Below are 57,671 nucleotides of genomic sequence, written 5' to 3' on the forward strand. Positions count from 1 at the left end.
ATATACTGTATTTATATACAGGTATTTTATTATGCATGAATTGATTAGTGATTTACAAAGCAAGCAACTGATTTGGAAAGGAAATCGAGTTGACTCTCCCGGTGAGTATCAAGCAACCGGCTTTCCCGAACTCGACCAACGCCTTGGTGGGGGCTTTCCTACTTCTGGCGTTATTGATATCCAATCACAGCAAGGTATTGGCGAGCTTAGATTATTGATGCCTTACGTACAAAAACACGCGGCACAACGACTGTTCGTACTGATTAATCCACCGGGCTATTTGTGTGCCGAGTATCTTTATGCTCAGGGCATCGCTCCGTCGCAAGTACTTTTGATCTATCCAGACTCTCCTCAACACGCGCTTTGGGCTGCAGAGCAATGCTTAAAAAGTGGCGCATGTTGCGGCGTTTGTCTATGGCATAGCGGGATTGAAATCCATCAAGCGAAGCGTCTTCAAGTGGCAAGTGATATTGGCCACAGTCTGCAGTTTCTGTTTAAGCCGGAACTCAATCAAGGTGACTCACAGGTATTTTCTTTACCCGTATCGCTCAGTCTGACTCTCGCACCTCACGATATGGGACTGTCGGTCTCCATTACGAAGCGTAAGGGCGGATTTGTACGCGACCAATTCGTGATTAATATGCACGACCGCTGGCCAGAACTTACTCGTACTCATCAATCTAGCTCCTCAACTGTGGTCGCGTTCCCAATGCGTCAGCAAGGATAATCGATGTTGTTGTGGTTATACCTACATTTTCCGACCTTGCAGCTCGATACCTTGTTCGCGTCATTTAAACAGGCGCAGCCTGATGCGACGGATAAACAACAAGAAGCGCTCGCCGTCGCTATTGTCGATGGTCGTCGGCATAGTGTTGTACAAGCCAATACGCACGCATTGGAACAAGGCGTTACATTAGGGATGGGGCTTGGTAGCGCCGCTGCGCTTTGCCAAGATCTACAAGTGCACCCTTATGACAGCGATGTTGAAGCTCGCCGCCTGCAAGACATTGCGCAGTGGCTCTATATGATCACCTCAGATATCTGTCAGTGTCCTCCCAATGGGCTTCTGCTTAAAGTCACCAATATGCTGTCACTTTACGACGGTATTGAGAACTATTGGAACGCTCTACAGACGCACCTCGCGCATTTAGAGGTACAAACGCACTACTCAACTGGCGTTTCGCCCTATGCGGCGATGCTCATGGCAAAACAAGGCCGAAACTGGATAGAATCCAACCGAGATAAGCTCAATGAGTCGCTCGCACGCTATCCACTGACCTGCTCTGAGCTGCCAACCAAGCAAGTCGAAAAATTGCAGCGCGTAGGAATCCAAACCATCCAAGATCTACTCGGGCTGCCACTCCCTGACATTGCCAAGCGCTTTGATATCGACTTAGTCAATTATACCGGCAGACTTACTGGGCAATTTAAACATCCCGTTGATTTCTATCATCCGCCAGAACATTTTCGTCAGTACTTGGAGCTGTTGTTTGATATCGAGAACATCGACTGGTTGCAGAAACCCTTAACACGCTTGTTCCGGCAATTGGAAGTGTTTCTTAAGCTAAGAGACAAGGTCGCATTTGAACTGTCACTGACGCTGCATCAACGTGATCACGGTGATAAATCGGTGAGCTTTCACTCGGCGCAAGGGGACTATCTTGCCGAAAAATGGCAGGCCTTATCAGCTCTTACTTTAGAAAGTATTCAATTAGACGGTGCGGTGAGTGGGTTAACTCTGAGCATAGTACGTGCCGATGAAGTGCAAGTGCATGAACACGATCTGTTTAGCGGAGTAAAAGGTCGTCAAACGGCGCTAGAGCTTATCTCCACACTACAAGCAAAGCTTGGGCAACACAGTGTCACCTCATTGAAGCTCACCGACGATCCAAGACCTGAATACGCAACCCAACCGAGCGCCCCAACCGCGACGGACTCGCCTAAGGTAAATGCTCACTTACCTATTAAGCTGCGTCCAAGTCTGCTGTTTAGCTCGCCAATGCCACTGGAGCAAAAAGTCAGTATCGTCGTTGGCCCTGAGCGTATTGTCAGCGGCTGGTGGGATGGCAACCCAGTAAAGCGTGATTACTATGTGGCACGCAGCGAGCAAGACCAATGGCTGTGGGTGTTTCGCACCGAAGACAAACAGTGGTTCATCCACGGGCAATTTAGTTAATCCTTAATTCGTTGATCAGTAGACCGTTAACCATGAAGTACGCTGAGCTTTTTTGTCAGAGCAATTTTTCCTTTCTTACCGGCGCCTCCCATGCTGAGGAGCTGGTGCTTCAGGCCGATTTTTTACAATACAGCGCCATCGCAATAACCGATGAATGCTCAGTTGCCGGAGTGGTGCGCGCTCACACAGCCATTAAGCAGCACGACTTATCGATTAAGCAGATTGTCGGCAGCATGTTTAGGCTCAATAGTGAGTGCCAATTTCTATTGCTATGCCCAAGTCGCGAGGCGTACGCTGAGCTGTGCCGTATCATTACTAACGCAAGGCGTCGCTGTGAGAAAGGCGACTACCAACTCTCGGAATGGGACGTAATGTCGCTGCGTCACTGTCTGGTCATTTGGCTGCCTTGTGGTGATGAGTGCGACCTCAGATGGGGACGCTGGCTTGAGCAATACCACGCCCATAGGCTTTGGATTGGTGTACAGCGTCACCTTAATTCTCATGAGCATAAATACCTTACCCATTGTGAATCACTGGCCGTAGAACTGCAGCGCCCTATCACTGCCTGTGGTGGTGTATTGATGCACACCGCAACACGCTTGCCACTACAGCACACCTTAACCGCTATTAAGCTCAACACGTCTATCGATAAAGTATGTGGTCACTTACTGGTAAATACTGAGCGCAGCTTACGTCCTAAGGCCAAGCTGATTAAGCTGTATCGTGAAGAATGGCTAGAAGAGAGCATCTATATTGCCAGCCTATGTAAGTTCAACTTAAAAGAGCTCCAATATGAATACCCTAGCGAGCTGATCCCCAATGGCAAAACACCAATGGGCTATTTAAGAGAGCTGGTCGAGCACGGTAAACGACTGCGCTTCCCTGAAGGGGTGTCTGCGGAGGTTGAGCAAACGATCGAGAAAGAGTTATTTCTTATTGAGGATCTTAAGTACCCTTTCTATTTTTTGACCATTCATGACATCGTCATGTTCGCTAAGCGACAAGGGATCCTTTATCAAGGTCGTGGCTCTGCGGCTAACTCGGTGGTCTGTTATTGTCTCGAAATTACCTCTGTCGATCCAAGACAGATCTCGGTACTTTTTGAGCGCTTTATTAGTAAAGAGCGTAATGAACCGCCTGATATTGATGTCGACTTTGAACACGAACGTCGCGAAGAAGTGATTCAATATATCTATCAAAAATATGGTCGTGAACGCGCAGCGCTAGCGGCTACGGTGATCTCTTACCGCTTTAAAAGTGCGGTACGCGATGTGGGTAAAGCGTTAGGCGTTAGTGAGACTCAGCTTGATTACTTTATCAAAAACATCAACCGCCGCGACCGCACACAAGGGTGGCAAGCGCAATTGGTCGAACTCGGACTAAAGCCGGACTCCCTAAAAGGGCAGCAATTTATTGAGCTCGTCAACGACATCACAGGCTTCCCTAGACATTTATCTCAACATGTCGGTGGCTTTGTGATTGCCTCAGGCCCTTTGTACGAGCTTGTGCCGGTAGAGAACGCTGCAATGGCTGAGCGCACCGTCATTCAGTGGGATAAAGATGACTTGGAAAGCTTAGGGCTACTTAAAGTCGATGTGCTCGCTTTAGGGATGCTCACAGCGATTCGTAAATGTTTTCAATTGGTTGAAAAGCATTATGGGCGAAAGCTGAGCATCGCCGACATTACGCGACTTCAAGACGACCCTAACGTCTACAGCATGCTTCAACGTGCTGATACTGTGGGCGTGTTTCAGATTGAATCTCGCGCGCAAATGAGCATGTTGCCACGTCTAAAACCGGCAACCTATTACGATCTTGTCATTCAAATTGCCATCGTTAGGCCGGGTCCCATTCAGGGTGATATGGTGCATCCGTTTCTTAAACGTCGTAATGGTGAAGAGCCCGTCTCTTATCCCTCAGAAGAAGTAAAAGCCGTACTCTCACGCACATTAGGCGTGCCGATTTTCCAAGAGCAAGTCATCAAACTGGCGATGGTCGCAGCAGGGTTTACCGGTGGTGAGGCTGATAAGCTGCGCCGCGCGATGGCAGCCTGGAAGAAGAATGGCAACTTGGCCAAATTTCGCCATAAATTAATCGACGGCATGCAGAAAAACGGCTATCAAATCGACTTTGCCGAGCGGTTGTTTGATCAGATCTGTGGCTTTGGTGAGTATGGCTTTCCAGAAAGTCATTCTGCGTCATTTGCAGTGCTGGCCTACTGCAGTGCTTGGCTGAAGTATTACTATCCTGAGGCCTTTTACACCTCACTGCTGAATAGCCTTCCTATGGGCTTCTATAGCGCTTCACAATTGATTCAAGACGCTAAACGACATCAGGTCGATATCGCGCCTGTCTGTGTCAATCGCTCGACGTATCATCACTATCTAAGAAAAAATGCCAAAGGGCTAACACTTCAGTTGGGGTTTAGGCAGGTCAATGGATTAAGTGAGCAGAGCATTCAAAAACTTCTGCAGCATAGGCCACCAGAGGGCTTTCGAACCCCAACGCAAATCAAGCAACTAGGGCTCAATCGACGTGAACTGGAAACTCTGGCCTCAGCCAATGCTCTCCAGTGTATTTCAGGAGATCGCTACGCCACACGCTGGGCAATGATGGACAACTTAGATGATTTGCCACTCTTTCAGCACAGTGCTCAAGCACCATCAGCAGCTGCGGATCCGTTACCTTACAAGCCTTCTGCCATTGAAGATATGCTTGAAGATTTTTCATCCATGAATGTATCACTTAACAAGCACCCTATTGCCCTGCTCGATGAAGCAGGCAAACTTGGTCGCTTCACCCGAATGACAGAGTTGATAACCAAAGAGCATCAATCCCTGGTCACGGTAGTGGGTATGGTCACAGGTAAGCAATCTCCGGGAACGGCAGCTGGAGTCACCTTCTTCACATTAGAAGACGACACTGGGAATATTAACGTCGTAGTATGGCAAGCCACCGCTAGGGCACAAAAGCAAGCTTATCTCACCTCAAAGATCCTCAAGGTGAAAGGCATATTAGAACGTGAAGGCGAGGTAACGCATGTCATTGCAGGTCGGCTTATTGACATGACAGAGCAGTTAAGTGAGCTGAAAGTACAGTCTCGTGAGTTTCACTAATCCTGCACTTTTTACTGAAAGCAAAAATACAAAAGCGGGAACCGACGTTCCCGCTTTTTTAAATCGCTTGGATTATACATCCATTTTTACTGCCGCTTCCGTACGTCTTTTCTTCCATTCCTTGTAGATGAGTAAACTCAAAGTCATTAAGACCTTCGACGTTAACCATATCATTCTGATGGAATAACCTTTAGCTGGTAGTAAATTATATTGCGCGTATCTAAGAGTAACTCTCATTAGATATCGTCTAATTATAGACCAAACCTTACCGTATGTCGTGCACTATTTTACAACGCAAAATTATAAATCGCGACGAATACGCTGCTGAACCACATCTACCAACAAGTCAGGCTGAAATTTAGAAATGAAACGATCGCACCCAACTTTCTCTACCATTGCATCGTTGAAGCTACCACTGAGAGAAGTATTTAAGGTGATAAACAGATCTTTCATACGCGGATCGCTTCTCACTTCATGTGTGAGTTTGTAGCCATCCATTTCTGGCATTTCGGCGTCGGTGATCATCATCAGAAGTTCGCTGCACACATCAATACCTTCATCACTCCACTGCTTGAGCAAGTTCAGTGCCATTAAACCATCAAAACACTCGATGATTTCCACACCAAGCTGAGCAAGCGTCGCTTTGACCTGATGACGAGCCGTTGATGAGTCATCAACAATCAATATTTTCTTACCAGCCAAGTGAGGCAATAGAGCGCGATCTAAGGTTTCTTCGGAAATGGCAATGTCGTAGTCGATGATCTCAGCCAAAACTTTTTCAACATCAATGATTTCAACCAGACTCACGCCATCCGCTTCTTCAACTTTAGTGATAGCGGTGAGGTAATTAGAACGTCCGACAGTGCGTGGCGGCGGTTGGATCTCAGTCCAAGCGGTATTAACGATATTCTTCACTTCACCGACTAGGAAGCCCTGAACGGTGCGATTGTATTCGGTGATAATAAGGTTTTGTACGGCTTCTTCCTGCAAGGTAGGAAAACCAATGGCACGACGCAGATCAATGACCGGCAGGGATTCACCACGAAGGGAGGCGACACCACGGATGCTGGGATGTGAACCAGGAAGCTGAGTTAAAGGAGGCAACTTAAGCACCTCTTTAACCTTAAAAACATTGATAGCAAAAGTCTGGCGACTGTTCAGCGTGAACATCAACAGCTCAAGTCTATTTTCACCCACCAATTGGGTACGCTGGTCAACAGAACTCAATACACTCGACATGAGGCTTCCTTGGCAAAAAACTATAACAATTTCTTATCTCATGTTATCGGCAGGGAGCACAAGAAGTTTACTGTCTGAACAAGCAAAAATATGACCGTCAGCAAAGAGTGTGAAAAGCGTTATCCTTCAATAACTTTCATTAACAACAGGCCATCATATAGGGCTTGTTTGACCAAGGCTGCACCTGGCATCGTCGCTTGCTTATAAAAGCGTGACTCGACCAATTTAAGATCTTCGGTATAAACCGGCAAACTTTGACTGGCAATACAGCGCTCGATCGCAGGATAAAGTATGTCTTTGGCTTGGTTGATGACGCCACCAATCAGTACCTTCTCTGGGTTGAACAGGTTAATCACAATCGCAATCGCACTGCCAAGGTGCTCGCCAAGCTTTTCAATCACATTGATAGCAAGAGCATCACCTTTTACTGCCGCTTCGCAAATCGCTTCTACCGATATCTCTTCGCATTCGGATAGTATCGATGCTTCACCTTTTGCCAGTCGCTGAGTGACTTCGTCGCGGATTGCCTGAGAGCTCGCGACCGTCTCAAGGCACCCAGTATTGCCACAATGACAATCCTTGCCTTGGCGATTGATCTGGATATGGCCTAGTTCGCCAATGTTACCGTGGCGCCCTTGCAATACTCGACCATCTAGGATGATACCCGCACCAAGACCATGGTGAATGGAAATCAGTACAGAGTTATCACAGTCCTGAGAATGCCCAAATAAGTTCTCAGCCAGGGCCCAAGCTCGGGTGTCGTTCGCCACAAAGACTGGCAATCCAGTTACTTTGAATATTTCTTCAGCAACATTAAGGTTCTTAACATTGTAATGAGGCATCTGCAGAACGATGCCCTTGTCAGAGTTCACTAACCCCGGAAGCGTAAGCGCGATGCTGGTGACACGATCGAGCTGCTCGCTGTAGCTTTCGAAAAAGTCTTCAATCTCATACAACAAACGAGCGAGCACGTCTTCTTGATCCATTTCATGAATTTCAATTTTGGTATCAATAAGAACATCGCCACCAAGCTCGTGCAGCGCAATAGATAGGTAACCACGACCTAGACGCATAGAGAGAAATTGCCAACCTTGATTATTGGTCTGTAAACCAACCGCAGGGCGGCCTCGGCTGGTTGCTTCTTGAACCGCCGTCTCATGAATTAGATGTGCTTGAATGAGTTCTCGCGTAATTTTTGTGATACTAGCAGGTGCTAAATCACTTAATTTAGATAGGTCGATACGCGAAATAGGCCCAAATTGGTCTATCAGTTTATACACACGACCAGCATTGATCTGCTTGATATGATCAATGTGCCCGGGTTGAGCCATGTACATTTTGAACTCCAAAAAACAACAACCTGTTAATTTTTTTACTTTGCGAAGTAATTGTGAAGCAGTTTATAAGATTGCCGTGACAAATATCACGCATATAGATGGATCTTTGGGGCACGTATCAAGTTACGCTCATAGGGTCTGTCACAGTTTGCGGTATAACTGTTCGATTATTAACCACCTGTTTTTAATGACTTGTTACGTTATATGGCACTTATTTAGCACCAATTAATAACTTGCGAATTTGTCAATACTCTAAGAGGTTAGCTGGCTTGGTGGGGTTGCCAGAGATCGGTATTGCTACTAAATAGTGCTTTGTGTCGTTTTGCAAAATTATAGCTTTCAACAAAACGGAAACCGGCGTCTAAACCAACTTGATAGTCGTGTAAAATGTCGTCGACATCACTAAGTAGCGACGATGTCTTAAGTGGCTGATCAGGCGCTATTTGCCAAATGAAACAATCATCCGGTGGAGTCTTTAAAAATTCACTGGTCAGCGAATACGTCTGATAGTGCACCATTAACATGTCGGCAAGTCCAGAATCAAAACGTTCTCCAAATAAGTGACTAAGGCGATAGATATCTCCAGCGCCAAACAGCCACCGTCCACCATTGATCAGCTTAAGGTGCTCAGCGTGCTTTAATGTGTCAGCCTTTGCCTGACGACTTTCAAAAAAAGAGCCCCAGTCATTTGACCACTGCTCGACTTTATCTTGCCATTGCAACTGCAAGTTGTTTAACGAATCTCTTAGCCAAGTGGGTGATTCTGTCGCGACGGGTTCATCCTCTACAAGCTTGGGTTCTTCGGTAACATACTGCTCGGTTCGAATAACGATAATACTCCGACACTCTTGTCGCCACGCTTGCTGAACAGGGATGGAAGCCGAGACTCCTCCATCAATAAACTCATTTCCTTGATGGGCAACGGTGCCTTCAAACAATGTAGGGATGGCGCTAGTGGCCATCAATACTTGATACCAATCCTCTTGCAGCATAGGCAGGTAATGATCTTTTAACGTATTCACGTCGGTGGTCGCCGCAAAAGCGCGCCGATGCCCCACTACTCGTCGCCCCATATCGATATCGAGTTTGTATGGATAATCACAAATCTTATCCAGCGCCCATTTAAGGTTGAGATATTGCTTGCGACGCATAAAGCGAAATAAATGAAAAAACTCAGGATCCGTAGTTAAATCTAGGATAAATGACTTACCAAGCTCAGCTTGACGGGAAAGGAATGCGCAAATGTTCAAGGCCCCTGCTGATGTGCCGTAAAACTCATCAAAGGGGTCGAAATTAGACAATAAAAAGGCGTCGAGCACACCTGATGTGAAGATGCCACGTTGACCTCCACCTTGTGCCACTAACGCCGTTTTCCCGTCTACATATTTACCAAATTGTTGATAGTCGATGACGGTGCGGGCATTGGTTACTAAGCCTGCGTTCGCCATATCGTTGTCTAAACTGACAAGATAGCGATAGCACCAAACGCAATAATCGTACTAAACGCAATAGTTGTGATTGTGAGTGCTAACTTTAGATCGTACTCCATAACCTCTCCTTTTGTAACATTTCAGTTACCATTGTGACACACATTTACAATCTTAAAATAACCACCTAAAAATTATGGCGTTAGAGTCACACTATGATTAAAACTAGTAGAAGAAATGTGATTTGAAAAACAGATATTCTGTTTAGGAGTAAGAAATGCGTTCATACCCTACTACTGGAGCCACCAAAACACTGACTCGTGTGATTGCCATCACCACAGCGGTTTTTATTAGCGTTCACTGCAATGCAACCATCATAGTGACCCCATTTATTGGTTACTCTTTGGGTGGCGGAGCTGAGACCGCAGACGGTACCAACTATGATATTTCTCCTTCCGCAAATTTGGCATTGGCTATCGAATTCCCGTTTCGAAATGGAAGAATGGGTGCTTTTTATTCAAGACAAGACTCCTCTCTCGATAACCTAAACCTTGATACTACAATCCAATACCTTCAGTTTCAGAGCAGTGCCGAGTATCAAATCGGAGAAAGTACTCAGACTTATATCGGTGCAGGATTAGGCGCCTCTCATACGTCAGGCCAGTGGACGAAATCTCACACCGGCTTTGCCGCCAGCATTTTTGGTGGGGTTGAATATTACCTCACCAAGAATCTAGCAATCAACGGACAGCTCCGCTGGCAAGGTACTGTTGTAAGTAACGATTCCGTTTCCATCTGTAATCTTCCTACTGAAGATCAGAGCTGCTTCATTGCCTTTAATACGAATTGGATGAATCAGGTGCAAACGAATCTAGGTTTGAGTGTCAAATTTTGAAGAGCTACAATCATCGCTAGTAAGCCGTTGTAAAAAAGCCTGCTTGATAGACCATACCAAGCAGGCTTTTTTGCAGCGATGAATCGTTACTTATGACGCTCTTTGAGCTTGTTCACTACATCATTCATCGATAAGCCTTGGTCTTGCAACAGCACCATCAAGTGATAGATAAGATCGGCAGATTCACAAACTAGTTCATCCTTGTCACCCGACGTTGCCGCAAGCGCGACTTCAACACCTTCTTCGCCCACTTTTTGCGATATACGTTTGGTGCCGCGGGCGTAGAGGCTCGCGGTATAAGAAGATTCCGGATCCGCATCTTTTCGAGCGGCAAGAAGTTGCTCAAGCTGATGAAGCCACACCATTTGCGACTCCTCTTGAGGATCGCCATCAAAGCACGTTGTTGTACCGGTGTGACACGTAGGACCGATTGGATCGACCTTAACAAGTAAGGTGTCATTGTCACAATCCAAAGAGATGTTCTTAAGCTGAAGGACATTTCCTGACGTTTCACCTTTAGTCCAAAGGCGAGATTTGGTACGTGAAAAGAAAGTGACTTGTTCGGTATCTAACGTTTTTTCAAGCGCGGCAGGGTTCATGTACCCCATCATCAATACTTGGCTAGATTGAAAGTCTTGGACGATCGCTGGAACCATACCGTCTACTTTTTCCCAGTCGATACGCTGTGTTAAATCGGCGGCTGTTTGGCTCATAATCTGATCTCCACACCTTGTTGTTTCAAATACTGCTTTAGCTCACCAATATTGATGATCTGCTTGTGGAATACCGATGCCGCGAGTGCGCCATCAACGTTAGTTTTCTGGTAGGCTTCGGCAAAGTGCTCCATAGCACCCGCACCACCTGATGCGATAAGCGGTACGTTACACACTTCGCGCACCATATTGAGCTGCTCAATATCGTAGCCATTGCGGACGCCATCTTGGTTCATCATATTCAGAACGATTTCACCTGCACCGCGCTTTTGCACTTCCTGCACCCAATCACGGGTTTCCCATTTGGTCGCTTTAGTGCGCGCTTCATCGCCCGTAAACTGGTAAACCTGATACTTACCCGTCTCTTTGTCAAAGTACGAGTCGATACCCACAACGATACACTGCACGCCAAACTTATCCGCCAGATCGGTGATAAGCTCAGGGTTGGCAAGCGCAGGTGAGTTGATAGACACTTTATCTGCACCAAACTCAAGAATGCGCGCCGCGTCTTCTGCTGATTTAATACCACCAGCAACGCAGAAAGGGATATCAATCACTTCTGCAACACGCGCGACCCAGCTTTTATCAACAACACGGCCATCACTGGATGCAGTGATGTCATAAAAGACCAGCTCATCAGCACCCTCTTCCGCATAGCGAGCGGCTAAAGGTACGATGTCACCAATGATCTCGTGGTTGCGAAATTGAACACCTTTAACCACTTGTCCATCACGGACATCCAAACAAGGAATTATTCGCTTTGCCAGCATTGGAATGCCTCCTCTGCGGTAAATTTACCATCCAATAATGCACGGCCAACAATCACGCCAGACACGCCAGTGCCTTTCAGCGCTTCAATATCCGCTAGACTGCCAATGCCACCCGATGATTGGAATTGAACCTGTGGGTATTGCTTACATAGGTCAACATACAGCTCAACATTGCTGCCTGCTAGCGTGCCATCTCGAGAAATATCCGTGCACAATACGTGCTTAAGACCCACTGTTAGGTAATCATCAATCAATGCTTCGATGGTGACGCCAGAGTCTTCTTGCCAACCAGAAATCGCTACTTTTCGAGTGCCGTTCTCATCGATATTAATATCCAGCGCAAGCACAATACGCTCAGCGCCGTATTTTTCCATCCAGCCTTTTACTAACTCAGGCTGCTTAACGGCCGTAGAGCCAACCACGACACGCTGTGCACCCGCTTCTAGCAGGTCTACTACATCTTGTTCACTGCGAACGCCGCCGCCAATTTGAATGTTAGCCGGCGTACCCGCGAGCAATTTAGCGATAAGATCGAGCTGGCGTGCCGTCGTATCTTTAGCCCCTGTCAGATCAACAAGGTGCAGCCAGTTTGCACCAGCTTGGTGGTACAAGTTGAACTGATCAACAGGATCCACTTTGTACTCGGTCACTTGACCATAGTCGCCTTGGTAAAGACGTACTACTTGTCCTTCAATAAGGTCTAATGCAGGAATAATCACGTTTCAATCCTTCTGCCCCACTACCTTGTGAGGCGATAATGTGTCTGTTCTATTTAGTGCCAAGCTCGAGCTTGGCAAAACGGCGGTTATACCAGTTCTAAGAAGTTCTGAATCAGCTTTGAACCCGCTTTCGAAGAGCGCTCCGGGTGGAACTGCACGCCATAGTAATTACCGCTTTGAATTGCTGCGCTAAACGGGTTCCCGTAGTCACACTCTGCAATTGTGTAGTCGCCCACTGGCATACCGAAGCTGTGTACAAAATAGAAGTACTCACCCTCTTCAATTCCGGCAAAAAGTGGATTGCCTGGAGCCGCTTTCACGGTATTCCAGCCCATATGAGGTAGTGGCAAATCACCCGTTTCTAAACGTCTTACTTCACCTTCACATAGACCTAGACACTCAACAAGCTCATCTGCCTTTTGGCCTTTCTCTTGAGAAAGCTTACCAAGTAGCTGCATCCCAAGACAGATCCCAAGCACGGGCTTTTCAACCTGTTTTACTAACTCGATGAGGTTCCGCTCTTCAAGGTTTTTCATTGCTTCACTAGCCGTGCCAACACCTGGTAGAAACAGTTTGTCTGCGGCTAAAACCACTTCTGGCTCTTTAGAGATAACCACTTGATAGCCAAGACGCTCAATCGCGAACTTCACCGAAGAAACGTTAGCGCAGCCTGTATCGATAATGACAACATTTTGGGTGGTCATTACAAGACTCCTTTACTGCTTGGTAGCTCATTGCCTTCCACTTTAATTGCTTGGCGAAGTGTGCGACCAAACGCTTTAAAGAGGCTTTCAATTATGTGGTGATCATTGTCACCAGAAGAAGATAGGTGCAGCGTACACGCTAGCGTATCTGTCAGTGAACGGAAGAAGTGCACCACCATTTCTGTCGACAGGTCACCCACTTGCTCACGAGAGAACTGGGCATCAAACTTAAGGTAAGGGCGGCCTGAAAGATCCAAACCACATTGCGCAAGACACTCATCCATTGGCAGGCTGAAACCAAAGCGGCCAATACCGCGTTTATCACCAAGCGCCTCTTTTAGCGCTTGACCTAGTGCCAGTGCCGTATCTTCAATGGTGTGGTGATCATCAATGTGCAAATCGCCTTTAACGAGACACTTCATCTGGAAGCCACCGTGCGTTGCGATTTGATCCAGCATGTGATCAAAGAAGCCCATACCGGTAGAAATTTCGTTGCCGCCTGCTTCATCGAGGTTTACGAAAACTTTAATGTCGGTTTCTTTCGTGGTTCTTACCACTTCAGCTGTGCGCGCTTTCACCGTGAGATCTTTTAAGATCTGCTTCCAACCCATAGTTTCCGGGTTGTACTGAATACCGCGAATCGCCATGTTTTCAGCAAGTTGTAGATCGGTGTGACGATCGCCAATCACTGCTGAGGTTTTAAAGTCCACTTTGCCGCTTTGTAGGTACTCTTTCACAAGACCCAGTTTAGGCTTGCGGCACGAGCAGTTGTCTTCGTCAAAGTGAGGGCAAATCAGCACATCATCAAACTTTACGCCCTGAGACTCAAAGATCTCCATCATCATGTTATGCGGGGCATCAAAGTCGGCTTGCGGGTAGCTGTCAGTGCCTAGGCCATCTTGGTTCGTCACCATCACTAGGCGGTAGCCTGCATCTTGCAGTGCTAGCAGGCTTGGGATGACGTATGGTTCAAGCTTCAGCTTATCCAGACGGTCAACTTGAAAGTCCACTGGCGGCTCGACAATTAACGTACCGTCGCGGTCAATAAATAAAATTTTCTGTTGGTTGCTCACTCTATAAATCCTTTTTCTATTGCACCAGTGCTTATGCGGCACTTTGTTCTAATTGGTTGCGGATGAATGCCAAAGTTTTTTCACACTCGTCGCGATTCCCCACACTGATGCGCACACAATTTTCGATGGGTGAATTACGCAAAATAATGCCGGTGTCCCATGCTGCTTTAAATAACGCATCACCATTTTCAAATTTGACCAGCAAGTAGTTGCCCCAGCCCTCAAATACCGTCACGCCCGGAATCGTTGATAGACCTGCCTGCAAATACGCGCGATTGGCATTGAGATCTAAAACTTGGAACTTAGCGCGGGCTAGGCCTTGTTCAGAGAGCGCTTGCTGGGCAATTTCCGCGACAGGAATTGGCACTGGGTAAGGTGCAATTACTTTAAGAAGCACGTTGATGAGCTCTTCATTTGCCAAAGTAAAACCGCAACGAAGACCCGCTAGCGCAAACGCTTTAGACAGTGTGCGCAGAATCGCAAGATTTGGATATTGAGCCAAAAGGTCCACCGTTGACGCTTCAGGACAAAAATCAATATACGCTTCGTCCATAACCACGATGGCTTTGTCTTTTGTCATCTCAAGAAGAGACACAATATCTTCTCGGTTAACTAAGTTGCCGGTCGGGTTATTTGGGCTACAAACGAACACCAACTTAACGCTATCTAACTTGGCTTCTATCTCTGGAAGATTAAGCTGCCAATCTGCGGTTAACGGTACGGTTTTACGCTCTACACCAATCGTTTCTGCACTGATGGCATACATGCCATAGGTTGGCGGACAATAGAGAATGCTGTCTTCACCTGGCTCACAGAAAGCGCGAATCAGCAATTCAATACCTTCATCGGCGCCACGTGATGTTAACGTTTGTTCTGGCTTAACACCTGCATAATTGGCATAGGCTTCAATAAGCTGCTTTGGCTGACATTCGCTGTAGCGATTAAGGCGAGCAAAGTCGGTTTTGTATTCATTATTGAATGGTGATTCATTGGCATTTAGCCAAATATCACCGCTACCACCGATTCGACGCGCAGACAAATAAGGCGTCAGTTGTTGAACTTGCTTACGAGCTAATTTTTCCATCATTCACTCTCCCATCTACGCTTTTTGTGCGTTGAGCTTCTCTACACGAATCGTCACAGCACGTTTGTGGGCGTCTAGGCCTTCAGCTTCCGCCATAGTCACAACGGTAGGTGCCAAACCTAATAAGCCATCTGCCGTTAACTCTTGAACCGTCATGCGCTTTGAAAAGTCCGCCAAACCTAGACTTGAATAAGTGCGAGTGTAACCATAGGTCGGCAAAACGTGGTTGGTACCTGATGCGTAATCCCCCGCTGACTCAGGTGACCAATCACCCAAGAAAATAGATCCTGCATTATCGAACAAAGGCAGAAGTTCACGTGGGCTCTTAGTCTGAACAATCAGGTGCTCTGGGCCATAGTAGTTGGAAATCGAAACGCATTGCTTCAACGACTCAGCAATAATAATTAAACTAGAGCCCAACGCTTTTTCAGCAATATCAGCACGAGATAGCTGTTTCAGTTGGCGCTTCACTGCTTCTGTTACCTGATCGGCAATGATTGGTGATGGTGTCACCAGTACCACTTGAGAATCTGGCCCGTGCTCAGCTTGACTCAGTAGATCCGATGCTACGAAATCTGCATCTGCCGTTTCATCGGCAATAACAAGAACTTCAGAAGGGCCAGCCGGCATGTCAATCGCCGCACCACGGAAATCTTTACTCACTTGGCGCTTCGCTTCAGTTACGTATGCGTTACCAGGGCCAAAGATCTTATCTACTTTAGATACAGTTTCTGTACCGTATGCCATAGCTGCGACCGCTTGGCCACCACCAACGTTATATACTTCATCGATTTTACACAGCTTCGCAACGTACAAAATCTCATCAGCAATGGGCGGAGGCGAACAAAGTACCACTTTGCGACATCCTGCAATCTGCGCTGGTACACCAAGCATCAAAACGGTAGATGGAAGCGGTGCACTGCCACCTGGAATATACAGACCGACTTTATTGATAGGTCGCGTTACCTGCTCACAAACCACACCAGGTTGTGTTTCCACTCGCAGAGCTTCAGGACGCTGCGCTTTGTGAAACTTAGCAATATTGGAATACGCTTGCTCAAGTGCTTGCTTCATTTTTTCAGACAAGCGACCAGAAGCAGCTTCAATCTCATCAGCAGAAACGCGAATCGATTCAGGGCGTACACGATCAAACTTCTCGGTTAAGTCAAGAAGACCCTTGTCACCTTCACTGCGAACTTGATTTATAACCTCAGTCACTGCTGCCGTAATGTTTGCGCCTTCAGTAATTGCCGGGCGCTCAAGTACGGATTCTTGCTGAGATTGACTTAAGTGTTGCCAAACTACCGTTCTCATCGATTACCCCATCATCTTCTCAATTGGAAGGACAAGAATCGAGCTTGCACCCAGTTCTTTAAGCTGTTCCATCGTTTCCCAGAATAGGTTCTCAGTGCTCACTAGGTGAACCGCTACACGCTCTTTGTCTGTCGATAGTGGCAATACGGTTGGGTCTTCTGCACCGGGAAGCAATGATTTAATTTGCTCTAGTTTCTCAACTGGTGCGTGCAGCATGATGTATTTAGATTCTTTCGCCTGTTGAACACCTTGCATGCGAGTAAGAAGCTTGTCGATAAGTGCAAGTTTGTCGGCATCAAACTCACCCATACGTTGAATAAGCGTCGCTTTCGAGCGGAAAATGACTTCAGCTTCTTTTAGACCATTCGCTTCAAGCGTCGCACCTGTTGAAACTAAGTCTGCGATTGCGTCAGCAAGACCTGCACGCGGTGCAACCTCAACAGAGCCAGTTAGCATACATGCGCTAAAGTCGACACCTTGCTCATCCATGTACGCTTTAAGAAGTTGTGGGTAGGTGGTCGCGATACGTTTACCGGCAAGATCTTGAGGGCCGTTGTATGTTTCGTCTTTATCAATGGCGATAGACAGACGGCAACCACCAAAATCTAGACGACGAAGCGTTTTGAACTCGTTTGCCTCACCCAGTGCTTTACGGTCAAGGCGCACTTCTTCCAGCTCGTTCTCACCAATGAAGCCAAGATCGACAACACCATCCATAATCAAGCCAGGGATGTCATCATCTCGAACAAGCAGAAGATCGATTGGCATATTTAGTGAGTGTACAACAAGACGCTCACCCATTACGTTGAACTTAACACCACACTTTTTCAGTAGGTCTTGGCTCTCTTTACTTAGGCGACCCTTTTTCTGAATCGCAATTCTTAGGCGTTGTGTTTGCATTGCTGTATCCCTGTGCAAATTATTGATTTTGAAATTATAAAACGAAAAAACCCTCGGGAGCTTTGGTCTCCCGAGGGTTTCATTCTTTAAATCTTAAATCGAACCTCCGAGAGTTTTACCTAGCTCTCGGGTATGCAGACATCTCCCGAAAGACTAAGCTGGGTGATGGTAATGATGATGAATGTTCATATCAAAATTTTGCATACTTATTACTGGGTTCCTTTGTATCTGTACCCTCACACTAACTAAGCTCATGCCGATTTTCAACCCCTATTTTACAGATCGGGCTAATTTTTTTTCGTACTAGCTAATTAGTATGGAAATAACTGCACTTACTAGTTGCTCCTTTAGCAACAAACAAAAAAAAGGAGCCCATTTCATGGGCTCCTCGATAAATCAAATGATTTATTTATACACTCGCTTCCTTGGCCATTCTAGCCTTAGAAAGTGCGGACAGTACGAAACACACTGCGATAAACGTCACTGTAGCCGCCGCAAAAGAAATCGCGACTGAAGTTGTCATACCAAGCGTAATAAAGCCAACACAAGACACCAACGCAACAGAAAGCGCATATGGCAACTGCGTAGAGACGTGGTCAATGTGATTACAACGTGCACCTGTAGAAGAGAGAATCGTCGTATCTGAAATTGGAGAGCAGTGGTCACCGAACACTGAACCCGCTAGAACTGCGCCTAGCATTGGCAGCATCATAGCAATATCCGTTGCACCCGCCATGTCACCTGCGATTGGTAGCATGATGCCAAACGTACCCCAAGATGTACCAGTAGAGAACGCCATTAGGCCTGACAGCAGGAACAAGATGACTGGTAGCCAATGTACATTAATGTTGCCTTGAACGGTTGAAGAAAGGTAAGCACCCGTCTTCATGTCTCCGATAACAGAGCCGATGGACCATGCAAAAAATAGAATAAGAATGGCGCCGAACATAGATTTCGCACCAATCCACATCGTCGTTGCGATATCAGCTGCAGACAGCTTTTGTTTAACAACTGTAAATACTGCCGTTAGAAGGCCTGCAGAGCCACCGTAAATAAGCGAAGTGCCTACATCAGTATTTTCAAACGCGCCAAGTAGGTTAAATGCAATATCATCCGCAGCCAGAGCTTGACCACCGGTGTAAATCATCGCAGCAATCATAGCGCCGATAAGGACTAAGATAGGAAGCACTAGGTCGGAAACAGAACCAAAATCGCTTTCTTTAATATCCAACTCTTCATTCAGCTCATGCGCTTCTTTTGCGTCGTTCTCTTTGTCTTTATCGAAGCCTAGACCTTGTTTCGCGTTCAGCTCATGCTTGCGCATTGGACCCACATCAAGTTGGAACCAGGCAACGGCAAACACCATCAAGAGTGCAAATACAGCGTAGAAGTTCATTGGAATAAGGCGAACGTAAGCACCAATTGCAGAGTATTCTGTAATGCCATGAGCAACCAAGATACCGCTAACGATAGTCATGATGTATGCACCCCAGCTTGATGCTGGCATTAGCACACACATTGGCGCAGCGGTAGAGTCAAGAATATAGGCTAGTTTCGCGCGTGATACGTAGAAACGGTCAGTAACAGGACGAGAGATCGCACCGACTGCTAGGCTGTTAAAGTAATCATCAACGAAAATAAATACGCCTAGAAATGCTGCCAGTAGCTTTGAACCACGCTTGCTTTTCACTCGAGCCTGCGCCCATTCAGCAAAAGCTTTGGTGCCGCCAGACAGCGTCAGCAACGCAGTCATCATGCCCAACAGCAACAAGAAGCCAACAATACTCATGTTCCAAGTATTTAGGCCGCCATCTTCAATAACCACACCCGAAACGGTGTCGAACACGTAACCTGCGGCGTTTACTGCAGAATAATCATTAAGTAAGAAGGCACCTAAAACGATACCAACACCCAGCGATAGTAAAACGCGACGGGTAATAATAGCCAGAGTCAATGCTACGATCGGCGGTAGCAGTGATAATGGTGATGTAGCAAAATCGATTAAATTCATGATCTTCAAAAACCAGTTTTTATTATGGTCAGAGATCTACTGCAGACATGCGTCAATAAACGAGAAGTCCAGACGCAAACGTTGAACTAAGCGAAAGGGAAGCGAACACTTCACCCAACCCTACAGTAGCGCTCCATAGTTTAACAATATAATAGACTATGGCAGTGTTGTTCCTTTCGAAGACAACCCCAGCGAGGAAGATTGATGGTCTTTTCTCACTTCGGCGACAATGCCTTTCATCATCGTTCATAGGTATCACCCCAACGATGGTTACTGATCATTATCGCGCCTCTACATCAAGAGAAATCATTCACTAGCCAGAGCGGCCAAAATAAAAGAATGTGCTTTCTCTTGCATTAGGTGCGAGCCATTGTACTTATGAAATCGTCAATTGCAACATGAATGATGTTGCAACTTGGTAAAGAATTGACTCACCTTGTAAACATCATAGTCTCAAAGCTATCTCGACGCTTTTTAGTAAAGAAAATCACATTTTTAGCGATTTATGCGACGTATTCCATATTGTTTTATAAACTCTTTCACGACATTGCGGTTATAAATACATCAATAGTAATTTGAATAATTACTTTATCTCTATTGATTTGCTCTACAAAACAGGCTCCTAGTACAATATGCAACAAAATCCAAAATTGTAGCGTCTTTTATGAAGAAAGATTCACAATTGAATCAATATTGCGTCAATCTTTCCTGAGCGTCAGGTTTTGAGCACGTTTATCATCTTCAATTATCAAGTTTTTGTAAGAATTCTTATTTTTATTGTTTTCACCCAATGAAAATATTGTCAATTTTAAATTTGATGTTTATYATTAATCGAAACCAAATAAATAACTCATGGGAATGTCATGTCTGAATTAACTAAAACTCTACTTAATATTCGTAGCCTGCGTGCATTTGCTCGTGAACTTACTCTTGAGCAACTGGAAGAAGCACTAGAAAAACTAACAACTGTTGTTGGTGAAAGACAAGAAGCAGAAGCAGAAGAGCGTGAAGCGAAACAAGCTCGTGAAGCTAAGCTAACTGAATATGCGCAGATGATCGCTCAAGACGGCATTGACGTTGAAGACCTTATTGCTGCGCTTTCTGGTGAATCTAAAGGTAAAGCAAAGGCTAAGCGCGCTCCACGTCCTGCAAAATACAAATATGTAGATGCAACTGGCGCAGAAAAAACTTGGACAGGTCAAGGTCGTACACCTTCTGTTATCCAAGCAGCACTAGACGCAGGCAAATCTCTAGAAGAGTTTGAAATTTAATTCAAACTCCTTTAGTCATTTATAAAGAAAGCGCCAATAACTGGCGCTTTCTTTTTATCTTTCCCAATAAGCCTCTTCAAGGCTATCTTCTCTTTCAGGTAAACCTCTAGAAAGACGAGGTGAATGCTGAACCAATACCTCATAACTTGCTCGGTTCGAGTACTTACACACTTGTGAGAATGATGAATACGTCAAGAAAGTATGCTGGTGTTTGCTTGAGTTAGGTACATTTTCTTTATGGTATTTATTTGCCGCCATATCATGTAACAACGCAGACAACGCCGCATCACCCGCGCCATTGGTATTCTTAATCTTTTCTGGGCCGCCCATATAAGGCGCAATATGTGAATAGACTTTAATAGGATTATCACAGGCGTCTTTTACCGCTGGTCGACTAAATTCAAAACGATTGAATTCAGCAATACAACCAGGTAATAGAGGTAAACTCGTTTCACGTTTAGACGCATCTTCTGTATAACCCGCCATGTACAAACCGACAGGGCCAGCAGTACAAAGCACCAAATCAACCCAATCAAGCGCTTTATCTGAAGCTGCTAATGGATCTTTTTCTCCAGTGAGTGCTTCCGCTTCATCTTCATTCATTGCAACAACAGAAACATGCTGTTTCAAGAAGTCGCGCCAATATTCAGGGTCGTCCTGAATAACGAAGCGCGTACCGAGTGTTAATACAACTGGAACATTATATTTCTTGGCGTATTCGATTGCTTGCATTGTTGCTTCTGGCATTGGGTCGCCATCTTTACAACGCACCAAATACGCGGTTAAAACCAAAGCCGACGCTTTTTTGAAGATTTTTTCAGGAATACTATCCGCACGAAGTTGGTTCATCTGCCCTTCACTGATTGCGAAAGTTCGCTCACCATCTTCGGTAATCAAGGTAAAGCAGCGGCCAATTGCACCTTCTACACCTTGAAGATAATTAAGATCCATTCGGCTAGACGTATTACACAGATAGCGGTAACCATAGCTACCAATCTTAATATCAGCACTCATAACACCAAGCAGAACCGATTTATCGTCCGCTAATACAGAGTAGTTGTGCAACGTATTACCAATCGTGCCACCAGCGTATTCATTGGTGATCAGCTCTTTATCCTTCAACTCGTTATATAAAGCTTCCGCCGCTTGGTCATCAATAACCAACGAGTGCCCTTTACTTAGGCCAAACTTATCGATCACACTGCTGTCAACTTTTGCTTCAATGTCCACCAAGGTTTGGTCAATACCAATGATGTGCGTACGTGACATCTTCTTGCTGATTTGCGATTGGCTAACGAGCAGGTCTCGCTCATGAACAGGGAAGTAGTGCTTTGACTTTCTTTGGCCTGGGAATTTCATACGGTTGTCTTCGTCATAAGTAAATAAGAAGGGTTAAGGGCGGCGATTCTACCTCTGTATAGATTACCTCGGCAACATACGCAATTTTAGCAAACGTTTACGTATCAATTTTTTTGTTATAAGCCTTGTTTTTCTCCCTATTAGGACGCATTTGAGGGGGTTAGAAAAGTGTGATTCATCTCGCGGAACTGTATTGCTGGTTTGGTTTCTGCTAGAATCGGCGTCCAATTTAATTAGGTGGTATTTATACATGTCTGATAACAGCCAAAAGAAAGTGATTGTCGGGATGTCCGGCGGTGTAGACTCCTCTGTTTCTGCCTATCTTCTGAAACAGCAAGGCTACCAAGTAGAAGGCCTGTTCATGAAGAACTGGGAAGAAGATGATAACGAGGAATACTGCACAGCAGCGGAAGATCTTGCCGACGCACAAGCGGTTTGTGACAAGCTAGGTATCCACCTGCATACGATCAACTTTGCGGCTGAGTACTGGGACAATGTTTTCGAATACTTCCTTGCAGAATACAAAGCAGGTCGTACGCCAAACCCAGACATTCTTTGTAACAAAGAAATCAAGTTTAAAGCGTTCTTAGAGTTTGCAGATGAAGTGCTAGATGCTGATTATATTGCCATGGGGCACTATGTAAGCCGCACTTTCCCTGAGAACGGTGAAGCGCCACAAATGTTACGTGGCCTAGACAGCAATAAAGACCAAAGCTACTTCCTTTATACGTTAAGCCACGACCAAGTTGCGCGCAGCTTGTTCCCAGTGGGTGAACTTGAGAAGCCAGAAGTACGACGCATTGCTGAAGAGCAAGGTCTGATTACGGCCAAGAAAAAAGACTCAACAGGTATTTGTTTTATCGGTGAGCGCAAATTTACAGACTTCTTGTCTCGCTATTTGCCAGCACAACCGGGTAAAATTGAGACGCCTGAAGGCAAAGAAATCGGTGAACACCAAGGTCTTATGTACCACACGCTCGGTCAACGTAAAGGTCTGCATATTGGCGGCCAAAAAGGCGGTGGTGGCAACGAAGACCCTTGGTACGTTGCAGAGAAAGATCTGAAACGCAATGTCCTTATCGCGGTACAAGGTGCTGACCACCCACTGCTAAAATCTAATGGACTTCGCGCTTCGCAACTGCACTGGGTTGATCGCCAAGCGATCACGCAGCCGTTACAATGCACAGTGAAAACCCGTTATCGTCAACAGGATATCCCTTGTACTATCATTCCTATCGACGATGAAAACATTAAAGTGATCTTTGATGAGCCACAAGTCGCAGTCACCCCAGGTCAATCTGCGGTATTCTACAGCGGCAATGTTTGTCTTGGTGGCGGCATCATCGAAGAGCGCATCTAAACACAATTCGCAGATTATTTTCTTAGGAGAACTACGTGGCTAATACACTTTATGACCGTACTATAGCGTTTGCAGGGATTTGCCAAGCCGTTGCCCTCGTTCAACGTGTTGCTAAAGACGGTTACTGTGATTCAGACGCGTTTGAAACCTCAATCAAAGCGATCACTAACATGAACCCGTCGAATACACTTGACGTGTTCGGTATCGAGTCTGATCTAAAAATCGGACTCGAGTGCCTAGTGAATGGGATCGACAGCACCCCTACGGGTAGCGAAATCACCCGCTATATCATTAGCTTGATGGCTCTAGAACGTAAACTAAACTCTCGCAATGACGCTATGGCGCAGCTTGGTGACCGCTTGCAAATGGTTGAGCGTCAACTTGATCACTATGAGCTACTCGATGAGCAAATGATCAGCAACCTCGCTAGCGTTTACTTAGACGTCATCAGCCCAATTGGACCTCGCATTCAAGTGACGGGGACTCCAGCAGTACTTCAGCAAACCTCTACGCAGCAGAAAGTACGCGCTCTGCTACTGTCTGGTATTCGTAGTGCTGTTTTATGGCGACAAGTAGGTGGTAAGCGTAGACACTTAGTTTTCGGACGCAAGAAAATGATTGAACAAGCACAGATTCTGCTTGCTCGAATGTAATTCAACAATGCGTTGCCATTAAGCTTCTAGGAGCTTTTACTACGTAGATTCGCATCAATTCAGAACAAGTATTCGCTTTAAGTAGACCCCTGCCTTCGCAGGGGTGACGACTGATTGGGGTTAGTAAAACTCTAGACTACGGTCATTCCTGCGCAGGCAGGAATCTGCTCAAGGCTTGGTGCACGCTTTAAGGATGCTCTGCTAGAGGCATCGAATACAAACTCGCACCCTGTGCGAGTTTACTTTTTCTACCAAAATACATCTAGCGCAAACGTTTGCGCAATGTTCGTGACAAATGCCGCAGTTATTGGTATAAAGCTCACGAAATTTAGAAACCCAATTCAGGAGAACATCATGGAACTGTCAGCATTGACTGCTGTTTCACCAGTAGACGGCCGTTACGGTAGTAAGACAACTGCACTTCGCAGCATCTTTAGTGAGTTTGGCCTACTAAAGTACCGCTCTATCGTTGAAATTCGTTGGTTGCAAAAACTATCAGCTACGGATGCAATCAAAGAAGTTCCAGCATTCAGTGCAGAAGCGAACCAGTTTCTTGATGAACTAGCGGCTAACTTCAGCGAAGAAGACGCGGCTCGCATTAAAGAAATCGAACGTACAACTAACCACGACGTTAAAGCGGTTGAGTACTTCCTAAAAGAAAAAGTAGCGGGTGTACCAGAGCTTCACGCTGTAAACGAGTTCATCCACTTCGCTTGTACTTCTGAAGACATCAACAACACGTCTCACGCGTTAATGCTTAAAGAAGCTCGTGACACGGTTGTTCTTCCTGAAATCCGTAACATCATCGACGCTATCAGCAAACTGGCTGAAGAGTACCGTGATATTCCACTACTTTCTCGTACGCACGGCCAGCCAGCTTCCCCTACTACAATGGGTAAAGAGATGGCGAACGTTGCTTACCGTATGGAACGTCAATACAAGCAAATCGAGTCTGTAGAAATCCTAGGTAAGATCAACGGCGCAGTAGGTAACTACAACGCTCACCTTTCTGCATACCCTGAGCTAGACTGGCACAAGTTCAGCGAAGAGTTCATCACTGAATCTCTTGGCGTAACTTGGAACCCATACACAACTCAGATCGAACCACACGACTACATTGCTGAGCTATTCGATGCGATTGCACGTTTCAACACCATTCTGATCGACTTCGATCGCGACGTTTGGGGTTACATTGCTCTTGGTCACTTCAAGCAGAAGACAATCGCTGGCGAAATCGGCTCTTCAACTATGCCTCACAAAGTTAACCCAATCGACTTTGAAAACTCAGAAGGTAACCTAGGTCTAGCAAACGCAGTTTTCGCTCACCTAGCACAAAAACTGCCTGTTTCTCGCTGGCAGCGTGACCTTACTGACTCAACAGTACTTCGTAACCTAGGTGTTGGCTGTGGCTACGCGATCATCGCTTACACGTCTACGCTTAAAGGTATCAGCAAGCTAGAAGTAAACCGTGAAGCGCTTCTTGCTGAACTAGACAAAAACTGGGAAGTATTGGCAGAGCCTGTACAAACAGTAATGCGTCGTTACGGCATCGAGAAGCCATACGAGAAGCTAAAAGAGCTGACTCGTGGTAAGCGTGTTGACGGTGAAGCGATGCGTAACTTCATCGACGGCCTAGAGCTTCCAGAAGACGAAAAAGAGCGTCTAAAACAAATGACACCAGCGAACTACATCGGTCAAGCTATCGAGCTAACTGATAAGCTGTAATGCTGGACGACTCTACTTAGCGATAGCGCTAGTTTGAGTGCAAAATAAAACGGCGGCGATAATGATATCGCCGCCGTTTTTACGTCTGTGTACCAAGTCCTTGTAGCGGCAGAGATGCTGCTTTGGGAACCCTACTGCTTTTGAAAAAACAGGGTAATTGTTCCAACTTCCATACCGAACTTGCGGATGCTAGTTAGGTTGAACAGATGTTTGTCATCCTGCCGGTACATCCAATCATCAAACGCTACCGTGTACGTTGAACCGTCGACTTCCAATTCAAAGTCATACTGCCAACGAAGCGCGTTACCAACCACCTCGCCTTTGGCTTCACCGATGATATCGTCAGCTCGGCCTTGGTATGTTCCATCAGCCAGTCGCTCTATTGTCCAAATACGCTGATCCAATTCGCCATCGTCGAACACGAAGTCTTCAACCAGTGTGATCTGATCTCCCTGTACAGTGCCAACAATAATGACTTCAAAGCGACGGGTTTGTTTGTCGGTGTAATCTTGCACCATGCCCCAAGCCTTTGTTTCGCCTTCAAAGTACTCAAATAAATTAAACTCGGGATTAGAACCTTGATAGTCCTTCAAATCAGCACTGCAAGCACTGAGCAGTAGGACGAGAGGAAGCACCAAGAATGAAGCCAACCACCGCATACGTTTCATTATTATTCCTTATTGTCGATTCATGCCTATCAGCTGAGCGCGTAGCTTAGGGTACTGAGTATTATTGCCCAACCAAATCGACAGAAAACCGTCATTGAGAGACTCATCTTCAATACGGCCCACGTTCTGCATCGGTTTGTCGCGGTTTAAATAGTAGAAATTACCCGAAGCACCGTCGGTCACGTATATCAGCTGATGGCCATCGGCGACACTTGGAAAAATGTCATACAGCTTCGCAATCCAACGACTTCGTGTCTCTTTATCGATGCCCATTTTCTCCCATTGATCGAGCGTCGCTTCCAGTAACTGGTCTCGGCTAATATCACGCTGGTACTCAATGCGCAGCGCGATAGGATGAGGAGACACATCGCTTCCCAACGCATAAGTGCCTTGGGGCGCAAGCAGCTGTGAGCGGTATATATCAAAGAACAGCCATGAGAGCTGAGCCTCTCCGACGACTTTCCACTGTCCCCAACCTTCATAACTCACGGGTCTGTCGCTGGTTGCAGAGGCGCTGCCCACTGCCAACGCTAAACCTAATCCAAGTAACCCTTTAGCTTTCATGACTCACCTTCCGCTCCGAGTATGTGCTCAATCGAAGAACAACGAACACGATGGCAACCCATTGCAAAAAAAGTAGCGCCATCATCGTAAAAATAGAAAGGTGTGTATCCACAGCGCCGAGTTTGAATCCTGCGAAGTAACTTAGCGCTCCTCCCACACCACCCACTATTACTACGATGGAAATCGGATAAGATGTCAGATAACTAGCAAGAAAGTTCGCATACCAAGAAAAAATAAGCCATAGAGCCACTAGCCATATAGGAATCAACGTCGAATCAAAGACCAACACACCAGCCAGTGCGTTCGCACTATCCACGACTAAACCCAGCCCAACAATAGCTCCCCAGATAGGCAGTGACAGGTTGAGCTGTTTGAAGGTAGTCACAACGGTGATCGCTGCGATGGCAAGTGCGAGCCATTGAAAACGCTCCTGACCCAATACGGATAGCGCCCACATCAGTTGGAACCAAGTACTCACTATCAACAACTTCCATCCACGACTCATGATCGCTCTACTCCATTTAGCTGATACTATTGGCCGCGCTGAAACGTGACATGGACAGTACTGATGCTCTTCGCTCTAAAGCCACCTTCGCAGTAGCAGAAGTAATAACGCCACATACGGATAAAACGTTCGTCGTATCCGAGCTCACGCACGCGTGTTAACGCCGCTTCAAAACGAAGGCGCCAGTCCACTAAGGTTTTCGCGTAATCCTGGCCAATGTCGAATAAGTCGCGGACGATCAAATCGGTGTGCTTAGTGGTGTTTGATGTTAGCGCGGTAATGGAAGGCAAGAAGCCACCAGGGAAAATGTATTTCTGGATAAAGTCGACGTTGTCAGAGTAATAATCATAGCGCTGGTCGGCGATAGTAATCGCTTGTATCGCCATCAAACCTTTGGGTTTCAGTAGCGATTGGCACTTCTTAAGGTAGGAAACTAAAAACTGCTTACCCACTGCCTCAATCATTTCAATTGAAACTAACTTGTCGAATTGCCCCTCAAGCAGACGATAATCTTGTTTAAGCAGGATAATTTTATCTGTCAGCCCCTCTTCGGCAACCCTTTGCTGCGCATATGCATACTGCTCTTCAGAGATGGTGGTGGTTGTGACACGGCAGCCATAATGTTTCGCCATGTAAATCGCCATGCCGCCCCAACCTGTGCCAATTTCCATCACATGGTCGCTCGGTTGCAGTTTCAGTTGCTGGCACAAACGATCCATTTTATTGATCTGCGCTTGCTCTAAGGTGTCTGTGTCTTGTTGATAGACGCCTGATGAGTACAGCATTCGGTCATCGAGGAAAGTTTCATAAAGGCTGTTCCCTAGGTCATAGTGCGCCTCAATGTTCTCTTTCGATTTAGTAACCGTGTTACGATTCACCCAGTGACCCAGCTTGTACATGATTCGGGTCAGCAGGCTCGATTTATCTTCAATCGAATCCAAGGCGGCAAGGTTAAGTGCCATCAGCTCCATTAACGCAGAAAGATCTGGGCTATCCCACCAATCATCCATATACGCCTCACCAGCGGCAATACTCCCACCTTGAAGCAAGCGTCGGTAAAATTCAGGATGCTTCACTTCGATGACGGCCGCTGGTTCATTTGATCGTGGTGAGCCAAAGCGCTCTTCCACTTGGCGTGTACACGCACCGTCGCTATAAAAGCTCTCGATGATAGTTAACGTACCAATTTCCAATTTCTGCAAACACCCAAAGGCAACACCTTTCGCGGTTTTCTGTAAGCCTGTGAGCGTCTTTGGCACGTCTAGGGACGTAGTTTGTAACATTGGAATTCTCCCTAATTCTTAGAATTCGATTGCTGCGAAAATTCTTTTTTGTTTTTTCCTGGATGGTCGTATATTGGTACCCCCTTTCGCCATAGCTTAAAGGCGTGCCAATATATTCCAGCCACAACTTTTACGGCCATTATGGGTGTTTTGACCAATTGTTTTAGTAAAGAAGATGACGTGAACGGCTGCGCTTTCATCTGAAGTGTCGCGTCGAAGACTTTGTTGGGTTTATGACACTCCAAGTGGACAAATAGCCGTTCATTCAAAGGTTTAAGCTTCCAGTGGTAACGTTGGTCAACCGGATTAAACGGTGACACATGAAACGCTTTGTCATGCTGCCAATTGACGTTTTCGTCACCAGATTCAGCGGTTAAGGCATAATAATGTCTTTCATTCCAAGGTGTATTACTCACCTCTGCCAGTAAATATCGCCATTGGTTCTTCTCATCATATAAATAGTAGAAGTTGACCGGACTAAAATACAAACCCATGTAACGAAGGTGACATACTGCTATGACTTTGCCGCTAACCTTTTCGCCGGTCAGTTCAAGGACTTTGTCTTGAACCGCTAACTTTAAGTCACCATCACCAATGTAATCCTCACGCTTAAACCGAGCCCAATGCCACCAGCGACGTCCAAAACCCCACACTCGACGTTGGAGGGTATCGACCTCATCAAGATCGATAGCGGGCATAAACAGCGGATAAGAGAGGTGGTGCTTAGTCGGTGTAAACCGCCGATGTCCGACCTCACCAATCATCAAGCGGCTTGAAACAGACATTACGCCGCTCCTCGCGCCAGCGTTTCCGCAACTGGCGCTGTTTGCGAAGCCTCTTGTTCGATTCCTTTCACCACATCTAGTGCGCTACGAACGCCATCCTCATGGAAACCGTTGTACCAGTAGGCACCACAGAACCAAGTGTTACTCTTGCCCCATAACTCCTCTCGTCGCTGCTGAGCGGCAATGCTCTCGGTAGTAAAGACTGGGTGGCTGTAATTGAAGGTACGCAGTATTTTATCTTGCTGGATCTTGTCTGCTGAGTTCAGAGACACGCAGAAGGTGGTTTCTGATTCGATGTGCTGCAAGATGTTCATGTTGTACGTTAATGTCGGTAAGCGTTGCTGCTCGCCCTCACCACCATCTAATGCGTAATTCCATGAAGCCCAAGCCGCTTGGCGCTTTGGCAATACGCTAGTGTCTCGATGCAGAACGACTTCATTATCTTGGTATGCCATTGCGCCTAGAATTTCGCGCTCTTCATCTGAAACATCCTCTATCATCGCCAAAGCCTGATCGCTATGACAGGCAAAGATGACTCTGTCAAAACGTTCGGTCTCGCCGTTTGATGTGACACTGACGCCATTATCATGACGTTCAACACGACTTACTGGTGAGTTCAGTCGTATGCATTCCGAAAAACCTCGAGTCAAAGGTTCAATGTATGCGCGCGAACCACCCTCAATCACATACCATTGCGGGCGATCCACCACGTCAAGTAAGCCGTGATTCAAGAAAAAGCGCAGGAAGAAGCGTAACGGGAACGCACGCATGTCTGCCAACGTCGACGACCAAATCGCTGCGCCCATTGGCAAGATATAGTTTTGAGTGAAGTAATCCGAAAAGCCGTTCGATTGTAAAAACTCACCCAGAGTTTGCTCTACTAAGCTGTCGTCATCGGCAGACGCTTTAGCCAGTTTGTTAAACCTTAAAATCTCGAAGATGAAGCGGTAGAAGGTTGGGTTGAGTAGATTGCGTTTTTGAGCAAATAGAGTTGGAATAGTATGCCCGTTATATTCAAGACCATTTGCCGCATTCTTTACACTAAAGCTCATTTGAGTTGGGTTACCTTTCACCCCAACTTCGTTCATCATTTTGATGAAATTTGGATAAGTGCGGTCGTTGTAGACGATAAAGCCAGTGTCAACAGCGTACTGCTTACCCTCGTGTTCAACATCGATGGTCGCTGTGTGGCCCCCTATATAGTCGTTGGCCTCGTATAACGTTACTTCGTGGTCTTTATGTAGATAATGCCCGCACGTTAGGCCTGATATTCCGGTTCCTACAATTGCAATCTTCATTATTATCCTTAATTTCTTTTATAGAAGTTTAGCCACTATTTTGGTTTGCCAACGATAGGGCAAAGCTGCAATTGCCCTAAGAATAGAGGTAAACTTTTTCGGGAAGTAAATCGTCGCTTGGCGCTTATCAATGCCTTCACGTATTGCCACTGATGCCTCTTCTGACGAGACTATCATTGGCATGTCAAAATCGTTTTTGTCGGTGAGTGGTGTTTTTACAAAGCCAGGAAACACACAACTCACCAATACGCCTTTGTGCTGCCAATCAAGCTGCAATGTTCTGGTTAAATAAGTAATTGCGGCTTTTGATGCACCATAGGCTTCAGAGCGTGGCAAAGCCAATTCACCTGCAATAGAGCTCACGACAACAACGTGGTGACGTTCATCGAGTCTGTCTTGGATAGCCGCTAACACATTCACGCTGCCGTTGACGTTGACGTTCATCACTCGCGCAATCAGACCAGCATCAAGCGCGCCATTATCAATATATTCACAGTCCCCAGCGTTCACTAACCAAAGCGTCGGGGGATCTGTTAGAGCACTGATGGCTTGGTTGACCTGCTCTATGTCAGTCACGTCGAAGCTCAGGGTAGTAATATTGTCTCGGCCTGCTTTCACTTCTTCTAGTTTTATTTCCGAACGACCGCACGCGTAGACATGTATACCCGTTGCGGCATAGTCTTCAGCCAACTGCCGTCCTATTCCTGAGGAAGCGCCTGTGATGAATACCGACTGATGCTCCATAACGTTACTTCCCTAACCTTTGCTTAATATTTCTGATGACCACACCAAGCAGCGGTATGTTCTCATACAGCATTTCGCCTAAATCGAAATAATCGCGATGGTAAATCACGCGGTCTCCGCTAAAGCGGATCTGACTGACCCCGTTAACCTCAACAGGCTGCCCGCCGTTGAGTTTTGGGTGCTCAAGCTTCATCGTCCAAGTAAGAAAACCCGTGTCTTCTACTTGTTGGTGATGACGGATGTGAAAGTCGCATTGAATGACGTTAGTATATAGAGAGTCGAAATACGCAGAGAGCTGATCCCAGCCTTCGAAACGGTGAGCAGAGTCCTCAAACACCACGTCCTTGTGATAAATGTCTTCGAGCAAATACAGGTTGTCTTTGCTCAGTTTTCCGTAAACCTCACTGACGGCTTCGATATTCATAACAACCCTTTGTTAGTTATACATTTGTTCCTACTGTACACGTTAGTACATCCCAAAACTTATACAAGTTTTTGCATTTCCAATTTTTTGTATAACTATTACGGGTCGCAATTTTGAAAGGATCAAAAAAAAGCCTGGAAAATTTTCCAAGCTTTTTAATAGGTTCGAGTTGTTTGGGGTTCAGTACTAGTACTGTTCGCTACGTAGTGCGTTAATGCGTTTTTCTAGCGGCGGGTGGCTCATCAATAGCTCTGTGATAGAACGCTTACCATTGATACCAAATGCCATCATTGACCCCTCAAGCTGAGATTCTTGGCTCATTTTAAGACGTTCAAGCGCCGCAATCATCTTCTGCTTACCAACTAGGCTTGCCGCTCCAGCATCAGCATGGAACTCACGATGACGGCTGTACCACATGGTGATAAAGCTCGCTAGGAAGCCGAACACCATTTCAAGAACAAACGAGACGCCGAAGTAAACCATCATGTTGCTGCCACCCTCGCCTTCTTCATCCGAGTTGTTTGAAGCGACGATATTGGCAATAAAACGCGATAGGAAGATAACAAACGTGTTAACCACACCTTGCATCAGTGTCATGGTGACCATGTCACCATTGGCGATGTGGCTCACTTCGTGCGCAAGAACCGCTTCTGCTTCATCACGAGTCATGTTGTGCAGCAGACCTGAAGATACCGCGACTAGTGAATCATCACGCTTTGCGCCCGTCGCAAATGCGTTGATGTCAGGCGAGTCATAAATAGCAACCGTTGGCATACCAATACCCGCTTGCTGTGATTGACGGCTCACTGTTTCTAATAGCCAGTGCTCTGTCTCGTTGCGTGGGCTTTCAATCACCATTCCGCCTACTGAGCGCAGCGCCATGCTCTTTGACATCATCAAAGAGATAAACGAGCCACCAAAGCCAAATACTGCAGCCATAATGAGTAACCCTGATAGGCTGCCAGGCTGCATACCTGTCACCGCGTAGACGATATTGAGGACAATACTCAATACCAAAACTACAGCAAGGTTAGTCGCTAAAAAGAGTGCTACTCGCTTCATTTACATTTCTCCAGATTAAGAAGCTATTTTTCTATCTACTCAATGTTACTTGAGTATCATGCCTTTGTGTTTTTCTCTTGGTGATTGTTATCTTGCTCGCAGTATCAACACTACTTTGAGATCCAAGTGGCATTTTTCACATTCAATATATACATAGTGTCGTGGATTTGAAATTCAAGGTTAAGCTTTAAATTGCAACAAAGCATTAATCTTTTGACTACTTTATAAAGAATAACGTATTGAAATAGTGAAGCTATTATAGGCACATCCACTGCGTGCTGCACAAGTCACTTAATGCGGAATGCTTGTATGAGGAGATGCTTGGGAAAAGTCTTAGACTTTAGTCTTATTGTGACTCTAGCAATGACGAGATAAAGTCCGTATCAGTCCCAAAGCCCATAGGAAAAGGAAACCACCATGGTAGAGAACAACAACTTTCAGATGGCCATCGATTTGCTGTGCTGCCACTTGGGAATCAGTGAAGATGAGGCTCGTGAGCAACTAGGTATCAGCAATACTAGCGATATTGATGCTCATATTATGGAAACTCAGTCGGCGCTTGTTGGTTTGTCAGAAGACAAGTAACTCTGCTCGAAAGACAGAGCAAGCGAAACACAAAAGAGCCGCAGTGATGCGGCTCTTTTGCTTTTTGTGTTCTGTATAGCAGGATGTTTTCAATCCAATAAAAAACCTGATGTATCAAACGACACATCAGGTTTTTTGTCACTTTAGAATCACTAAGCGCTGTTACGCCTTTGACTCTTTTGGCTTCTTGCGTTTGTCAGTGATTTCCCACTTACCATCAACATAAAGACCAGTCCAGCCAGACGGCTTGCCATCGATCTCTGAACGAATGTAGTTCTCTTTGGTCTTACGACTGAAGCGAACGACGGTTGGACGACCATCAGGGTCTTCTGCTGGCGCATCGGCTAAGTAAACAAACTTAGGTGATAAACGCTCTTTAAAGCGAGCAAGCTCACTGACCAATGGCGCACGTGTTTCACGTGATTTAGGGAAGTTACTTGCGGCCATAAACAGACCAGAAGCACCATCACGCAATACAAAGTAAGCATCTGAGTTTTCACAAGGTAACTCAGGGAAATGCACAGGATCTTCTTTAGGCGGTGCGATTTCACCGTTCTTAAGGATCTTACGCGTGTTCTTACAGGTTTCGCTGGTGCAATCCATGTATTTACCAAAACGGCCGTTTTTCAACACCATCTCAGAACCACATTTATCACATTCAACGGTTGGGCCATCGTAGCCTTTCACCTTGAACTCGCCGTGCTCAACCACATAACCCTCACAGTTCGGGTTGTTACCACACACGTGAAGCTTACGTTTGTCATCAATCAAGTACGCGTCCATTGCCGTTTCACAGATTGGACAACGCTTCTTAGCACGAAGTGCAGCGGTTTCAACGTCTTCTTCTAGAACATTGATAATGCCTTCTTCATCACCAAGGTTGATGGTCGTTTTGCAACGCTCTTTCGGCGGCAGCGCATAACCAGAACATCCCAGGAATACACCAGTTGATGCTGTGCGGATGCCCATTGGGCGACCACAGGTTGGACACTCGATGTCAGTTTCAACGATATGATTTGGCTTCATACCGCCGTGGTCTTCATCAAGCTCCGCTTTGCCAAGATCGGTGGTGAACTCGGCAAAGAAGTCATTCAGAACTTGCTTCCAGTTCGTCTCACCTTCGGCGATTTGGTCTAGCTTCTGCTCCATACGAGCGGTGAAGTCATAGTTCATCAAATCGGTAAAGCTGTCATCTAGACGGTCAGTAACGATCTCGCCCATCTTCTCTGCGTAGAAACGACGCTGTTCCACTTTCACGTAACCGCGATCTTGGATCGTAGAGATGATAGAAGCATAGGTCGACGGACGGCCAATGCCACGTTTCTCAAGCTCTTTAACCAATGCAGCTTCAGTGAAACGCGCTGGCGGCTTGGTGAAGTGCTGTTTTGGATCCAGTGCGATTAAGTCGAGCTTATCGCCCAACTGAACAGCTGGAAGAATCGCATCTTCATTTTTGCCCATTGGACGCTGTACGCGAGTCCAACCATCAAACTTAAGAATACGGCCTTTCGCTTTTAGCGTGTAGTCATCCGCTTTAACACTGATGGTCGTCGAATCGTATTTAGCTGGCGTCATTTGACACGCAACAAATTGATTCCAAATCAACGCATACAGTTTATGAGCGTCCGCTTCCATCCCTGTCAGATCGTCAACTTTAACATTCACGTCTGATGGACGGATCGCTTCGTGCGCTTCTTGCGCCCCTTCTTTGCTACCGTAGAAGTTTGGCTTAGCCGGTAGGTAAGCGTCACCGAATTCACTATCAATAAAGCCACGTAACGCATCCACAGCTTCTGCACTGAGGTTAGTCGAGTCAGTACGCATATAAGTGATGTAACCCGCCTCATAGAGCCTTTGAGCGAGCATCATGGTCTTTTTCACACCATAGCCTAGACGTGTACTTGCCGCCTGCTGCAGTGTTGACGTGATATATGGCGCCGACGGTTTGCTCTGTGTTGGTCTGTCTTCACGTTTGCAAACTTCGTACACGGCCTTATCTAGTGTTGCGACCGCTGCTTTCGCTTCCGCCTCGTTAACAGGCTTAAACGCCTTACCTTGCTTCTGAGCAACAAGTAAACGGAAGTCGGTTTTATCTGTTGTTTTGGTGTCTGCATGAATATCCCAGAACTCTTCTGGAATAAATGCATTAATTTCACGCTCACGCTCTACCAACAGCTTTACTGCCACCGACTGTACGCGGCCAGCAGACAAGCCCCTGGCTACTTTTTTCCAAAGTAGCGGAGACACCATAAAGCCCACAACTCGGTCGAGGAAACGACGCGCCTGCTGAGCATTAACACCATCCATATTCAGCTCACCAGGATCCTGGAACGCTTGTTGGATAGCATTTTTAGTAATCTCGTTAAAGACCACACGCTTGTATCGCTCTTCATCGCCACCGATGATCTCACGAAGGTGCCATGCGATAGCTTCTCCTTCGCGGTCCAAATCGGTTGCGAGATAAACGTGGTCAGCGTCTTTGGCAAGCTTTTGCAGCTCTGCAACTACCTTTTCTTTACCAGGTAGCACTTGATAGTTTGCTGCCCAGTCGTCGAATGGGTTGATGCCCATCTTTTTGATGAGTGCCTTACGGTCTTTTTCTTTTTTAATGCGTGCTTTTTCTTCAGCACTTAAGCCTTTGGTAGACACCGCAGCCGCTTTTTTACCTGTACTCTGACCGGCAGTTGGCAAATCACGCACGTGACCCACACTCGACTTAACAATAAAGTCTTTACCGAGGTACTTATTAATGGTTTTAGCTTTAGCAGGTGACTCCACTATAACTAGTGACTTTCCCATAATGACACTAACGTCCTATATCACACTGCGACATTTAATCGCACGATGTTCGAAATGTATGCTTCTTTTTTTACTATTGAGCGAGAACAAAAGAAGATCAACCTGTTTTTTTACAATCAGAAGCTAATTGGTCGACAAATGTCCGATCGAAACAGGCTCGCTATTTGAAAAATGGCGCAATATTAAACTTCATTTACCCAGCTTGACCAGCAACATTAAGCAAAGTTTGTCGCAAATCACAAATTGCTGCTAACTATAGCTGAGATATTTACCCTTGCAAAATGTGCTGTCGCTCATACACTACGGCAAAGCCATATATATAGAGGACATCAATATGTCACAAAAAACGCCTATCTCGCCATTCGACCTATTGTTAATTGCCAACCAAGTCATCCAAGAGCATGACGACTACCTAGATGGCATGCGCGCAGATAGCGTGGAAGAGAAAGACGGAGTGTTGGTCTTTAAAGGTAACTATTTTTTGGATGACAATAGTTTACCGACAGAAAAAACGACCGCAGTTTTTAATATGTTCAAATACCTAGCTCACCATCTTTCTAAAGAGTTCACGCTCAAATAATTGTCGAAATCGGTAAAAACGAATTCTTTGAAAGCCACGTCTTTGAAAACAACGTCTTCAAAATCTAGGTCTTCAAAATCTAGGTTTTCAAAAATCAAAGCGCCCTATCTTTCGATAAGGCGCTTTAAAAATTACTGGCTAAGTCCGGCTAGTTTGTCAAAGTAATCCGGGAAGGTTTTTGACGTACATTTAGGGTCATTGATCGTCACGGGTGTATCGCTCAATGCGACCAGCGAGAAACACATCGCCATACGGTGATCATCATAAGTATCAATGGCTGCGTGTTTAAGATCCGATGTTGGTTCGACAATAATATAATCTTCCCCTTCTTCGACTTTGGCACCTACTTTACGTAGTTCTGTCGCCATCGCAGCGAGTCGATCGGTTTCTTTTACGCGCCAGTTGTAAACATTACGAATCGCCGTGGTGCCTTTTGCAAATAGCGCTGTTGTCGCTATAGTCATCGCAGCATCAGGGATATGGTTATAGTCCATATCAATGCCGACTAACTCACCTTTACGACACAAAATGTAATCATCACCCCACTCAATGTCTGCGCCCATTTTCTCCAGCGCGTCAGCGAAGTGAATATCACCTTGGATGCTGTTTTTACCAATGCCTGTGACTTTAATTTCACCGCCTTTGATTGCCGCAGCAGCAAGAAAGTAAGAGGCCGATGATGCATCACCTTCCACCAAGAACTGACCCGGTGAGCGGTATTGTTGACCACTTTTCACAACAAATTGCTGATAGTTTTGGTTTTCAACTTCAACGCCAAACTGCTTCATGATGTGCAGAGTAATATCAATGTATGGCTTAGACACTAAGTCACCAACAATCTCAATCGTCACATCCGCTTTCGCAAGAGGCGCCGACATCAAAAAAGCTGTCAGGAACTGGCTTGAGATTGAACCATCGATTTTAACGTGACCACCTTTCAAGCCGGTGCCGTTAATTTTTAATGGTGGGTAGTGCTCGTTTTCAAGATAGGTAATATCCGCGCCGGCTTCGACAAGTGCATCGACAAGATGACCAATTGGTCGCTCTTTCATGCGAGGCTCGCCAGTGAGTACAAACTCACCTTGACCTAGACAAAGCGCAGCAGCGAGCGGACGCATAGCGGTTCCCGCATTACCTAAAAACAACTCAGTCGCTGCATCTACGGTAAACGCCTTACCTAAACCTTTGACCACACATTGAGTTTTGTCGTCAGATAACTGATACTCAACGCCAAGTTGAGTAAGCGCGTTAAGCATATGACGAATGTCATCACTATCAAGTAAGTTAGTCAGTGTTGTCGTGCCCTCAGCGAGTGCTGCAAGAAGCAAGGCACGGTTGGAAACGCTTTTCGAACCAGGAAGATTAACGGTTCCCGATACTTTCTGAATAGGTTGTAATGTTAAGCTTTCCATTGGGGTGTTTAATCCTTTGTCGATACTTCGATCCTAACGTGAAGTATCCTCTATAATTCTTCGTACTGGCAGACTATCGAAAATAGTGACCAAGCGCTACCCCTAATCATGCCATTGCGGGTCAAAAATCAACCAAACAAATACTAGCTAACTAGTACACCGCAAAAACCGAGAACACAGAGCCACTTTCGTATGACCATTTATCTTCCAGAGTTGGATGTAGAAGACTTAAGCTTCCCCTCTCCATATGAAGCATTAGAGGAACCCAACGGACTGCTTGCCTTTGGCGGTGATTTGCGTCCAGAGCGTCTAATCAGTGCTTATAAGCATGGTGTATTTCCGTGGTTTGGACCCAATGAGCCACTTCTTTGGTGGAGCCCGTCTCCGCGCGCTGTATTTGAACCTCAAATCTACAAGCCATCAAAAAGCCTTAAAAAGTTTCAACGCAAGCACCAGTATCGCGTCACTATCAATCACAGAACTCAAGCAGTTATTGGTTATTGCTCAAGCACCCGTCCACTTGAGGAAACATGGCTCAACGCTGACATGCGCGCTGCCTATATCCAACTGGCCAAGATGGGCTATTGCCACTCTGTAGAGGTATGGCGAGACGACGAACTCATTGGCGGACTATATGGACTTTCAATTGGCCAAGTTTTCTGTGGTGAATCCATGTTCTCCCTTGCCCCCAATGCGTCAAAGATCGCCCTATGGTACTTCTGCCATCATTTTACCCAGTCAGGAGGGAAGCTGATTGACTGCCAAGTTATGAACCCGCATTTAGAGTCCCTCGGCGCGATAGAAATGAGTCGCGATGACTTCCTATCACGTTTGCAGCAACATCAACAATCTGCCTTGGAACTTTCCTGTTTTTCACCGCAAACGCTATCATTGGCTATAGACGGAGGTGAGAATCGATGACAATGGCCGTGCAACAAATCCGAATTGGGCTTAGCCGCAAACAGCCTTGCAGTTACATTAAATCCAAGGAAGAGCGGGTCGCTATCGTGCTTGAGAAAGAGATGCACAATAGAGACAATTTCGAAATGCTGCTCGCTAATGGGTTTCGTCGCAGCGGTAATACCTTGTACAAACCACAGTGCGACACATGTCAGGCATGCCAAGCTCTGCGTGTCTCAGTGCCCGACTTTAAACCAACGCAAAGCCAAAAGCGCTTGCGTTCTAAAGGCAAGCATCTGCGCTGGGAAATACGAACAGAGCTCGATGAGAATTGGTTCTCGCTTTACACTAAGTACATTGAAGCACGACACTCAAGCGGATCGATGTACCCACCGCGAGAAACGGAGTTTTTTGATTTTGCGCAGTGCCAATGGCTAACCATGCACTACCTACACATCTTTGATGACGATACCTTGATTGCCATCGCTATCACCGATGTTCTAGACAACAGCGCGAGCGCTTTCTATACCTTTTTTGACCCAGATTACGCACTCTCGCTAGGTACCTTCGCCGTACTGTGTCAGCTTGATTACTGTCAGCAATATCAAAAGCAGTGGCTTTATCTCGGTTATCAAATCGATGATTGTGCAGCGATGAACTACAAAACCCGCTTTGGACGTCATCAAAGGCTAGTAAATCAGCGTTGGCAAGGGTAGAATACACCGCAACTTTACTTATTAAGATTTTAACGGCACAATGCGCGCCGTTAAAAGCGCCACATTTCGAAAGAGGATTAAATGGCTAAAGAAGACGTAATTGAGATGCAAGGCACTGTCCTTGATACTCTACCAAACACAATGTTCCGTGTTGAACTAGAAAACGGTCACGTAGTAACTGCACACATCTCTGGTAAGATGCGCAAAAACTACATCCGTATCCTTACTGGTGACAAAGTAACTGTAGAGATGACTCCATACGACCTGTCTAAAGGCCGCATCGTCTTCCGCGCTCGTTAATCTACGATTGCCGAATGCAATAAAAAACGGAGCCTGTCGCTCCGTTTTTTATTGCGCTTTGTCTTAAAAACTCTAAGTCTCGTCAAGACCTAACGAAAGCTGGGCACAAAAAAAGCGTACGATTTCTCGCACGCTTTTTGCAAATAGAGCTAGTCCAATTTCAATCAGTGATGAACTTCAGCTGCTTCTTTCGCTCCTACGTATTCGAACTCAAGATCATCATCTTTAAGCGATACGCGTACCGTCCCACCGTCAACCAGGCTGCCAAACAGAAGTTCGTTGGCCAGTGGCTTCTTAAGCTTATCTTGGATAACGCGACCCATTGGACGTGCACCCATGGTTTTGTCATAACCCTTAACCGCAAGCCAATCACGCGCTTCATCAGAAACCTCCAGCGATACGCCACGCGTATCAAGCTGAGCTTGAAGCTCTACAATGAACTTATCAACAACTTGGTGGATAACAACATCATCTAGGCTATTGAACCAGATAATTCCGTCAAGACGGTTGCGGAACTCTGGCGTGAACACACGCTTGATAGCGCCCATCGCATCCGGCTTGTGATCTTGTTGGATCAGGCCAATCGATTTCTTCTCAGTTTCCGTCACACCAGCGTTACTGGTCATGACTAGGATAACATTGCGGAAATCGGCTTTACGTCCGTTGTTGTCCGTTAACGTGCCGTTATCCATAACCTGAAGGAGCAAGTTGAAGATATCTGGGTGTGCTTTCTCAATTTCATCAAGAAGTACCACTGAATGAGGGTGCTTAATGACCGCATCAGTAAGAAGGCCGCCTTGGTCATAACCTACGTAACCAGGAGGCGCACCAATTAGGCGGCTGACAGAGTGACGCTCACCGTATTCAGACATATCAAAACGAAGTAACTCAATACCAAGCAGTTTCGATAGCTGAACTGTAACTTCAGTCTTACCAACACCGGTAGGACCTGCAAACAAGAAAGAGCCCACAGGCCTATCATCATTGCCAAGGCCTGCACGAGTCATCTTGATAGCCTCAGACAAGACATCGATGGCTTGGTCTTGACCAAACACCAGCATCTTCATCTTCTCATCAAGGTTCTGAAGAATGTCTTTATCAGACGATGAGACAGATTTTTCTGGAATACGAGCCATCTTAGCCACCATAGCTTCGATATCGGCAACACCTACCGTTTTCTTACGGCGGCTTGCTGGTACCAATCGGCTGCGTGCGCCCGCTTCATCAATCACGTCAATAGCTTTATCTGGCAAGTGACGCTCATTGATGTATTTAGCCGATAGTTCAACCGCCGCACGAAGTGCTTTATTGGTATAGCGGACTTCGTGATGTTCTTCGTATTTCGGTTTCAGACCCATAAGGATCTTCGTCGTGTCATCAAGAGATGGCTCAACCACGTCGATTTTTTGGAATCGACGAGACAGCGCACGCTCTTTATCAAAGATGTTGCTGTACTCTTGGTAGGTTGTTGAACCAATACAGCGAAGCTTACCGCTGCTCAATAGTGGCTTGATAAGGTTAGCGGCGTCTACTTGGCCACCGGAAGCGGCACCCGCACCGATGATGGTATGGATTTCATCGATAAACAGGATGGCGTCATCTTCTTTTTCAAGTTGCTTAAGAATCGTTTTAAAGCGTTTCTCGAAGTCACCACGATACTTAGTACCCGCTAGCAGTGAGCCGATATCAAGCGAGTAAATTATGCTATTGCTAATAACTTCTGGCACCTGGCCTTCAACAATTCTCCACGCCAAGCCTTCAGCGATGGCCGTTTTACCGACGCCAGCTTCGCCAACTAGCAGTGGATTGTTTTTGCGGCGACGGCAAAGTACTTGAATGGTTCTCTCAAGCTCTTTATCACGACCGATTAGCGGGTCGATGTTACCGGCTTTCGCAACTTGGTTAAGGTTAGTCGCAAAGCTTTCTAAACGGTCTTCACCATTCGCTTCTTCAATGCTCTCGCTGCTTCCACCTAGTGAACCACTTGACGGTTCATCACCTGAAGGCCCTGCATTTTTAGTAATGCCATGGGAAATAAAGTTAACGATATCTAGGCGGCTAATGTCGTTCTTTTTGAGGAGGTAAGCGGCATGAGATTCTTGTTCACTGAAAATAGCAACAAGCACGTTAGCACCAGTGACTTCACTGCGGCCAGAAGACTGAACATGGAAAACAGCGCGCTGAAGCACTCGTTGGAAACTCAACGTAGGTTGAGTTTCACGTGTGTCGTCAGAGTCGGGAATAAGCGGCGTCGTTTGGTCGATGAAAATATCAAGCTCATTGCGCAGCGTTTCAAGATTAGCGTTACAAGCAGTAAGGGCCTCTTTAGCCGAGTCATTTTCCAACAAAGCTAAAAGGAGATGCTCTACGGTCATGAATTCATGTCTTTTGTCACGGGCACGAGCGAATGCGCCGTTCAGACTCGATTCTAGTTCTTTGTTCAGCATAAGTACCTCCTAAGGAATGGCAAACGCCATTCAAGCGAAAATTAGGCTTTTTCCATGGTACACAATAGTGGGTGTTCATGTTCCCTTGAATACATGGTCACTTGAGCAACTTTCGTTTCAGCAACTTCGGCGGTGAATGTGCCACAAACAGCTTTGCCTTCGTAGTGCACAGCCAACATCACCTGCGTTGCTCTATCTTCGTTGAGTGAAAAAAAGCGTTCCAAGATTTCTACAACAAAGTCCATCGGAGTGTAATCATCGTTATTGAGGATAACGTTGTACAACGCCGGTGGCTCAACCTTAGTTTTTTCTTTCTCCAATAAGTCTGAGTCTGGAGTCACCCATTCAAAATTTTTACTCATGGCCAAATGTTTGAGAGTTTTCTTTAAAAGTCAAAACACTGTGTCAGTCAAAGGAGGCTTAGCTAGAGCTAACGTGCTCTCGGTGTCTGTCACTCGAAAAACATCTCTTATAAAGAGACTAATGCACCAATTGTATCGCTGCAAACAAAACAATGCTATTAGAGTGTGTCACATATGAGCCAAGTTGAAAAAACTTATTCCTCCTTTTGCCTAGCATACATTAAGAGCATGTAAACAAAAGCTTTCCATTGCACATTTGTTAAAACCAAAGCGCATATGTATAGATTATGTGGTTATTTATGCCTTTTTCCTATTGACTACGCTCAATGTTTGACTAGAGTGGTTAACTAGTGACTAAAATTTAACAAGTTATGAATCACTATGCCCCAGGGAATGGGAATTTTCTCACAACCACATGCTTCTGTTTGAGCTCTCAGCTCTCTCATGAGGATGACAAAGTTGGAAAGTCCTCAGTTTAAGGTACGTAGGTTCACAACAAATAGTCTCAATGAAGTAAGTAGATTTACCAACGGTCAGTATCTTCTACCGCAACTTCAGTTACAAAATGCATGAGGGATGTATAGCATGGCGATAGGTACAGTAAAATGGTTTAACAATGCCAAAGGATTTGGCTTTATTTGTCCAGAAGGTGAAGACGGCGACATTTTCGCTCACTACTCGACAATCAAAATGGACGGCTACCGCACTCTAAAGGCTGGCCAGCAAGTGAACTACGAAGTAGAAGAAGGTCCAAAGGGCTATCATGCCAGCGTAGTAACACCGGTAGAAGGTGATCTAGCGAAGTAGTTGTCATTTACTAATCAATACGAATTACCCGAAAATACTGACCGTAAGATATAAAAAAACCACCGCTAGGTGGTTTTTTTATATCTAAATGCTATTAGCCAATGATGCTATTTAGCGTTGCGCTTGGGCGCATCAACGTAGAAGCTTTCGCGTCACTTGGCTGATAGTAGCCGCCAAGGTCACCTGCCTCACCTTGAGCATTGTTTAGCTCAGATACGATGATGCTCTCATTGGATGCCAGCTGCTCTGCAATTGGAGCGAACTCTTCTGCCAATGCTGCATCTTCAGTTTGCACTGCTAGAGCCTGAGCCCAGTATAGCGCTAGGTAGTAGTGAGAGCCGCGGTTATCAAGCTCACCCACTTTGCGCGATGGCGACTTGTTGTTATCTAGGAACTTGCCTGTCGCAGCATCCAGTGCTTTCGCCAGTACATTCGCTTTCTCTTTACCAGAAACAACCGCTAGATGCTCCAGAGAAGCAGCAAGAGCCAAGAATTCACCTAAAGAATCCCAACGTAGGTGGTTTTCTTTTTGAACCTGTTGAACGTGCTTAGGAGCGGAACCACCAGCACCAGTTTCAAATAGACCGCCGCCGTTCATAAGCGGTACGATAGACAGCATCTTCGCAGAAGTACCAAGCTCAAGAATCGGAAATAGATCCGTCAGGTAATCACGAAGTACGTTACCTGTGACAGAAATAGTATCTAGACCTTCTTTGATGCGCTCTAGCGAGAATAGCGTAGCTTCTAATGGCGACTTGATGTGAATTTCAAGGCCAGCGGTGTCGTACTCAGGTAGGTACTGGTTAACCTTCTTGATAAGCTCAGCATCGTGTGCACGGTTTTCATCCAACCAAAATACAGCTGGTGTGCTAGAGGCACGTGCACGAGTCACTGCCAATTTCACCCAATCTTGAATTGGCGCATCTTTCACCTGACACATACGGAAGATATCACCTTCCTCAACCTGCTGCTCAATAAGCACATTGCCTTCAGCGTCAACAACTGAGACAGTACCGTCAGCATCCAAGATAAATGTCTTATCGTGTGAACCATACTCTTCAGCTTTTTGCGCCATCAGACCGACGTTAGGCACGCTGCCCATTGTCGTCGGATCAAATGCACCGTGCTGCTTACAAAAATCAATCACAGCTTGATAGATGCTCGCGTAGCTGCGATCAGGGATCATTGCTTTAGTGTCTTTTTGCTTACCGTCTGGTCCCCACATTTGACCAGAAGAGCGCAGCATTGCTGGCATAGACGCATCAACAATGATGTCGCTTGGTACGTGCAGGTTAGTGATACCACGGTCAGAATCAACCATCGCAAGTGGTGGTTGCGTCTCGTACACGGCCGCTAGATCAGCTTCAATTTCGCCTTTTTGCGCCGCTGGTAGCGAAGCAATTTTCGCGTATACGTCACCAATACCGTTGTTAACGTCTACACCTAGTTCATCAAACAGCGCAGCGTATTTGTCAAAGACGGTTTTGTAGTAAACTTTTACTGCATGACCAAAGATAACCGGGTCAGAGACCTTCATCATGGTCGCTTTCATGTGCAGCGACAACAATACATCTTGCTTCTTCGCTTCTTCAATCTGCTCTTCGAAGAAAGTAACCAGTGCGTTTTTGTTCATCACTGAAGCATCAATGATTTCACCTGCTTGGAGCGCAACTTTGTCTTTAAGAACTTTAGTTTCGCCTGACGCCGATGTGAATCGGATCTGCACGTCTGTTGCGCTTTCTGTTGTCACCGATTTCTCGCTGCCAAAGAAGTCATTACCAGACATGCTAGAAACGTGTGACTTAGAATCTTTAGACCACGCCCCCATTGAGTGTGGGTTTTTCTTCGCGTAATTCTTAACAGACAAAGGAGCACGACGGTCAGAGTTACCTTCACGCAACACTGGGTTTACTGCACTGCCTTTAATTTTGTCGTATGTCGCTTTTACCGCTTCTTGCTCTGCATTCGCAGGTTCTTCTGGATAATTTGGAAGAGCATAACCATTCGCTTGCAGCTCTTTGATAGCCGCTTGTAGCTGAGGAATTGAAGCAGAAATGTTTGGAAGTTTAATGATGTTTGCTTCTGGCGTTTTCGCCAATTCACCGAGTTCGGTCAATGCATCACCGATGCGCTGCTCTTCTTTTAGGTAGTCAGGGAAGTTAGCAATGATACGCCCTGCTAGTGAAATATCTCGTGTATCAACATCAATACCTGAAGACGCGGTGAAAGACTGAATGATCGGTAGCAATGAATATGTTGCCAGCGCTGGCGCTTCATCAGTAATGGTATAGATGATTGTCGGCTTTTCTGTAGGCATGAAATTTCCCTATCGTTCTAATCGGGCTGAGCACCCTTATCAATTAACGCCATCTTTTAGATAGCGTAAACGTTGCGACTGGACACCAAACTGCGGGCAAATCTAAGACAGTTTCAGATGAAAACCCAAGGATTTGGTGTAAATTTACTCAGTCGAACGAAATCCTAAGCACTTATAATTAAACAAAATTGGTCAATTAGTCTATTATCTTGTGCGTTATTCCTGTTTTTGAGCGCGCTCATGATAGCTCAAAACACTCGTAGACAAAACTAAACCACACAGTTTGTTTACATTTTTGCAAGGTAGTTAACATGACAATTAAAACAGCGCGTAAAGGTTCCCCTCGCCCCAATCGCTCATCATCAGGTCAATTCAAACAAAAAAGCCAACAAAAACACCAGAAAACTGGACAAACCAGAAGACGTAAACCTGGAGTTACTTCAAAACCAGAGAAAAAGCGCCCGGCGCCAGGCGATCGCAAAGTCATTTTGTTTAATAAGCCCTACGATACGCTGAGCCAGTTCACCGACGGAGAGGGAAGAAAAACGCTGGCAGACTATATCCCAATCAAAGATGTCTACGCAGCCGGTCGACTCGATCGCGATAGCGAAGGTCTAATGGTGCTTACCAATGACGGCGTGTTACAGGCTAGACTCACTCAGCCCCAATCGAAGTCAGAAAAGACATACTGGGTTCAAGTTGATGGCGAACCAACAGAGTCTGATTTAGATAAACTGCGCAATGGCGTCGAACTCAAAGATGGCCCGACATTGCCCGCCAAAATTGAGCGCATGAAAGAGCCGAGCGTATGGGACAGAGAGCCTCCTGTGCGCTTTCGTGCCAATATTCCAACGACCTGGTTGAGTATTACCATTATCGAAGGACGAAACCGTCAGGTGCGCCGTATGACAGCCAACATTGGCTTTCCGACGTTGCGCTTGATTCGCGCTAGTATGGGTAAGTATGCGCTAGACGCCCTTCAGCCCGGAGAGTGGCGTGAAATTCCGGCGACAGACTTGTTTTAAAAAACAGAGCTTTTAACAAACAGAGCCCAAAACAAAACCACCGACCTAAGTGGTCGGTGGTTAGAAGTTAGTTGGCTAGTAACGCTCGAACTTGCTCGAGATCTTCAGGGGTATCAACACCCGCAGGTGGTGCGTCGATAGCAAGCGCCACGTGTATACGCTCGCCATACCAAAGCACTCTTAGCTGCTCTAATGACTCAATTTTCTCAAGTGCGCTAGGTGCCCAATTAATATACGTATTAATAAAGCCCGCTCGGTAAGCATAGATACCAATGTGGCGCATCAAGGGTTGCTTGGCCGCTAATTTAGGTTCATTTGCGTATGCATCACGATCCCATGGGATAGTAGCTCGGCTAAAATAGAGCGCAAATCCATTTTGATCCGTGACCACTTTAACTGCGTTTGGATTGAACACTTCGGCTTCATGCTCAATCGCCACGCCAAGTGTCGCCATTGGAGCTTGGCTTGATTGAAGATTTTCCGCTACCTGAGCAATGATGCTCGCTGGAATCAACGGCTCATCCCCTTGTACATTAACAATGGTGTGATCATCATCGATACCCATCAGCTTAACCACTTCGGCCAAGCGCTCTGTACCTGATTCATGATCGGGTGACGTCATGCACACTTCACCACCAAAAGCTTGCACTGCCGCTTCAACACGCACATCGTCCGTAGCAACGACAACACGCTCTGCGCCCGATTGTTTCGCGCGCTCATAGACGTGTTGCACCATAGGTTTACCAACGATGTCAGCCAAAGGCTTGCCCGGCAGACGCGATGAGTTGTAACGAGCAGGAATGATAACCGTGAATGCCATTTAGCGACCCTCTTCCATGCTCATTTGGCGCGCTTCAGGTTCGAGTAACACCGGAATACCCTCTTTGATAGGGTAAGCAAGGCGGTCTAGCTTACAAATAAGCTCTTGTTTATCTTTATCGAAGGTTAGCTTTCCTTTGCATACTGGGCATGCGACGATCTCAAGTAATCTATGATCCATAACTCTCTATTACCTTGTTGATTTCTTGTAGTATTTGCTCACCATCTTGGCGATTAAACTGTGCCGAGACTGGCAAATACCACCAATTATCCTTTGAAAATGAGCGGCATTTTACCGCATCTTTCTCGGTCATAATGACGTTTTCCACGCCATGACTAAATTCTGCTAGCTTAGTCTCATCAAACGCTTGGTGGTCAGCAAACCCTTGCGTTTTTACAAGGTTTGCTCCGAGTTGACTTAAGGTGTCGAAAAAGCGCGGAGGGTGCCCTATCCCGGCAAATGCAGCCAAGGTACCCAGTTGTTCTACCGAAGCAGTTTGACCGTTGTTCAAATTGATCGCCACATTCGGAGCAAGCGTGAATCGCTTTTCGCGTTCATTAGCCTCAACGTCCCCACCATTAACGACTAGCAGGTTGACTTCATCAAGCCTAGATAGTGGCTCTCTCAGAGGGCCGAGTGGAATAGGCTGCTGATTACCAAACCGCCTCACACCATCAATCACCACGATTTCATAAGCTCGCTCGAGGGCATAATGCTGCAAGCCGTCATCGGTAATGATGACATCAGCCCCAAGTAATTCTAAATGCTTAACCGCATTGGCTCGAACCGGATCCACACAGACCGGAACCTGCGTTCTTTCGAAAATAAGCTTAGGCTCGTCACCACATTCGCTTGCGGCAGTGTCTGAGGTAACCAGTAGCGGGTAAGCACTCGCTTTTCCGCCGTAACCACGAGAAACCACGCCCGGTTTTTTACCCTGATTTAGAAGCTGTTCAACGAGCCACACCACCATCGGAGTTTTACCGTTGCCGCCCGCTGTAATGTTACCTACAACGATCACAGGTACGCGGGAACGATAGCTTGGTTTGTCACCCGATGAATACGCTTTACGACGTTTGGCTGAGATAAAGCGATACAGTCTGCTCAGTGGCCACAGCAGAGGCCACAACAGCAATCCCAGCGGATGTCTACCAAACCAGATCTGCTCTATCACTAGTGCTCACCAAACTGAATTTTGTGTAGCTGAGCATAAGCACCTTGGTGATCTAGCAGAGTCTTGTGATCTCCACGCTCGATGATCTCGCCATCATCGACGACTAATATTTCGTCCGCTTCTTCAATTGTCGACAGACGATGTGCAATCACTAATACTGTTTTGTCTTTTTGTAACTCATCGAGTGCGGCTTGGATAGCACGTTCCGATTCAGTGTCTAGTGCCGAGGTTGCTTCATCTAAAATCAAGATAGGTGCATCTCGGAGCAGAGCTCTGGCAATCGCAATGCGTTGACGCTGGCCACCGGAAAGACTTGCGCCATTCTCACCAATGACGGTATCCAAACCTTGATCTAGGTTGCTGATAAACTCCATTGCGTGCGCCAACTTAGCCGCGTGCTCAATCTGCTCTCGAGAGAATTGGCCATCTGTCGCATACGCAATATTGTTGGCAATGGTATCGTTGAACAAGTGTACATTTTGCGATACCAGCGCAAAATGCTTACGCAGGTTGGTCAGTTTAATGTCTTCAATTTTGTAACCATCAAGCTCAATACTGCCGCTATCAATGTCGTAAAAGCGTGTAAACAAGTTAGCGATGGTGCTTTTTCCTGAACCCGAACGTCCCACTAGCGCAATGGTCTTTCCTGCCGGCAAATCAAAACTCACGTTGCGAAGCGCGGGCTTCTCAGTGCCTGCGTACGTGAAAGTGATGTCTTTCACTGCTAGATCGCCTTTTGCCTTCTCAATTTCGACCGTGCCATTATCGCGCTCTACTTCGAGATCCATAAGGCTAAACAAGGTATGACTCGCTGCCATACCGCGCTGGAATTCTGCCGTCACACCAGTTAGTGCTTTGAGTGGACGCATCAATGAGAACATAGCAGAGAAAATGACCGTAAAGGTACCTGCGGTAAGCTGTTCACGAACTTCATCAAAGCTCGCTAGATACAATACGGCGACAAGCGCAAGAGACGCGATCATTTGAATCACAGGGTTCGCAATCGCAGATGCAGCAACCATCTTCATAGTCTGCTGGCGCATTTGATTACTCATTTCATCAAATCGCGCCTTTTCAACCTGTTGACCGCCATAACTCAACACCACTTTATGGCCTTTCAGCATCTGCTCTGCCGAGGTAGTCATATGACCCATCGACGTCTGCATGCTATGAGAAATCTTGCGAAAACGCTTAGAAACGAAGCGAATTGCCCAGGCGACAACCGGCGCGACAACCAGTAGAACCAGTGAAAGCTGCCAACTGCTCCAAAACATCAGGAACAATAGGCCTAAAATACTTGCCCCTTCACGAACAATGCTGACCAGCGAGCGGCTCGTAGCCCCGGCTACTTGTTCTGAGTCATAGGTAATTCGAGACAGTAGCCCACCCGTCGATTCTTTATCAAAAAACGAGACTGGCATATGCATGAAATGATTGAAGATGCCTCTTCGAAGGTGCATAACCACTTTGCCCGATACCCAGCTCAAACAGTAGGTGGAAACAAACCCGGACAAACCTCGAATCAACATCATGGCTATAATGATCAGCGGAAGGATTTTTAGAAAATTAGATTCAACATCACCAAATCCTTCATCAAGGAGGGGTTTCAGCAACGAAAGCATGTAGGTATCTGCGGCTGCGTTGATGACCAATGCGATCACCGCCACTACTAAACCTGTCTTGTATTCACGGATATACGTCCACAATCGCTTAAACGTTTGTAGCGTAGTTTCGTCTTGATTTTGCGACATAATTCTTTATCGTTTCTTTTTACTATCCTTTCATTCTACTCTGCTTCGTAACATCTGCCTATACCAAGGGTCGAGGTATTCGGACCTCGTTGTGGAAACGATGATTTCTTGACCAGAAAAGTCAAATATGACATGCCCATCTACACCCGTTTCAAACCAAGTGCTGCCATTTTGTTGATACTGTGCTCTAACCTCTGGACTCGGCAACGCCCATCTTGAATTAAATCGAGTCGAGGCCACGACGTTTTTTGCGTCAATCGTTCTATGCAGAAAAGAGGAGGAGGATGTACTACTGCCATGGTGAGGCACACTCATGACATCGATTGACAGAGGCTCTAGGCGTCTTGCCAACAATATCTCACTCACTTTTTCTATATCGCCTGTCAATAACAGTCGCTTAGATTGATTACCTTTTTCAAAGGTAACCAGCACGACACAAGAATGGGGGTTATAAGCCCGAGGAACTCGCTTCGGTGGCCAAAGCACCGAAAACTCCAGTGCCTTCCAACGCCAGTGAGTACCTTGAACGCATCGTGTATCCGTTGTGTCTCCCTCTGGACGGCGAATCCATTTTGGATTCCAGCGCTTTTGCAGTGCCAATTCTCCACCCGCATGATCATTGTCACCATGACTAAGAATCAGTCCATCTAAATGTGTTACCCCAGCGGCAATCAAGTTTGGTGTTACAACCGTGTCTACCATTGAAAAGTTGTCATTGGCGCTTCCAGTATCATAGATAACGGCTTCATCTCCTTGAATAATGGCCACCGCTAAACCATGCCCCACATCAAAAAACTGCACTGAAACGTCAGACTCTCGCTCCAGGCCAAGCCTTATCAATATCGTTAGTAGCGTCAGGGTATACAGCGCTTGTCGAGACAGCCATCTATAGAGCAGCACCAAAACAATCAACGGCAGCAAAAGCCCAAGATCTCCAACGCCAATATCCAACCAAAACAAAGGGGCGAATCCAATGGCAAATTCTAGTGGCGTCAACGCAATATCGAGCATCTTCCATAGCCAATCGAAACCTGTCATCACCGAAGCTAGCAATGCAGCAAACAAAGATAGCGGCACAATACACACACTAAACCATGCGACAAATAAGACGTTGTAGAGCGCCCCAATCAATGACAAACCTTGGAATAGATAGCCAATAATCGGAATGAAGCACAGCGACAGCGCTAAGTGGAGTGAGAGCACTTTTACGACAACGTTTTGCCTTGTTGCCAACCATGCGTGGGTCATCACGAGTAGCGTAACGGCAGAGAATGAAAGCCAGAAACTAAGGCTTGCAGCGGAAAATGGAACTAGGGTTAATACCGTTGACGAGGCTAAAAGGATGATCGTTAAGCGATGAACTCTTGCTTGCCATAATAGCAAACCGCTTATGACGACCAACATAATCAACGCCCGTACCGTTGAAATCGCAAAATAGCCCAAGGCGCAATAGAGCAGAGCGATAAGAAAGCCACTAAGCAAACTTAGCGGCAAGCCATAAAGCGTCAACCAAGCTCTTGCTTTCGGGCGAAGCAGAACTTTAGTGAGCGTAAAAACTATACTTGCTATCGCATACCCCAAAGCAAACACGATACCAACATGTAATCCTGAAATCGCAATAAGATGAGAAAGGCCACTATACTGAAGCTGACGCCGCATCTCATCGGCAAGCTCACTGCGATCTCCAAATATTAGAGCGAGGTAGAGTCCCTGAAATCGGCTTTTCTGGGTTGCATGGCGAACGGCATCGTGAAAGGTCGCTCGCCAATGGGGACGACTAACCACAATAGTGTGATTTTTGGCGGGCAGAGTGACTTTAGCGACGATACCTTGTGAAAATAGATGCTTTTCTCGGTCAAATCCTGCGTTATTGAGCGTGCCTGAGATACGACTTGCGGACACTGACGCAGTAACAAAAATGCCAGGAGCTAGCGCAGACTGGGATTTTAACAGCACTTTAGGTCGTAAAAACAACGAGATTTTCTGATCATTAATCGTAAGCACAGTGGCTTGAACTTCATAGCCATGAGTTATTTTCTTAAAATAGCTGTCAACTCGCGCTTTTATGGTAATATCTGTGCCAAATTGAAAAAGTACCCTAGATTGGTACTTGTAAAGGTTCCCTTGTATCAACGCTAAGGACATTGCAATAAACGCCGCAGAAAGGATCCAGCGACGTGTTATTAAGCAAGCGATACTCACTAAGGACGCCGGGATCGACCAAACCGTACTTGGCATCACAGGCCACCAGACGGCGCTAATCAGTACTAATGAATAGCAAAGTGGAACTGCGATGCTTGTTAACAGAGCCATGTTTTCCTATGCCAAGAAAGTTTATTAAACGTTTCATGCCTGATCACGAGATGATCAAAAAACAAAAGGCATTGAAAGTGTTCGGCAATGTCCTCTACAACCCGAACTTATGGTGCCTAAACCGTCGCTCTGCGGCTGGCGCGTTTGCGGTTGGCCTGTTTATGGCGTTTGTACCACTACCAAGTCAAATGATCATGGCTGCCGGCCTTGCGATTCTATTTGGGGTGAACTTACCTCTTTCTGTTGCTCTCGTTTGGATCAGTAACCCCGTGACAATGCCGGTGCTGTTCTACTTCGCATATAAAGTTGGCGCATTCTGCATGAATACACCGCCACAGCCGTTCCACTTCGAATTATCGTGGCAGTACCTCTCAGAACAAATGGCAACCATTGGACCTCCATTCCTACTCGGCTGCACGATTTGTGGTGTCGTTAGTGCACTTGCTGGTTATTTCGGTATTCGAGGTCTTTGGCGCTATTCAGTTGTACGCAGTTGGCAACAGCGCTCAACACGTTAATTGGATAGCTCTCCAAGTACAACGAATCTCACTGACTCTGTGAGCCAGACAAAGTATCGTTGAAACTGACAAGTCAGACAGTAACTACAGACAAATAGTCACTAAAGACAAAATGTAACGAAAAACAGATGGCAATGAAAAAGGACCACATTATGTGGTCCTTTTTGTGTTTCAGTCTGTGATAAAAACAAGTCAGTGATAAACTCACCTTCCGCTTGAGACAACTACTTAGCACTGAGTACCGTAGCCGGATTGAGTTGGCTGGCTTTCGTCGCCGGATACCACGTCGCGATAAGGCTGAGCAAAGTTGCAGTACCCGCTACCAGTAACACGTCATTCCAAACCAGTTGTGATGGCAAAAAGTCAACAAAGTAAATATCCCCAGATAGGAACTTGTGACCAAGCAGATTCTCCAAAGAGGAAATAATTGGCGTTAAATTAAGCGCAACAACACTGCCGACGATGCCACCGACAACACTCCCCACCACTCCGGAAAATACGCCCTGCCAGACAAAGATTCGTTTGATCAAACCGTCCGTCGCACCCATGGTGCGCAGAATCGCAATTTCAGAGGCTCGATCTTTCACCGCCATCATGAGCGTCGATACAATGTTAAAACACGCAACCCCAATAACCAGAACCATCACAAGGTACATAATGGTTCTAACTAACTGAATGTCACGATACAAGAAGCCATACTTTTGTTTCCAACTACGAAGATACACATACTCGTTCAGTGTATTGCCGACTTCACGTACTACCAATGGCGCATCAAACACGTTATCCACTTTTATTGATACACCAGTGACTCTGTCACCCAGTCGCGCATAACTTTGTGCATCTTCTAAAGGCACGATAGCCAAGCTATGGTCAATCTGACCGTTGAGCTCCAGTAATCCGGTTACTTTTACTCGGACACGTCTTGGTGATTGTACTTTGCTAGCATCGCCACTGGTTGGGATCATTAATGTCACATAGTCTCCGACATCCACGCCCACTTGCTGCGCAACACCTTGACCTAAAATGACTTGCTGTTCACCCGCTTTGAATTCAGCCCACGCGGCTTGCGAAACAAAGCTTGGCAGTGTCGAGACTTGACTCTCAAGCTCCGGCGATACGCCCCTGAGCTCTACCGCTTTTAGCTGAGCGCCTTTTTCCACCAGCGCCGTTAAACGCACATAAGGCGCAGCCCCTTCGACCCGCGAGTGACTGAGCGACGCGTCAACGACATTTTGCCAGCCACTAATGGGCGCGTTGACACCTTCAAACTCACCATGGGCAATAACCGACAGCACTCGGTTTTTAAGCTCTCGCTCAAAGCCGTTCATCGCTGATAGACCAATAACAATGACCGCAACCCCCACAGCAATTCCAACGATGGATGACATGGAAATAAACGATACCATTTTGTTGCGCTGCTTGGCCTTACTAAAGCGTTTACCTATAAAAAACGATAATGACACGACTGCTCCTTATCTATGCGCCAACTGTCGCAGCATTTGTTACTGCGTCGACCAGAAGGCCGTCTTGCATGTGCAACTGTTTGTCCATTTTAGCGGCCAGTTCATTATCATGTGTGACCACCAAAAATGCCGTACCATACTCTCGATTCAAGGTGCGCATCAGGTCATAAATCGACAGCGCTGTTGCATAGTCTAAGTTACCCGTCGGCTCATCAGCCAGCACCAAGTCTGGCTTGTTCACCAAAGCCCTGGCAATAGCAACACGTTGACGCTCACCACCAGATAGCTCAGAAGGACGATGTTTTAATCGATGTCCAAGCCCCACACGCTCCAAAAGATCGCTCGCTTCTTGATGTGCCTGACTCACCTTAACACCACCAATCAGTAGCGGCATCGCCACATTTTCGACAGCTGTAAAGTCACTCAGAAGATGATGGAATTGATACACAAAGCCCAAGTGTTGGTTGCGTAATTTGGCTTGCTGGTTACCCCCCATATCAAGCAAAGACTGACCGAGAAACTCTACACTTCCTTCGCTTGCTTCATCGAGCGCACCTAACACATGCAATAGGGTCGATTTACCCGAGCCAGACGAACCAATAATCGACACCAACTCACCTTTTTCAATGTCGAAGCTCACCCCTTTTAGCACTTCCGTATCAACTGCGCCGTCGTGGTAAGTTTTACGAATATTACGACACGCGATTAATGGATTACTCATATCTAAGGGCCTCTGCGGGTTTTACTGACGATGCTCGATAAGAAGGAAATAAGGTTGCGACTAAGCTGAGCAACACTGCGCCAACCACAACAACAATAATTTGATATGGGTTAATCACCACTGGCAATTGACCACCAAAACTAAACAGGGCGACGCCCATCGCATCTAAGAGGCTATTGAGATTCGTGGCAAGTAACACGCCCAGTAGGCCACCAACGACGGCTCCCACGACGCCACTGCTCGCGCCTTGAACCATAAAGATAGCCAGCACCTGTCGGTCACTCATCCCTTGCGTTTTCAGGATAGCCACCTCAGACTGCTTCTCCATCACCACCATAATAAGCGCAGAGATAATATTGAATGCAGCGACACCAATAATGAGTCCAAGCATTAGCCCCATCATGTTCTTTTCCATGCGCACAGCTTGGAACAACTCGCCTCTTTGCTCACGCCAATCACTCCAACGCCAGTCCTCTGGAAGCGGCTGACTACTCAGCTCCGAAACAATAAACGGGTCGTCAAAGAACAGTCGCCAGCCACTGGCCTGACCCGCTTTGTAACGCATGAGCTTGCCGGCGTCGGCAATATGGGTAACCACGAGTTGGCTATCTACATCAGAGCCCGTACTATAGAGTCCAGCAACAGTAAACATACGCTGACTTGGGATCCGGCCTAATGGTGTGTACTGGCTGGCGCTCGTAACCATTAAACGAACTTTATCACCCACACGAACGTCTAGCTCACGCGCTAAGCTATGACCAAGCAACACTTGATACTTGCCTGCGCTTAGCCTTTCCAAACTGCCACTGACGATACGAGAGCGAATCGGGTCATCACTGTCAGGCTCAATACCGATCATCATTGCTGCAGCAAGTCCTTGGTGACTTTGTAATACCGCTTCACTTCGAACAATAGGGACAGCAGATTGACTGCTGCCGTATTGAGAGAGCAATTCAACGGGCTCTTCATCGATAGAAATTCGGCCAGAGTCGTGACTGATGACCGCCTGTGGCAAGACGCCCAAAATCCGGCCTTTAAGCTGGGCTTCAAAGCCATTCATCACCGACAACACCGTTACCAGAGATAACACACCAATCGTGATACCTGCGGTAGACATGTAAGAGACAAATCGACTGAATCGGTCGCCGGAACGGCCTCTGAGATAACGCAACCCAATAAAAATTGGCAAGGGGTGAAACATAGTGTTCGCCATAGAAAGATAACTACTAGCTAATGTAACCAGAAAACTGTCAGGGTTGTAGCCCTGGATGTCATTTTCCTTTTAAATTACCGACTTTTGCCGAATTCATCGGCCGTTTTCTTGATAACTCACGGATACACAGAGATAATTAACAGATGTTGATTTAGGGAAAAACTATGCAGCACAACGACTTCTTTACCGTAAACGGACCGCTGAAAGCAAACATTGAACCACTCGCTATTGGCTCACAGCTTCCTGAATTAACGGACTATATCGCGGAG

General features: G+C 46.3%; 53 protein-coding genes, 1 riboswitch and 1 other annotated feature (1 of these 55 cut by a window edge). Of the genes, 17 read left to right on the forward strand and 36 right to left on the reverse strand.

The genetic code is table 11. The features are described 5' to 3' along the window. The first annotated feature begins 31 nt into the window (after positions 1 to 31). The 3 genes from imuA to L4C42_RS07710 are packed head-to-tail and all read left to right on the forward strand — an operon-like array spanning position 32 to position 5,292. Positions 32 to 727 (forward strand): translesion DNA synthesis-associated protein ImuA, encoded by a 696-nt coding sequence (gene imuA, locus L4C42_RS07700; protein ID WP_353496582.1) that lies wholly within the window; start codon positions 32 to 34, stop codon positions 725 to 727. 6 nt (positions 728 to 733) lie between these two features. Beyond that, complete coding sequence (locus L4C42_RS07705; protein ID WP_429760073.1) at positions 734 to 2,176, forward strand: Y-family DNA polymerase; 1,443 nt, start codon at positions 734 to 736, stop codon at positions 2,174 to 2,176. A 32-nt stretch (positions 2,177 to 2,208) separates the two neighbouring features. Then, positions 2,209 to 5,292 carry an error-prone DNA polymerase gene (locus tag L4C42_RS07710; protein WP_429759989.1) on the forward strand — a complete coding sequence of 1,028 codons (3,084 nt, stop codon included), beginning with the start codon at positions 2,209 to 2,211 and terminating at the stop codon, positions 5,290 to 5,292. A 300-nt stretch (positions 5,293 to 5,592) separates the two neighbouring features. Here the strand turns inward: L4C42_RS07710 and L4C42_RS07715 are convergent, their stop codons facing one another. The 4 genes from L4C42_RS07715 to cydH all read right to left on the reverse strand — a co-directional run bounded on the left by L4C42_RS07715 (position 5,593) and on the right by cydH (position 9,417). Then, complete coding sequence (locus L4C42_RS07715; RefSeq protein ID WP_353496584.1) at positions 5,593 to 6,531, reverse strand: chemotaxis protein CheV; 939 nt, start codon at positions 6,529 to 6,531, stop codon at positions 5,593 to 5,595. Positions 6,532 to 6,650: 119 nt separating this feature from the next. Then, on the reverse strand, positions 6,651 to 7,868 hold the full coding sequence (mlc, locus tag L4C42_RS07720; RefSeq protein ID WP_353496585.1) for a sugar metabolism global transcriptional regulator Mlc: 1,218 nt from the start codon (positions 7,866 to 7,868) through the stop codon (positions 6,651 to 6,653). Between the two features lie 260 nt (positions 7,869 to 8,128). Then, entirely contained in the window at positions 8,129 to 9,316 is a 1,188-nt protein-coding gene (locus L4C42_RS07725) for a patatin-like phospholipase family protein (RefSeq protein ID WP_353496586.1), read from the reverse strand. A gap of 8 nt (positions 9,317 to 9,324) precedes the next feature. Further along, the gene (gene cydH, locus L4C42_RS07730; protein WP_112460475.1) at positions 9,325 to 9,417 is read right to left on the reverse strand and encodes a cytochrome bd-I oxidase subunit CydH; all 93 of its coding nucleotides are present in this window, start codon (positions 9,415 to 9,417) and stop codon (positions 9,325 to 9,327) included. A 155-nt stretch (positions 9,418 to 9,572) separates the two neighbouring features. Here cydH and L4C42_RS07735 point away from each other — a divergent pair, with 155 nt between their 5' ends. Continuing rightward, the gene (locus L4C42_RS07735; protein WP_353496588.1) at positions 9,573 to 10,190 is read left to right on the forward strand and encodes an outer membrane protein; all 618 of its coding nucleotides are present in this window, start codon (positions 9,573 to 9,575) and stop codon (positions 10,188 to 10,190) included. Between the two features lie 86 nt (positions 10,191 to 10,276). Here L4C42_RS07735 and hisIE read toward each other — a convergent pair whose 3' ends face one another. The 9 genes from hisIE to L4C42_RS07780 form a co-directional block, all read right to left on the reverse strand. Beyond that, positions 10,277 to 10,903, reverse strand: coding sequence for a bifunctional phosphoribosyl-AMP cyclohydrolase/phosphoribosyl-ATP diphosphatase HisIE (hisIE, locus tag L4C42_RS07740; protein ID WP_353496589.1), 627 nt, complete (start codon positions 10,901 to 10,903; stop codon positions 10,277 to 10,279). Further along, entirely contained in the window at positions 10,900 to 11,673 is a 774-nt protein-coding gene (gene hisF, locus L4C42_RS07745) for an imidazole glycerol phosphate synthase subunit HisF (RefSeq protein WP_042501863.1), read from the reverse strand. Before hisF ends, hisIE begins: the two co-directional genes overlap by 4 nt. Next, positions 11,655 to 12,392 carry a 1-(5-phosphoribosyl)-5-[(5-phosphoribosylamino)methylideneamino]imidazole-4-carboxamide isomerase gene (gene hisA, locus L4C42_RS07750; RefSeq protein ID WP_418642071.1) on the reverse strand — a complete coding sequence of 246 codons (738 nt, stop codon included), beginning with the start codon at positions 12,390 to 12,392 and terminating at the stop codon, positions 11,655 to 11,657. The genes hisF and hisA overlap by 19 nt, the downstream gene beginning before the upstream one ends. Before the next feature lie 86 nt (positions 12,393 to 12,478). After that, the gene (gene hisH, locus L4C42_RS07755; RefSeq protein WP_353496591.1) at positions 12,479 to 13,096 is read right to left on the reverse strand and encodes an imidazole glycerol phosphate synthase subunit HisH; all 618 of its coding nucleotides are present in this window, start codon (positions 13,094 to 13,096) and stop codon (positions 12,479 to 12,481) included. Further along, positions 13,096 to 14,169 (reverse strand): bifunctional histidinol-phosphatase/imidazoleglycerol-phosphate dehydratase HisB, encoded by a 1,074-nt coding sequence (gene hisB / locus L4C42_RS07760; RefSeq protein WP_353496592.1) that lies wholly within the window; start codon positions 14,167 to 14,169, stop codon positions 13,096 to 13,098. The genes hisH and hisB overlap by 1 nt, the downstream gene beginning before the upstream one ends. 31 nt (positions 14,170 to 14,200) lie before the next feature. Beyond that, a complete protein-coding gene (hisC, locus tag L4C42_RS07765; RefSeq protein ID WP_353498711.1) occupies positions 14,201 to 15,253 on the reverse strand; it encodes a histidinol-phosphate transaminase in 1,053 nt (350 codons plus the stop codon). Positions 15,254 to 15,268: 15 nt separating this feature from the next. Then, entirely contained in the window at positions 15,269 to 16,567 is a 1,299-nt protein-coding gene (hisD, locus tag L4C42_RS07770; protein WP_353496593.1) for a histidinol dehydrogenase, read from the reverse strand. A gap of 3 nt (positions 16,568 to 16,570) precedes the next feature. Further along, positions 16,571 to 17,467, reverse strand: a complete 897-nt coding sequence (gene hisG / locus L4C42_RS07775; RefSeq protein ID WP_112477863.1) for an ATP phosphoribosyltransferase — start codon at positions 17,465 to 17,467, stop codon at positions 16,571 to 16,573. Between the two features lie 41 nt (positions 17,468 to 17,508). Next, positions 17,509 to 17,645: a sequence feature (His leader region), on the reverse strand. A gap of 231 nt (positions 17,646 to 17,876) precedes the next feature. Continuing rightward, a complete protein-coding gene (locus tag L4C42_RS07780) occupies positions 17,877 to 19,478 on the reverse strand; it encodes a Na+/H+ antiporter NhaC family protein (protein WP_353496594.1) in 1,602 nt (533 codons plus the stop codon). A gap of 118 nt (positions 19,479 to 19,596) precedes the next feature. Continuing rightward, positions 19,597 to 19,780, reverse strand: a riboswitch (Lysine riboswitch). A gap of 561 nt (positions 19,781 to 20,341) precedes the next feature. Between L4C42_RS07780 and L4C42_RS07785 the strand changes: the two genes are divergently transcribed. Beyond that, a complete protein-coding gene (locus L4C42_RS07785) occupies positions 20,342 to 20,749 on the forward strand; it encodes an H-NS family histone-like protein (protein WP_353496595.1) in 408 nt (135 codons plus the stop codon). 54 nt (positions 20,750 to 20,803) lie between these two features. On the opposite strand, the gene L4C42_RS07790 is transcribed toward L4C42_RS07785, so the two are convergent. Further along, complete coding sequence (locus tag L4C42_RS07790; RefSeq protein ID WP_112460465.1) at positions 20,804 to 22,108, reverse strand: inosine/guanosine kinase; 1,305 nt, start codon at positions 22,106 to 22,108, stop codon at positions 20,804 to 20,806. A gap of 250 nt (positions 22,109 to 22,358) precedes the next feature. Here L4C42_RS07790 and mnmA point away from each other — a divergent pair, with 250 nt between their 5' ends. The 3 genes from mnmA to purB all read left to right on the forward strand — a co-directional run bounded on the left by mnmA (position 22,359) and on the right by purB (position 25,846). After that, on the forward strand, positions 22,359 to 23,468 hold the full coding sequence (gene mnmA, locus L4C42_RS07795) for a tRNA 2-thiouridine(34) synthase MnmA (protein ID WP_353496596.1): 1,110 nt from the start codon (positions 22,359 to 22,361) through the stop codon (positions 23,466 to 23,468). Between the two features lie 35 nt (positions 23,469 to 23,503). Next, on the forward strand, positions 23,504 to 24,121 hold the full coding sequence (gene hflD / locus L4C42_RS07800) for a high frequency lysogenization protein HflD (protein WP_418642070.1): 618 nt from the start codon (positions 23,504 to 23,506) through the stop codon (positions 24,119 to 24,121). Positions 24,122 to 24,475: 354 nt separating this feature from the next. Continuing rightward, complete coding sequence (gene purB / locus L4C42_RS07805) at positions 24,476 to 25,846, forward strand: adenylosuccinate lyase (RefSeq protein WP_353496598.1); 1,371 nt, start codon at positions 24,476 to 24,478, stop codon at positions 25,844 to 25,846. Between the two features lie 131 nt (positions 25,847 to 25,977). Here purB and L4C42_RS07810 read toward each other — a convergent pair whose 3' ends face one another. From L4C42_RS07810 to htpX, 9 genes are all read right to left on the reverse strand, one after another. After that, the gene (locus L4C42_RS07810) at positions 25,978 to 26,505 is read right to left on the reverse strand and encodes a DUF3833 domain-containing protein (RefSeq protein ID WP_353498712.1); all 528 of its coding nucleotides are present in this window, start codon (positions 26,503 to 26,505) and stop codon (positions 25,978 to 25,980) included. An 18-nt stretch (positions 26,506 to 26,523) separates the two neighbouring features. Next, entirely contained in the window at positions 26,524 to 27,078 is a 555-nt protein-coding gene (locus L4C42_RS07815; RefSeq protein WP_353496599.1) for a chalcone isomerase family protein, read from the reverse strand. Next, positions 27,068 to 27,583: a DUF2878 domain-containing protein gene (locus L4C42_RS07820; protein WP_429759997.1), complete on the reverse strand. Its 516-nt coding sequence runs from the start codon at positions 27,581 to 27,583 to the stop codon at positions 27,068 to 27,070. The genes L4C42_RS07815 and L4C42_RS07820 overlap by 11 nt, the downstream gene beginning before the upstream one ends. 26 nt (positions 27,584 to 27,609) lie before the next feature. Next, entirely contained in the window at positions 27,610 to 28,866 is a 1,257-nt protein-coding gene (locus L4C42_RS07825) for a class I SAM-dependent methyltransferase (RefSeq protein ID WP_429759999.1), read from the reverse strand. Positions 28,867 to 28,877: 11 nt separating this feature from the next. Next, positions 28,878 to 29,651 (reverse strand): DUF1365 domain-containing protein, encoded by a 774-nt coding sequence (locus L4C42_RS07830; protein WP_418642068.1) that lies wholly within the window; start codon positions 29,649 to 29,651, stop codon positions 28,878 to 28,880. Further along, positions 29,651 to 30,949 carry an NAD(P)/FAD-dependent oxidoreductase gene (locus L4C42_RS07835; protein ID WP_353496603.1) on the reverse strand — a complete coding sequence of 433 codons (1,299 nt, stop codon included), beginning with the start codon at positions 30,947 to 30,949 and terminating at the stop codon, positions 29,651 to 29,653. The genes L4C42_RS07830 and L4C42_RS07835 overlap by 1 nt, the downstream gene beginning before the upstream one ends. An 18-nt stretch (positions 30,950 to 30,967) precedes the next feature. Then, positions 30,968 to 31,693 carry an SDR family NAD(P)-dependent oxidoreductase gene (locus tag L4C42_RS07840; protein ID WP_353496604.1) on the reverse strand — a complete coding sequence of 242 codons (726 nt, stop codon included), beginning with the start codon at positions 31,691 to 31,693 and terminating at the stop codon, positions 30,968 to 30,970. Positions 31,694 to 31,697: 4 nt separating this feature from the next. Continuing rightward, a complete protein-coding gene (locus L4C42_RS07845) occupies positions 31,698 to 32,117 on the reverse strand; it encodes a nuclear transport factor 2 family protein (protein WP_353496605.1) in 420 nt (139 codons plus the stop codon). Positions 32,118 to 32,303: 186 nt separating this feature from the next. Beyond that, positions 32,304 to 33,179, reverse strand: coding sequence for a protease HtpX (gene htpX / locus L4C42_RS07850; RefSeq protein WP_112477852.1), 876 nt, complete (start codon positions 33,177 to 33,179; stop codon positions 32,304 to 32,306). 417 nt (positions 33,180 to 33,596) lie between these two features. Between htpX and L4C42_RS07855 the strand changes: the two genes are divergently transcribed. Then, complete coding sequence (locus L4C42_RS07855) at positions 33,597 to 33,764, forward strand: hypothetical protein (protein ID WP_353496606.1); 168 nt, start codon at positions 33,597 to 33,599, stop codon at positions 33,762 to 33,764. A gap of 162 nt (positions 33,765 to 33,926) precedes the next feature. On the opposite strand, the gene topA is transcribed toward L4C42_RS07855, so the two are convergent. Then, positions 33,927 to 36,563 (reverse strand): type I DNA topoisomerase, encoded by a 2,637-nt coding sequence (gene topA, locus L4C42_RS07860; RefSeq protein ID WP_353496607.1) that lies wholly within the window; start codon positions 36,561 to 36,563, stop codon positions 33,927 to 33,929. A 334-nt stretch (positions 36,564 to 36,897) separates the two neighbouring features. Between topA and L4C42_RS07865 the strand changes: the two genes are divergently transcribed. Continuing rightward, entirely contained in the window at positions 36,898 to 37,143 is a 246-nt protein-coding gene (locus L4C42_RS07865) for a YciN family protein (RefSeq protein ID WP_353496608.1), read from the forward strand. Between the two features lie 131 nt (positions 37,144 to 37,274). On the opposite strand, the gene aroA is transcribed toward L4C42_RS07865, so the two are convergent. Beyond that, a complete protein-coding gene (gene aroA / locus L4C42_RS07870) occupies positions 37,275 to 38,555 on the reverse strand; it encodes a 3-phosphoshikimate 1-carboxyvinyltransferase (protein WP_353496609.1) in 1,281 nt (426 codons plus the stop codon). Between the two features lie 192 nt (positions 38,556 to 38,747). Here aroA and aat point away from each other — a divergent pair, with 192 nt between their 5' ends. From aat to infA, 3 genes are all read left to right on the forward strand, one after another. Next, positions 38,748 to 39,476, forward strand: a complete 729-nt coding sequence (aat, locus tag L4C42_RS07875) for a leucyl/phenylalanyl-tRNA--protein transferase (RefSeq protein WP_353496610.1) — start codon at positions 38,748 to 38,750, stop codon at positions 39,474 to 39,476. Continuing rightward, on the forward strand, positions 39,473 to 40,171 hold the full coding sequence (locus L4C42_RS07880; protein ID WP_418642067.1) for an arginyltransferase: 699 nt from the start codon (positions 39,473 to 39,475) through the stop codon (positions 40,169 to 40,171). Before aat ends, L4C42_RS07880 begins: the two co-directional genes overlap by 4 nt. Positions 40,172 to 40,252: 81 nt before the next feature. Then, positions 40,253 to 40,471: a translation initiation factor IF-1 gene (infA, locus tag L4C42_RS07885; RefSeq protein WP_001040192.1), complete on the forward strand. Its 219-nt coding sequence runs from the start codon at positions 40,253 to 40,255 to the stop codon at positions 40,469 to 40,471. Between the two features lie 164 nt (positions 40,472 to 40,635). Here the strand turns inward: infA and clpA are convergent, their stop codons facing one another. After that, entirely contained in the window at positions 40,636 to 42,918 is a 2,283-nt protein-coding gene (clpA, locus tag L4C42_RS07890) for an ATP-dependent Clp protease ATP-binding subunit ClpA (protein ID WP_353496612.1), read from the reverse strand. 41 nt (positions 42,919 to 42,959) lie between these two features. Beyond that, a complete protein-coding gene (gene clpS / locus L4C42_RS07895; protein WP_042501817.1) occupies positions 42,960 to 43,280 on the reverse strand; it encodes an ATP-dependent Clp protease adapter ClpS in 321 nt (106 codons plus the stop codon). Positions 43,281 to 43,865: 585 nt separating this feature from the next. On the opposite strand from clpS, the gene cspD reads away from it, so the two are divergent. Then, the gene (cspD, locus tag L4C42_RS07900; RefSeq protein ID WP_162631321.1) at positions 43,866 to 44,087 is read left to right on the forward strand and encodes a cold shock domain-containing protein CspD; all 222 of its coding nucleotides are present in this window, start codon (positions 43,866 to 43,868) and stop codon (positions 44,085 to 44,087) included. 94 nt (positions 44,088 to 44,181) lie between these two features. On the opposite strand, the gene L4C42_RS07905 is transcribed toward cspD, so the two are convergent. After that, the gene (locus tag L4C42_RS07905) at positions 44,182 to 46,404 is read right to left on the reverse strand and encodes an NADP-dependent isocitrate dehydrogenase (protein ID WP_353496613.1); all 2,223 of its coding nucleotides are present in this window, start codon (positions 46,402 to 46,404) and stop codon (positions 44,182 to 44,184) included. 311 nt (positions 46,405 to 46,715) lie between these two features. Between L4C42_RS07905 and L4C42_RS07910 the strand changes: the two genes are divergently transcribed. Continuing rightward, on the forward strand, positions 46,716 to 47,429 hold the full coding sequence (locus L4C42_RS07910) for a pseudouridine synthase (RefSeq protein WP_353496614.1): 714 nt from the start codon (positions 46,716 to 46,718) through the stop codon (positions 47,427 to 47,429). Positions 47,430 to 47,496: 67 nt separating this feature from the next. On the opposite strand, the gene kdsB is transcribed toward L4C42_RS07910, so the two are convergent. From kdsB to L4C42_RS07935, 5 genes are read right to left on the reverse strand one after another with little or no spacing between them, the layout of a single operon-like run. Further along, positions 47,497 to 48,249: a 3-deoxy-manno-octulosonate cytidylyltransferase gene (gene kdsB / locus L4C42_RS07915; RefSeq protein ID WP_353496615.1), complete on the reverse strand. Its 753-nt coding sequence runs from the start codon at positions 48,247 to 48,249 to the stop codon at positions 47,497 to 47,499. Then, positions 48,250 to 48,429, reverse strand: coding sequence for a Trm112 family protein (locus L4C42_RS07920; protein ID WP_006075338.1), 180 nt, complete (start codon positions 48,427 to 48,429; stop codon positions 48,250 to 48,252). After that, positions 48,419 to 49,423 carry a tetraacyldisaccharide 4'-kinase gene (lpxK, locus tag L4C42_RS07925; protein WP_418642066.1) on the reverse strand — a complete coding sequence of 335 codons (1,005 nt, stop codon included), beginning with the start codon at positions 49,421 to 49,423 and terminating at the stop codon, positions 48,419 to 48,421. The genes L4C42_RS07920 and lpxK overlap by 11 nt, the downstream gene beginning before the upstream one ends. Then, a complete protein-coding gene (gene msbA, locus L4C42_RS07930) occupies positions 49,423 to 51,174 on the reverse strand; it encodes a lipid A ABC transporter ATP-binding protein/permease MsbA (RefSeq protein WP_353496617.1) in 1,752 nt (583 codons plus the stop codon). Before msbA ends, lpxK begins: the two co-directional genes overlap by 1 nt. Before the next feature lie 30 nt (positions 51,175 to 51,204). Beyond that, positions 51,205 to 53,487 carry a DNA internalization-related competence protein ComEC/Rec2 gene (locus L4C42_RS07935; RefSeq protein WP_429760007.1) on the reverse strand — a complete coding sequence of 761 codons (2,283 nt, stop codon included), beginning with the start codon at positions 53,485 to 53,487 and terminating at the stop codon, positions 51,205 to 51,207. Between the two features lie 8 nt (positions 53,488 to 53,495). Between L4C42_RS07935 and L4C42_RS07940 the strand changes: the two genes are divergently transcribed. Then, complete coding sequence (locus tag L4C42_RS07940; protein ID WP_353496619.1) at positions 53,496 to 54,005, forward strand: DUF2062 domain-containing protein; 510 nt, start codon at positions 53,496 to 53,498, stop codon at positions 54,003 to 54,005. A gap of 224 nt (positions 54,006 to 54,229) precedes the next feature. On the opposite strand, the gene lolE is transcribed toward L4C42_RS07940, so the two are convergent. From lolE to lolC, 3 genes are read right to left on the reverse strand one after another with little or no spacing between them, the layout of a single operon-like run. After that, on the reverse strand, positions 54,230 to 55,468 hold the full coding sequence (lolE, locus tag L4C42_RS07945; protein WP_418642065.1) for a lipoprotein-releasing ABC transporter permease subunit LolE: 1,239 nt from the start codon (positions 55,466 to 55,468) through the stop codon (positions 54,230 to 54,232). A 13-nt stretch (positions 55,469 to 55,481) separates the two neighbouring features. Continuing rightward, positions 55,482 to 56,189 (reverse strand): lipoprotein-releasing ABC transporter ATP-binding protein LolD, encoded by a 708-nt coding sequence (gene lolD / locus L4C42_RS07950; protein ID WP_353496621.1) that lies wholly within the window; start codon positions 56,187 to 56,189, stop codon positions 55,482 to 55,484. Next, positions 56,182 to 57,390, reverse strand: coding sequence for a lipoprotein-releasing ABC transporter permease subunit LolC (gene lolC / locus L4C42_RS07955; RefSeq protein WP_418642064.1), 1,209 nt, complete (start codon positions 57,388 to 57,390; stop codon positions 56,182 to 56,184). Before lolC ends, lolD begins: the two co-directional genes overlap by 8 nt. A gap of 176 nt (positions 57,391 to 57,566) precedes the next feature. On the opposite strand from lolC, the gene L4C42_RS07960 reads away from it, so the two are divergent. Beyond that, positions 57,567 to 57,671: the 5' portion of a PilZ domain-containing protein gene (locus L4C42_RS07960; RefSeq protein WP_418642063.1), read on the forward strand. The gene runs 465 nt beyond the window's last position; 105 of the gene's 570 nt are visible here — the first part of the coding sequence; its start codon is at positions 57,567 to 57,569; its stop codon lies off the right edge, out of view.

This window comes from Vibrio wakamikoensis (assembly GCF_050337275.1).
Taxonomy (GTDB): Bacteria; Pseudomonadota; Gammaproteobacteria; order Enterobacterales; family Vibrionaceae; genus Vibrio; species Vibrio chaetopteri.

What these genes read in the sequence shown, in the direction of transcription:
- imuA (WP_353496582.1), top strand. Translation starts at nt 32, where the DNA reads ATGCATGAATTGATTAGTGATTTACAAAGCAAGCAACTGATTTGGAAA.
- L4C42_RS07710 (WP_429759989.1), top strand. Translation starts at nt 2,209, where the DNA reads ATGAAGTACGCTGAGCTTTTTTGTCAGAGCAATTTTTCCTTTCTTACC.
- L4C42_RS07715 (WP_353496584.1), bottom strand. Translation starts at nt 6,531, where the DNA reads ATGTCGAGTGTATTGAGTTCTGTTGACCAGCGTACCCAATTGGTGGGT.
- mlc (WP_353496585.1), bottom strand. Translation starts at nt 7,868, where the DNA reads ATGTACATGGCTCAACCCGGGCACATTGATCATATCAAGCAGATCAAT.
- L4C42_RS07725 (WP_353496586.1), bottom strand. Translation starts at nt 9,316, where the DNA reads ATGGCGAACGCAGGCTTAGTAACCAATGCCCGCACCGTCATCGACTAT.
- cydH (WP_112460475.1), bottom strand. Translation starts at nt 9,417, where the DNA reads ATGGAGTACGATCTAAAGTTAGCACTCACAATCACAACTATTGCGTTT.
- L4C42_RS07735 (WP_353496588.1), top strand. Translation starts at nt 9,573, where the DNA reads ATGCGTTCATACCCTACTACTGGAGCCACCAAAACACTGACTCGTGTG.
- hisIE (WP_353496589.1), bottom strand. Translation starts at nt 10,903, where the DNA reads ATGAGCCAAACAGCCGCCGATTTAACACAGCGTATCGACTGGGAAAAA.
- hisF (WP_042501863.1), bottom strand. Translation starts at nt 11,673, where the DNA reads ATGCTGGCAAAGCGAATAATTCCTTGTTTGGATGTCCGTGATGGACAA.
- hisH (WP_353496591.1), bottom strand. Translation starts at nt 13,096, where the DNA reads ATGACCACCCAAAATGTTGTCATTATCGATACAGGCTGCGCTAACGTT.
- hisC (WP_353498711.1), bottom strand. Translation starts at nt 15,253, where the DNA reads ATGGAAAAATTAGCTCGTAAGCAAGTTCAACAACTGACGCCTTATTTG.
- hisD (WP_353496593.1), bottom strand. Translation starts at nt 16,567, where the DNA reads ATGAGAACGGTAGTTTGGCAACACTTAAGTCAATCTCAGCAAGAATCC.
- hisG (WP_112477863.1), bottom strand. Translation starts at nt 17,467, where the DNA reads ATGCAAACACAACGCCTAAGAATTGCGATTCAGAAAAAGGGTCGCCTA.
- L4C42_RS07780 (WP_353496594.1), bottom strand. Translation starts at nt 19,478, where the DNA reads ATGAATTTAATCGATTTTGCTACATCACCATTATCACTGCTACCGCCG.
- L4C42_RS07785 (WP_353496595.1), top strand. Translation starts at nt 20,342, where the DNA reads ATGTCTGAATTAACTAAAACTCTACTTAATATTCGTAGCCTGCGTGCA.
- L4C42_RS07790 (WP_112460465.1), bottom strand. Translation starts at nt 22,108, where the DNA reads ATGAAATTCCCAGGCCAAAGAAAGTCAAAGCACTACTTCCCTGTTCAT.
- mnmA (WP_353496596.1), top strand. Translation starts at nt 22,359, where the DNA reads ATGTCTGATAACAGCCAAAAGAAAGTGATTGTCGGGATGTCCGGCGGT.
- purB (WP_353496598.1), top strand. Translation starts at nt 24,476, where the DNA reads ATGGAACTGTCAGCATTGACTGCTGTTTCACCAGTAGACGGCCGTTAC.
- L4C42_RS07810 (WP_353498712.1), bottom strand. Translation starts at nt 26,505, where the DNA reads ATGCGGTGGTTGGCTTCATTCTTGGTGCTTCCTCTCGTCCTACTGCTC.
- L4C42_RS07815 (WP_353496599.1), bottom strand. Translation starts at nt 27,078, where the DNA reads ATGAAAGCTAAAGGGTTACTTGGATTAGGTTTAGCGTTGGCAGTGGGC.
- L4C42_RS07820 (WP_429759997.1), bottom strand. Translation starts at nt 27,583, where the DNA reads ATGAGTCGTGGATGGAAGTTGTTGATAGTGAGTACTTGGTTCCAACTG.
- L4C42_RS07825 (WP_429759999.1), bottom strand. Translation starts at nt 28,866, where the DNA reads ATGTTACAAACTACGTCCCTAGACGTGCCAAAGACGCTCACAGGCTTA.
- L4C42_RS07830 (WP_418642068.1), bottom strand. Translation starts at nt 29,651, where the DNA reads ATGTCTGTTTCAAGCCGCTTGATGATTGGTGAGGTCGGACATCGGCGG.
- L4C42_RS07835 (WP_353496603.1), bottom strand. Translation starts at nt 30,949, where the DNA reads ATGAAGATTGCAATTGTAGGAACCGGAATATCAGGCCTAACGTGCGGG.
- L4C42_RS07840 (WP_353496604.1), bottom strand. Translation starts at nt 31,693, where the DNA reads ATGGAGCATCAGTCGGTATTCATCACAGGCGCTTCCTCAGGAATAGGA.
- L4C42_RS07845 (WP_353496605.1), bottom strand. Translation starts at nt 32,117, where the DNA reads ATGAATATCGAAGCCGTCAGTGAGGTTTACGGAAAACTGAGCAAAGAC.
- htpX (WP_112477852.1), bottom strand. Translation starts at nt 33,179, where the DNA reads ATGAAGCGAGTAGCACTCTTTTTAGCGACTAACCTTGCTGTAGTTTTG.
- L4C42_RS07855 (WP_353496606.1), top strand. Translation starts at nt 33,597, where the DNA reads ATGGTAGAGAACAACAACTTTCAGATGGCCATCGATTTGCTGTGCTGC.
- topA (WP_353496607.1), bottom strand. Translation starts at nt 36,563, where the DNA reads ATGGGAAAGTCACTAGTTATAGTGGAGTCACCTGCTAAAGCTAAAACC.
- L4C42_RS07865 (WP_353496608.1), top strand. Translation starts at nt 36,898, where the DNA reads ATGTCACAAAAAACGCCTATCTCGCCATTCGACCTATTGTTAATTGCC.
- aroA (WP_353496609.1), bottom strand. Translation starts at nt 38,555, where the DNA reads ATGGAAAGCTTAACATTACAACCTATTCAGAAAGTATCGGGAACCGTT.
- aat (WP_353496610.1), top strand. Translation starts at nt 38,748, where the DNA reads ATGACCATTTATCTTCCAGAGTTGGATGTAGAAGACTTAAGCTTCCCC.
- L4C42_RS07880 (WP_418642067.1), top strand. Translation starts at nt 39,473, where the DNA reads ATGACAATGGCCGTGCAACAAATCCGAATTGGGCTTAGCCGCAAACAG.
- infA (WP_001040192.1), top strand. Translation starts at nt 40,253, where the DNA reads ATGGCTAAAGAAGACGTAATTGAGATGCAAGGCACTGTCCTTGATACT.
- clpA (WP_353496612.1), bottom strand. Translation starts at nt 42,918, where the DNA reads ATGCTGAACAAAGAACTAGAATCGAGTCTGAACGGCGCATTCGCTCGT.
- clpS (WP_042501817.1), bottom strand. Translation starts at nt 43,280, where the DNA reads ATGAGTAAAAATTTTGAATGGGTGACTCCAGACTCAGACTTATTGGAG.
- cspD (WP_162631321.1), top strand. Translation starts at nt 43,866, where the DNA reads ATGGCGATAGGTACAGTAAAATGGTTTAACAATGCCAAAGGATTTGGC.
- L4C42_RS07905 (WP_353496613.1), bottom strand. Translation starts at nt 46,404, where the DNA reads ATGCCTACAGAAAAGCCGACAATCATCTATACCATTACTGATGAAGCG.
- L4C42_RS07910 (WP_353496614.1), top strand. Translation starts at nt 46,716, where the DNA reads ATGACAATTAAAACAGCGCGTAAAGGTTCCCCTCGCCCCAATCGCTCA.
- kdsB (WP_353496615.1), bottom strand. Translation starts at nt 48,249, where the DNA reads ATGGCATTCACGGTTATCATTCCTGCTCGTTACAACTCATCGCGTCTG.
- L4C42_RS07920 (WP_006075338.1), bottom strand. Translation starts at nt 48,429, where the DNA reads ATGGATCATAGATTACTTGAGATCGTCGCATGCCCAGTATGCAAAGGA.
- msbA (WP_353496617.1), bottom strand. Translation starts at nt 51,174, where the DNA reads ATGTCGCAAAATCAAGACGAAACTACGCTACAAACGTTTAAGCGATTG.
- L4C42_RS07935 (WP_429760007.1), bottom strand. Translation starts at nt 53,487, where the DNA reads ATGGCTCTGTTAACAAGCATCGCAGTTCCACTTTGCTATTCATTAGTA.
- L4C42_RS07940 (WP_353496619.1), top strand. Translation starts at nt 53,496, where the DNA reads ATGCCAAGAAAGTTTATTAAACGTTTCATGCCTGATCACGAGATGATC.
- lolD (WP_353496621.1), bottom strand. Translation starts at nt 56,189, where the DNA reads ATGAGTAATCCATTAATCGCGTGTCGTAATATTCGTAAAACTTACCAC.
- lolC (WP_418642064.1), bottom strand. Translation starts at nt 57,390, where the DNA reads ATGTTTCACCCCTTGCCAATTTTTATTGGGTTGCGTTATCTCAGAGGC.